The organism is Flavobacterium sp. (assembly GCF_046317795.1).
Classification (GTDB): Bacteria; Bacteroidota; Bacteroidia; order Flavobacteriales; family Flavobacteriaceae; genus Flavobacterium.
This window is the reverse complement of the sequence record NZ_JBKCVI010000099.1, coordinates 1-51,823: the sequence shown is the minus strand read 5'-3', so window position 1 is coordinate 51,823 and position 51,823 is coordinate 1. Positions and strand designations below refer to the sequence as shown.

Annotated in this window: 48 protein-coding genes, 3 tRNA genes, 1 pseudogene and 1 riboswitch; of the genes and pseudogenes, 25 read left to right on the top strand and 27 right to left on the bottom strand. The window is 33.3% G+C overall.

What is annotated here, in order from left to right:
• On the top strand, positions 1-220 hold a 220-nt coding region (locus ACK5ON_RS06110; RefSeq protein WP_409820834.1), incomplete at its 5' end, for a PIN domain-containing protein.
• Positions 221-224: 4 nt separating this feature from the next.
• Complete coding sequence (locus ACK5ON_RS06105) at positions 225-692, top strand: tRNA (cytidine(34)-2'-O)-methyltransferase (protein ID WP_409820832.1); 468 nt, start codon at positions 225-227, stop codon at positions 690-692.
• 51 nt (positions 693-743) lie between these two features.
• Here ACK5ON_RS06105 and ACK5ON_RS06100 read toward each other — a convergent pair whose 3' ends face one another.
• The 4 genes from ACK5ON_RS06100 to ACK5ON_RS06085 all read right to left on the bottom strand — a co-directional run bounded on the left by ACK5ON_RS06100 (position 744) and on the right by ACK5ON_RS06085 (position 4,529).
• Entirely contained in the window at positions 744-1,526 is a 783-nt protein-coding gene (locus ACK5ON_RS06100; RefSeq protein ID WP_409820838.1) for an ABC transporter ATP-binding protein, read from the bottom strand.
• A 64-nt stretch (positions 1,527-1,590) separates the two neighbouring features.
• Complete coding sequence (locus ACK5ON_RS06095) at positions 1,591-2,616, bottom strand: iron chelate uptake ABC transporter family permease subunit (protein ID WP_409820830.1); 1,026 nt, start codon at positions 2,614-2,616, stop codon at positions 1,591-1,593.
• Positions 2,617-2,717: 101 nt separating this feature from the next.
• On the bottom strand, positions 2,718-3,854 hold the full coding sequence (locus ACK5ON_RS06090; protein ID WP_409820828.1) for an ABC transporter substrate-binding protein: 1,137 nt from the start codon (positions 3,852-3,854) through the stop codon (positions 2,718-2,720).
• 54 nt (positions 3,855-3,908) lie between these two features.
• Positions 3,909-4,529: a T9SS type A sorting domain-containing protein gene (locus tag ACK5ON_RS06085; protein ID WP_409820826.1), complete on the bottom strand. Its 621-nt coding sequence runs from the start codon at positions 4,527-4,529 to the stop codon at positions 3,909-3,911.
• Positions 4,530-4,596: 67 nt separating this feature from the next.
• A riboswitch (cobalamin riboswitch) is annotated at positions 4,597-4,949 on the top strand.
• Between the two features lie 218 nt (positions 4,950-5,167).
• Here ACK5ON_RS06085 and ACK5ON_RS06080 point away from each other — a divergent pair.
• The gene (locus tag ACK5ON_RS06080) at positions 5,168-7,120 is read left to right on the top strand and encodes a TonB-dependent receptor plug domain-containing protein (protein ID WP_409820824.1); all 1,953 of its coding nucleotides are present in this window, start codon (positions 5,168-5,170) and stop codon (positions 7,118-7,120) included.
• A gap of 82 nt (positions 7,121-7,202) precedes the next feature.
• On the opposite strand, the gene ACK5ON_RS06075 is transcribed toward ACK5ON_RS06080, so the two are convergent.
• Positions 7,203-8,603: a S41 family peptidase gene (locus tag ACK5ON_RS06075; protein ID WP_409820822.1), complete on the bottom strand. Its 1,401-nt coding sequence runs from the start codon at positions 8,601-8,603 to the stop codon at positions 7,203-7,205.
• A gap of 122 nt (positions 8,604-8,725) precedes the next feature.
• Between ACK5ON_RS06075 and ACK5ON_RS06070 the strand changes: the two genes are divergently transcribed.
• From ACK5ON_RS06070 to ACK5ON_RS06055, 4 genes are read left to right on the top strand one after another with little or no spacing between them, the layout of a single operon-like run.
• Positions 8,726-9,235 carry an RNA polymerase sigma factor gene (locus tag ACK5ON_RS06070; RefSeq protein WP_396174959.1) on the top strand — a complete coding sequence of 170 codons (510 nt, stop codon included), beginning with the start codon at positions 8,726-8,728 and terminating at the stop codon, positions 9,233-9,235.
• Positions 9,222-9,671: a hypothetical protein gene (locus ACK5ON_RS06065; RefSeq protein ID WP_409820819.1), complete on the top strand. Its 450-nt coding sequence runs from the start codon at positions 9,222-9,224 to the stop codon at positions 9,669-9,671. Before ACK5ON_RS06070 ends, ACK5ON_RS06065 begins: the two co-directional genes overlap by 14 nt.
• A gap of 13 nt (positions 9,672-9,684) precedes the next feature.
• A complete protein-coding gene (locus ACK5ON_RS06060; protein ID WP_409820817.1) occupies positions 9,685-10,206 on the top strand; it encodes a DUF4252 domain-containing protein in 522 nt (173 codons plus the stop codon).
• A gap of 6 nt (positions 10,207-10,212) precedes the next feature.
• Positions 10,213-10,749, top strand: a complete 537-nt coding sequence (locus ACK5ON_RS06055; RefSeq protein ID WP_409820815.1) for a DUF4252 domain-containing protein — start codon at positions 10,213-10,215, stop codon at positions 10,747-10,749.
• Positions 10,750-10,924: 175 nt separating this feature from the next.
• Here ACK5ON_RS06055 and ACK5ON_RS06050 read toward each other — a convergent pair whose 3' ends face one another.
• From ACK5ON_RS06050 to ACK5ON_RS06025, 6 genes are all read right to left on the bottom strand, one after another.
• Complete coding sequence (locus tag ACK5ON_RS06050) at positions 10,925-11,764, bottom strand: phytoene/squalene synthase family protein (protein WP_396174966.1); 840 nt, start codon at positions 11,762-11,764, stop codon at positions 10,925-10,927.
• A gap of 5 nt (positions 11,765-11,769) precedes the next feature.
• A complete protein-coding gene (locus ACK5ON_RS06045; RefSeq protein ID WP_409820812.1) occupies positions 11,770-13,230 on the bottom strand; it encodes a phytoene desaturase family protein in 1,461 nt (486 codons plus the stop codon).
• A 41-nt stretch (positions 13,231-13,271) separates the two neighbouring features.
• Entirely contained in the window at positions 13,272-14,171 is a 900-nt protein-coding gene (locus ACK5ON_RS06040) for a MerR family transcriptional regulator (RefSeq protein ID WP_396174970.1), read from the bottom strand.
• A 331-nt stretch (positions 14,172-14,502) separates the two neighbouring features.
• Positions 14,503-14,586: transfer RNA gene (locus ACK5ON_RS06035), tRNA-Leu, on the bottom strand.
• A 44-nt stretch (positions 14,587-14,630) separates the two neighbouring features.
• Positions 14,631-14,703 (bottom strand) — tRNA-Lys (locus ACK5ON_RS06030).
• A 25-nt stretch (positions 14,704-14,728) separates the two neighbouring features.
• Positions 14,729-14,801 (bottom strand) — tRNA-Lys (locus ACK5ON_RS06025).
• A gap of 182 nt (positions 14,802-14,983) precedes the next feature.
• Here ACK5ON_RS06025 and ACK5ON_RS06020 point away from each other — a divergent pair.
• Entirely contained in the window at positions 14,984-15,502 is a 519-nt protein-coding gene (locus tag ACK5ON_RS06020) for a shikimate kinase (protein WP_396174972.1), read from the top strand.
• Here ACK5ON_RS06020 and ACK5ON_RS06015 read toward each other — a convergent pair.
• Both ACK5ON_RS06015 and ACK5ON_RS06010 read right to left on the bottom strand, forming a co-directional pair.
• Positions 15,494-15,991 (bottom strand): phosphoribosyltransferase family protein, encoded by a 498-nt coding sequence (locus ACK5ON_RS06015; protein ID WP_396174974.1) that lies wholly within the window; start codon positions 15,989-15,991, stop codon positions 15,494-15,496. The two genes, ACK5ON_RS06020 and ACK5ON_RS06015, sit on opposite strands and share 9 nt — an antisense overlap.
• Before the next feature lie 154 nt (positions 15,992-16,145).
• Complete coding sequence (locus ACK5ON_RS06010) at positions 16,146-16,526, bottom strand: RNA-binding S4 domain-containing protein (protein WP_409820807.1); 381 nt, start codon at positions 16,524-16,526, stop codon at positions 16,146-16,148.
• 78 nt (positions 16,527-16,604) lie between these two features.
• Between ACK5ON_RS06010 and ACK5ON_RS06005 the strand changes: the two genes are divergently transcribed.
• Positions 16,605-17,627, top strand: a complete 1,023-nt coding sequence (locus tag ACK5ON_RS06005) for an FKBP-type peptidylprolyl isomerase (protein WP_396174980.1) — start codon at positions 16,605-16,607, stop codon at positions 17,625-17,627.
• A 58-nt stretch (positions 17,628-17,685) separates the two neighbouring features.
• Here ACK5ON_RS06005 and ACK5ON_RS06000 read toward each other — a convergent pair whose 3' ends face one another.
• The 3 genes from ACK5ON_RS06000 to ACK5ON_RS05990 all read right to left on the bottom strand — a co-directional run bounded on the left by ACK5ON_RS06000 (position 17,686) and on the right by ACK5ON_RS05990 (position 22,022).
• On the bottom strand, positions 17,686-19,587 hold the full coding sequence (locus ACK5ON_RS06000) for a transketolase (RefSeq protein ID WP_409820805.1): 1,902 nt from the start codon (positions 19,585-19,587) through the stop codon (positions 17,686-17,688).
• Positions 19,588-19,671: 84 nt separating this feature from the next.
• Entirely contained in the window at positions 19,672-20,394 is a 723-nt protein-coding gene (locus ACK5ON_RS05995; RefSeq protein ID WP_409820836.1) for a glycosyltransferase family 2 protein, read from the bottom strand.
• The gene (locus ACK5ON_RS05990; protein WP_409820803.1) at positions 20,394-22,022 is read right to left on the bottom strand and encodes an ArnT family glycosyltransferase; all 1,629 of its coding nucleotides are present in this window, start codon (positions 22,020-22,022) and stop codon (positions 20,394-20,396) included. Before ACK5ON_RS05990 ends, ACK5ON_RS05995 begins: the two co-directional genes overlap by 1 nt.
• A gap of 174 nt (positions 22,023-22,196) precedes the next feature.
• Here ACK5ON_RS05990 and tgt point away from each other — a divergent pair, with 174 nt between their 5' ends.
• From tgt to ACK5ON_RS05930, 12 genes and pseudogenes are all read left to right on the top strand, one after another.
• Entirely contained in the window at positions 22,197-23,327 is a 1,131-nt protein-coding gene (gene tgt / locus ACK5ON_RS05985; protein ID WP_409820801.1) for a tRNA guanosine(34) transglycosylase Tgt, read from the top strand.
• A gap of 79 nt (positions 23,328-23,406) precedes the next feature.
• Positions 23,407-24,492: an LptF/LptG family permease gene (locus tag ACK5ON_RS05980; RefSeq protein WP_396173885.1), complete on the top strand. Its 1,086-nt coding sequence runs from the start codon at positions 23,407-23,409 to the stop codon at positions 24,490-24,492.
• Positions 24,479-25,363, top strand: coding sequence for a DMT family transporter (locus ACK5ON_RS05975; protein WP_396173883.1), 885 nt, complete (start codon positions 24,479-24,481; stop codon positions 25,361-25,363). The genes ACK5ON_RS05980 and ACK5ON_RS05975 overlap by 14 nt, the downstream gene beginning before the upstream one ends.
• A 107-nt stretch (positions 25,364-25,470) precedes the next feature.
• A complete protein-coding gene (locus ACK5ON_RS05970) occupies positions 25,471-26,424 on the top strand; it encodes an acetyl-CoA carboxylase carboxyltransferase subunit alpha (protein ID WP_396173881.1) in 954 nt (317 codons plus the stop codon).
• 140 nt (positions 26,425-26,564) lie between these two features.
• Positions 26,565-29,141: a replicative DNA helicase gene (gene dnaB / locus ACK5ON_RS05965; protein WP_409820798.1), complete on the top strand. Its 2,577-nt coding sequence runs from the start codon at positions 26,565-26,567 to the stop codon at positions 29,139-29,141.
• A gap of 95 nt (positions 29,142-29,236) precedes the next feature.
• A complete protein-coding gene (locus tag ACK5ON_RS05960) occupies positions 29,237-29,569 on the top strand; it encodes a hypothetical protein (protein ID WP_409820796.1) in 333 nt (110 codons plus the stop codon).
• 619 nt (positions 29,570-30,188) lie between these two features.
• Positions 30,189-30,971: a sensor histidine kinase gene (locus ACK5ON_RS05955; RefSeq protein WP_396173876.1), complete on the top strand. Its 783-nt coding sequence runs from the start codon at positions 30,189-30,191 to the stop codon at positions 30,969-30,971.
• Positions 30,968-31,624, top strand: a complete 657-nt coding sequence (locus ACK5ON_RS05950; protein ID WP_396173874.1) for a response regulator — start codon at positions 30,968-30,970, stop codon at positions 31,622-31,624. The genes ACK5ON_RS05955 and ACK5ON_RS05950 overlap by 4 nt, the downstream gene beginning before the upstream one ends.
• A gap of 336 nt (positions 31,625-31,960) precedes the next feature.
• Positions 31,961-33,226: an asparagine synthetase B gene (locus ACK5ON_RS05945; protein WP_396173873.1), complete on the top strand. Its 1,266-nt coding sequence runs from the start codon at positions 31,961-31,963 to the stop codon at positions 33,224-33,226.
• Positions 33,227-33,315: 89 nt separating this feature from the next.
• Positions 33,316-33,645 (top strand): type II toxin-antitoxin system HigB family toxin, encoded by a 330-nt coding sequence (locus ACK5ON_RS05940; RefSeq protein WP_396173871.1) that lies wholly within the window; start codon positions 33,316-33,318, stop codon positions 33,643-33,645.
• 2 nt (positions 33,646-33,647) lie between these two features.
• A complete protein-coding gene (locus ACK5ON_RS05935) occupies positions 33,648-34,004 on the top strand; it encodes a type II toxin-antitoxin system HigA family antitoxin (RefSeq protein WP_396173869.1) in 357 nt (118 codons plus the stop codon).
• A 129-nt stretch (positions 34,005-34,133) separates the two neighbouring features.
• A pseudogene (locus ACK5ON_RS05930) lies at positions 34,134-34,265 on the top strand (asparagine synthetase B); the annotation flags it as partial.
• A gap of 92 nt (positions 34,266-34,357) precedes the next feature.
• Here the strand turns inward: ACK5ON_RS05930 and ACK5ON_RS05925 are convergent.
• The 7 genes from ACK5ON_RS05925 to ACK5ON_RS05895 form a co-directional block, all read right to left on the bottom strand.
• Entirely contained in the window at positions 34,358-36,490 is a 2,133-nt protein-coding gene (locus tag ACK5ON_RS05925; protein WP_409820792.1) for a DPP IV N-terminal domain-containing protein, read from the bottom strand.
• A 59-nt stretch (positions 36,491-36,549) separates the two neighbouring features.
• Positions 36,550-37,011: a DUF1569 domain-containing protein gene (locus ACK5ON_RS05920; RefSeq protein ID WP_396173866.1), complete on the bottom strand. Its 462-nt coding sequence runs from the start codon at positions 37,009-37,011 to the stop codon at positions 36,550-36,552.
• 24 nt (positions 37,012-37,035) lie between these two features.
• Complete coding sequence (gene cphA, locus ACK5ON_RS05915) at positions 37,036-39,660, bottom strand: cyanophycin synthetase (RefSeq protein WP_409820790.1); 2,625 nt, start codon at positions 39,658-39,660, stop codon at positions 37,036-37,038.
• 259 nt (positions 39,661-39,919) lie between these two features.
• On the bottom strand, positions 39,920-40,756 hold the full coding sequence (locus tag ACK5ON_RS05910; protein WP_409820788.1) for an alpha/beta hydrolase: 837 nt from the start codon (positions 40,754-40,756) through the stop codon (positions 39,920-39,922).
• Positions 40,757-40,799: 43 nt separating this feature from the next.
• Positions 40,800-41,579, bottom strand: a complete 780-nt coding sequence (locus tag ACK5ON_RS05905; RefSeq protein ID WP_409820786.1) for a zinc ribbon domain-containing protein — start codon at positions 41,577-41,579, stop codon at positions 40,800-40,802.
• A 3-nt stretch (positions 41,580-41,582) separates the two neighbouring features.
• A complete protein-coding gene (locus tag ACK5ON_RS05900; protein ID WP_409820784.1) occupies positions 41,583-42,677 on the bottom strand; it encodes a Nif3-like dinuclear metal center hexameric protein in 1,095 nt (364 codons plus the stop codon).
• Between the two features lie 86 nt (positions 42,678-42,763).
• Positions 42,764-43,327: a hypothetical protein gene (locus ACK5ON_RS05895; RefSeq protein ID WP_396173857.1), complete on the bottom strand. Its 564-nt coding sequence runs from the start codon at positions 43,325-43,327 to the stop codon at positions 42,764-42,766.
• 121 nt (positions 43,328-43,448) lie between these two features.
• On the opposite strand from ACK5ON_RS05895, the gene lpxK reads away from it, so the two are divergent.
• Both lpxK and ACK5ON_RS05885 read left to right on the top strand, forming a co-directional pair.
• Complete coding sequence (gene lpxK, locus ACK5ON_RS05890; protein ID WP_409820782.1) at positions 43,449-44,468, top strand: tetraacyldisaccharide 4'-kinase; 1,020 nt, start codon at positions 43,449-43,451, stop codon at positions 44,466-44,468.
• On the top strand, positions 44,440-45,252 hold the full coding sequence (locus ACK5ON_RS05885) for a purine-nucleoside phosphorylase (RefSeq protein ID WP_396173851.1): 813 nt from the start codon (positions 44,440-44,442) through the stop codon (positions 45,250-45,252). Before lpxK ends, ACK5ON_RS05885 begins: the two co-directional genes overlap by 29 nt.
• Here the strand turns inward: ACK5ON_RS05885 and gap are convergent.
• The 4 genes from gap to ACK5ON_RS05865 all read right to left on the bottom strand — a co-directional run bounded on the left by gap (position 45,249) and on the right by ACK5ON_RS05865 (position 49,747).
• Positions 45,249-46,268, bottom strand: coding sequence for a type I glyceraldehyde-3-phosphate dehydrogenase (gene gap / locus ACK5ON_RS05880; protein WP_409820779.1), 1,020 nt, complete (start codon positions 46,266-46,268; stop codon positions 45,249-45,251). The genes ACK5ON_RS05885 and gap overlap by 4 nt on opposite strands.
• Positions 46,269-46,290: 22 nt before the next feature.
• Complete coding sequence (gene lipA / locus ACK5ON_RS05875) at positions 46,291-47,163, bottom strand: lipoyl synthase (RefSeq protein WP_409820776.1); 873 nt, start codon at positions 47,161-47,163, stop codon at positions 46,291-46,293.
• A 101-nt stretch (positions 47,164-47,264) separates the two neighbouring features.
• Positions 47,265-48,509: an MFS transporter gene (locus ACK5ON_RS05870; protein ID WP_409820774.1), complete on the bottom strand. Its 1,245-nt coding sequence runs from the start codon at positions 48,507-48,509 to the stop codon at positions 47,265-47,267.
• A gap of 92 nt (positions 48,510-48,601) precedes the next feature.
• Positions 48,602-49,747, bottom strand: coding sequence for a C1 family peptidase (locus ACK5ON_RS05865; protein ID WP_409820772.1), 1,146 nt, complete (start codon positions 49,745-49,747; stop codon positions 48,602-48,604).
• Positions 49,748-49,873: 126 nt separating this feature from the next.
• On the opposite strand from ACK5ON_RS05865, the gene ACK5ON_RS05860 reads away from it, so the two are divergent.
• Together ACK5ON_RS05860 and ACK5ON_RS05855 are read left to right on the top strand one after the other, a co-directional pair.
• Positions 49,874-50,713 carry a 1,4-dihydroxy-2-naphthoyl-CoA synthase gene (locus tag ACK5ON_RS05860; protein WP_409820770.1) on the top strand — a complete coding sequence of 280 codons (840 nt, stop codon included), beginning with the start codon at positions 49,874-49,876 and terminating at the stop codon, positions 50,711-50,713.
• Between the two features lie 94 nt (positions 50,714-50,807).
• Positions 50,808-51,731 carry a 1,4-dihydroxy-2-naphthoate polyprenyltransferase gene (locus ACK5ON_RS05855; protein ID WP_409820768.1) on the top strand — a complete coding sequence of 308 codons (924 nt, stop codon included), beginning with the start codon at positions 50,808-50,810 and terminating at the stop codon, positions 51,729-51,731.
• The last annotated feature ends 92 nt before the right edge of the window (positions 51,732-51,823 follow it).

Here is a 51,823-nt window from a genome sequence, read left to right as displayed (position 1 = left end):
TGACAGAACCAAAATATCTTCTTTTCTATCAAATTGTACTCTTATTCCATTAAATAATGAAATTAAAGAAATTTGCATAGACCTCAAACAAAAATCAAAATCTAAAACACCAGATGCTATTGTTGCTGCATCCGCTTTATTTTTGGGAATCCCACTGATAACTGCTGATAAAGGTTTTGAGAAGATTGATAATTTGGATTTATTTTTATATCAATTTTAATGTTATGCTCAACATCGTTCTAGTAGAACCCGAAATCCCAAATAATACCGGAAACATTGGTCGTCTTTGTGTGGGCACTGAAAGCCGTTTGCATTTGATAAAACCCTACGGGTTTAAAATTACCGATTCCAATTTGAAACGTTCTGGTTTGGATTATTGGGTGCATCTCGATTGGACAGAATATGAAACCGTTGATGAATGGATTGCCCAAATTCTTGATAAATCTAGGGTTTTTTTAACCAGTTCTCATGCCACAAAATCCATCTATGAAGTGGAATACCAAGATGGCGATTGGTTGGTTTTTGGTAAAGAAAGTGTAGGGCTAAGTGCCGAATTTTTAAATCAATTTGAGAACCATTTGAAAATCCCAATGTCTAATTTAATCCGAAGTTTTAATATTGCCAATTCGGTTGCATTTGTGGTTGGCGAAGCGAAGAGGCAGCTATCAGTAAACAGTCGCAGTGATCAGTAATCATTTCTTTGCGCTCATAGCGAAGACGATTTAGCGACCTTTGCGGTAAAATTATAAAATCACAAACTTCCCTTTTTCACCATCAAAACTGATTGCATTGTCTTTAAAAAGGGAATTGAAAACACCTTGGGTAATCAAATTACAAGGTTGGTCTTGCACCACAGTTTCATCCGTCATCACAATCATTTCATCACTCAATTGAATGGCTAAATCCACATCATGAGTGGAAAACAATATACATTTATCAGTTTCCTGTGATAGTTTTTTGAGCAATTTAAAAACTGAAACCTTGTGTGGTAAATCCAAATGCGTTGTAGGTTCATCAAGAATTATCAAGGGTGTGTCTTGTGCCAAAGCTCTGGCAATTAATACAATTTGTAACTGTCCATCACTGATTTCATAATGTTTTTTATCGAGTAAATTTTCAATATGTGTTAATGCAATGGCATTGTTGATTTTTTCATAATCTTCGTCTGAAAGTTTGCCCAACCAATTCGTGTAGGGTTGTCTTCCAAGAGCTATCAACTCAAAAACAGTTAAGTTGCTAGGGGGTAATTTTTCGGTGAGTACTACACTTAAATTCTGTGCTAAATCTAACGTACCAAAGTCATGAATGCTTTTCGAATTCAAATATACTTCTCCATCCAATGGTTTTTGAATTCCGGTCAAAGTGCGTAGCAAAGTAGATTTTCCAATACCGTTTGCGCCAACAAGAGCAATGAGTTTTTCTGCTTCCAAGCAAAGGTTTAATTTAGATGCAATGGTGTTTTTACCCTTTTTGGTGGAATAACCAACGGATAAATTTGATGTAGAAAGTATATTTTTTTTTATAATCACAAATTCTCGAATTATTATTTTACTAAGTACTGAACACTAAATACTGATTACTGATTACTAATTATTGAATACTTTTCTTCCTAACAATTAACCAAATTACCACCGGCGCACCTATTATAGAAGTGATAGCATTGATGGGCAGTGTAAAATCAAATCCAGGCATTTGTGAAACCATATCACAAAATAACATAATAATAGCACCAATTAAAACAGTTCCAAAAAATAATGTTTTATGATTACTGGTTTTAAAAGTTAGTTTAGCCAAATGTGGAACTGCCAATCCAACAAAAGCAATTGGGCCAGCAAAAGCGGTAATACTTCCGGCTAAAACACTCGTAGCTAGTATTATAATATAGCGTGCTTTTTTGATATTTAAGCCCATACTTTTGGCATAGTTTTCTCCCAGTAATAAAGCATCTAAAGGTTTTAAAGAAAGTAAACTCAATAACAATCCAATAAAAACTGCAATGCTTAATAGCACAATATTTTCCCAAGACAAATTGCCTATACTTCCCATCGACCAAAACGTATATTTTTGCAATTGTTCCGCACTACTGAAATAGGTAAATACACTCACAATGGCACTCGTAAAACTGCTAAACATTAAACCTACAATCAAGATGGACATAGTATCTCTCAAACGTTGGGAAACGATAACAATCATTATCAAAACCACTAAACTTCCAAAACAAGAAGCCAAAATTATTCCATATTGCGATAACAAAATTTGAGATAAAAAAGTTGGTAAAAAAGTAGCACCAAGAATTACAAAAGCCACTCCCAAACTAGAACCCGAACTCAATCCCAAAACATAAGGTCCAGCCAATGGATTTCGAAATAAGGTTTGCATCAATAATCCAGCAATGGAAAGACCAACGCCAACAAGTAAGGCCGTAATAGCTTTTGGTAAACGAAAATTAACAATAATATATTCCCAAGTCTCTTTGGAAGCATTTCCACCAAATAAACTTTTAAAAACTTCTTTCAATGGAATGTCCACTTGACCAAATGAGATATTCAATAGCAATGTCAATAGCAATAGCAATGACAAAATGATAAAAAGAAATGTATTTTGGTTTTTAGACATTTTTATTACTGTTTTTATCATTCCGAGGAACGAGGAATCTCTTTACTATAATTCAGATTATGAGATTCCTCGTGCCTCGGATGACAACATTGTGGTGAAAACTATTTTAATTTCTCAAAAAAGAAAGGTGTATAACTCGGCAATAATTCAGGATGCAAAATCTTTACTAAATCTTTCAATACAATATCCGGTCGGTTGGGGGCCAATTCATAATACAAAATACCGCCTGTTTTTCCTTTCTTGCCACTGAACGAATATACATTTTTATTTTTGAAAGCTTTGAATTTTGTATAATGCGGATTAGAATTAGTCATTTCGGATAAAGTTGAAAATTGTCCCGAAGTAATCCAAAAATCAGCATCTTTTGCTTTGAAATATACAGTTTCAAAAGACAACGATAAACTTCCTGTTCCCGAAGTTTCTTTCCACAAATAATTGCCATTGGCTTCCTTTAATAAAATGCTTCCCCAACTGGTTCCTTTGGGCAAATACCATCGGTCTTCAAACATATCTCCTGCTAAAACAGTAGGTTTTACTTTTGCATTTTTGGCAATTTTGACAGTATTCAAATAGTCTTTTTCAATTTTAGAGAAGATTTCATTAGCTTGTTTTTGCTTGGCATAAAGTGCACCGAAAAACTTTATCCATTCCGCTTTGCCCAATGGTGTTTCTTCGTTCCAATCGCCATTGAGTAGTACTTTCAAACCGCTTTTTTGCAAATTATCTAACGTTGGATTTTGGTTGTCAATGCCGTAGCCAATGATAACATCGGGTTGCAAATCTAATAGGACTTCGGTATTTAAATCATGGTTGTTCCCAAGTTCTTTTACTTTTCCTGCTTCAATTCTGCTTCTGACTTTATCGGAAGAAATGTAATCGGTGTGAGGAAAACCAACCAAAGTAGTTGTTACACCAAGCATTTCCAAGGAAGGAATGTGAGTGGTTGAGGTAGCCACTATGGTTTTTATCGGAATGGGAATGATAATATTTTGTTTCAAGCTATCTGGAAGGATTCCATTTTTTTCTTTTAATATGTAGGTGTAGGTTTTACTGGCTTTAGGCCAAGGATTTTTAACGGTTACAACGGAATAGCCATTATAATTTTCAATTGAAAAACCTTTGGAATACTTAACTACATTGACAGAAGAAATTACGTTTTCCGATTTTAAATCCCTCTTGCAACTTAAGAGAGAAATAACTAGAAACGAAACTAAAATTTTTGAGGTAATGGATTTCATATTACTTTTTTGCAACTGCCACAAATGTAAAACGAAACCCGTAAAGAATACGTTTTATTTTTTCACCAATTTGTAATTGGCTTTTTGACCGTTATCAAAATTGAGAGTTAAGATATAGATTCCAGTACTTAATTGTGAAGTTTGATTGTTTAATTCCGATTTAGAGGATGTTGAAATAATTGTTTTTCCAGTAATGTCAATTATGGAATAATTAATAATGGTTTGTGTTGTTTGAATTTCAAAATTGTATGAAAATGGATTGGGTGAGATTAGGGCTTTTGAATTTATAAACTCTTCATTAGATAAATATGAAACCGTTACAGTTTCAACATCTGTAGTACTAAAATTGTCACAAGAAATGGTTGAAGATGAGTTTTTAGCATAAACATTAAGTGTGTAATTTCCTGAATTTACTAATGGAATAAAAAAATCATTTTCAAAAAATAAAACAGGTAATGTATTGTTAAACCAATAACAAACGTCTAAATTAATTGTATTACCAACCGTTGTATAACTATGACTTAAATAACCAGCTCCATTTCCTGAGACAGCTTTTACAGTTACATTTATACCGTTAGTTGTTGGTGAAGCAAGAACTTCGGTGATATTTATACTTTGGCAAAACGAATTTAAAGAAAACAAATAACAAGTAATGCAAAGAAATATTTTTCTCATAATCAAAACAGTAATAGTTGAGTAAAAATACAAAAAAAGAATTCATTTTTTAAAATATAAAAAATTACATTTGTTCCCGAATTAAGGTTGTGATTTTACTTTTTAAAATCGCATTAAAAGGGAATCGGGTGATTGAAGATTGATGAGTAACAATTGAAGATTGCAGAACTAAAAATCTGAAATCAAAAATAAACATTCAAAAATCAAAAATCCCGAGCTGTTCCCGCAACTGTAAGCTATTATCCCGAAGTATCGGGACTGTTGTTATCTACAAAACCACTGTTTGTAGATTTAGGAATTAGGAATTAGGAATAGGGATTTTTTTAAATCCCAAATCTAAAATCCCAAATCCCAAATCCGAATGGGAAGGTCAACAACAAGACGCAAGCCAGGAGACCTGCCTCATTTCATCGAGTAACAAACTTTCGGGACAAAAGGTTTGGGTATGGGTAAATTCTATACTTTTCTCCCACAATGGTAATTAATCAATATGTTTAAAAGTAGCATATTTATTTCTATGCGTATCTCTGAGCTACTTTGTGTATCTCTGTGTAATTTTTTGTTTCACAGAGTCTCACAGAGATAAAAATTGAGATTCACAAAGACTTTAAATCTATTGATTGTAGTTTAAATGAAAAATGAAAATAACAGTTAAAGCAATGGCTGTACTTGCATTGCTAAACGCTTGTGTCTATGCACAAGAACAGGATTCTACCAAAGTGAATTCCCTACAAGAAGTGGTGATTTCCGATACCAAATTTGCACAGCGCAAAGAAAAATCAGGGAAGGTTATCGAAGTAATTTCGGCTGAAGATTTAGCCAAAAAATCGGGGCAAAATTTAGCTACCGTTTTGTCCCAAGTAGTAGGAGTGGATATCAACGGAAATCAATCGGCAAACGGAAAAAATTTAGGATATTACATTCGTGGTGGAAAAAACCGTCAGGTCTTAATTTTGATTGATGGTATTCCGGTAACTGATGCATCGGGTATCAGTTTGGAATATGATTTACGATTATTGTCTGTGGAACAAGTAGAACGCATTGAGGTAATGAAAGGCGCAGCAGGAACGCTTTATGGAACTGGCGCAGCAACGGGTTTAATAAACATCACTTTGAAAAAAGGAACTAAAAAAGGAATGACCGGAAATGCCTATGTCAACATTGGTTCGAACAATACTATTGATGATAAAAAATATAATGGTCAAGATTTCAATCAAGGAATTTCCATTAACGGTAATAACGAAAAGTTCAGCTATTTTGCCGGCTTTAATAGCACAGAAACGGGTAATATGTCGCAAATCGCGGCACCAAGTTCGGGTTTGAATTATGAAGAAGATATTTTTTCTAGACAAAATGTTTTAACAAAATTTGGAGTAAAAGCTACAGATAAGATAACGCTAGATTTTTTTGCTAATTATGATAAAATCAATAATAATTATGACGCAGCATTTGACAATACTGGTTTGAACGATAATGCGGTAAATACCACAACTTCAGAACAATTCAGATTTGGTTTTGCACCAAAATATAAATACACTAAAGGGGAATTCAATATTAATGCAGCTGCAAATAGAATTTCGCGCGATTATTTTGAGCTGAATAGTTTTTCAAATACGGTTGATTATTCGTTGTATGAATCGCGCAGTGCCATTGTAGATGCTTTTAATAAATACCAATTCAATGACTCCTTTTTTATGGTAACGGGTTTAAATTATCAGTTTCACGATATGCTAAGCCAAACACCATTTGGTAATCTAACGAGAGAAAATACCAAATTTAGTATGATTGATCCTTATGTTACTTTGGTGTACACCTCCAAATTTGGCTTGAATATTAATGCAGGTTCGCGCCTCAATCATCATAGCGAATATGGTAATTTTGTAGTATATAACGTCAATCCATCCTATAGTTTTAAAACTTCGTTTCCGTTGAAAGTGTTGGCTTCCTTCAGCACCGCTTACATCACGCCTAGTTTATATCAACTGTATTCCGAATTTGGAAACACCAGTTTAACACCCGAAGAAAATACAACTATCGAAGCAGGATTTGAAACTGAGTTATTTAATAAAAGACTACGATTGAATGTGGTAGGGTTTTATAGAGATGAAAAGAATTCCTTTGGTTTTTATTTTGACCCAACCACATTAGATGCTTTCTATATTAATATCAATGGAAAAAATAAAGCTAAAGGAATCGAAACCGGCCTGAGCGTTGCTGTTTCTAACCAAATAAAATTCAACGGAAACTATACTTTTACTCAAGTAGATGAAGCGTTGAATAGATTAATTCCTCGACATAAAGCCAATGCCAGTTTGGATTTTCAACTGTCAATAAGAACGCTGTTCAATTTGAGTTATCAATATTTTGATGCCAGAAATGATGCTTTTTTTGATGGAACTACTTTTCAAACCACAACAGTAGAATTGGGTTCTTACCAACTATTTAATTTTCTTTTTAAACAAGAGTTGATAAAAAATAGATTATCCTTTTTTGGCACAGTAACCAATATTTTGAAGGAGGAATTTACAGAAAATGTGGGTTATGCTACACGAGGACGAAATTTTCGAGTGGGTTTGAATATTACACTTTGACCTATTAATTGGCAGCAAATAAAAAAATGGGATAACTAAGATTATCCTTTTTTTTGTTTACAAAAGTTTCTAATAAAATTAATCAGTTTCGATCGATATACATTTCTGTTCGCAAAGGGTTTATTGCCTTGGCATCGGTAAAATCTCTTTCGAAAACGCTTGGAACTTGAGGCATCATTCTTCCATTGGCGATAATTTGGTTGATGGCAGCGTTTAGTAAAGGTTCGTTCACATTGCCTAAAATTCCTAAATCATTCAAGTTTTCGGGTAATAAAAATGTAGGTGAAATTCCTGCTGTGTAATCGCCAAAACCGTTTTTGTCTATAATTTTTAATACTATAGGTTGCATGGCGAATTTATGGTTGGGATTCACATTTTGTTTGGCAAAAGTTGGAGAATCATATAAAGTGATGGAACCTACATTTTTCCCAGCGGTAACATCGCCGATTTGAATAACATTAATATAAGGTTTCAAACAATTAATAACCAATTCGCTAGCCGAAGCGGAGCTTTTCGTAGTTAACACATAGACTTTGTTGAGGTTCAAACTGTTCAATCCCCCAATGAATTTATTTTCTAAGGAACCTGGATTGTTAGCTTGAAAATAAGCTTGAGCTTTAGCATTCCACTGTTGGCGAGCAAATAATTGTCCGGAGAATTGTCCAGTAATCATGCTGGCTAATTTGGTAGCTGTATTGACTGAACCACCAGAATTGTAGCGCAAATCTAAAACTAAATGTGTTACACCATGAGAAATAAAATCGCCAAAGACAGTATTTAATTGATTATCAAAAGAGGGGAAAAACCCATTATACATCAAATAACCAATTTTCTTATCATTTTGTGTAATTACATTACTTAATAAAATAGGATTTTCTGCCAATGCCGTTTTTGTAAGCGTTACCGATTGTCCGTTGGGTGTGATATTTCCACCATCAAAATCGGCAAAATTTACTGTATAAGTTTCATTGGCCAAAAGTGTTCTGTAATTATCAATCGTCAGCGGCGTTCCATTAATTGCATAAAAGATATTCCCACGAGCAACGGGTTTTGCAGCAGCATCAGAATTAGGAATTATATATCGAACCCAACCATAAATATCGGTTGTGCTTCCTGATTTATAGCGCAAACCATAATCCATTCCGTTGTTTAAAGTATTGCCCGAAAGCACACCTTCCAAAACCGAATAATCACTATAAATTACACTAAACCTGTCGATAGAAGTATTTACACGAAGTGCGTTAAAAAGTGTTGTTGGATTTTCAAAAGTTTCCAAAAAAGTATTCAATTGTGTTTGATTGGCAAATCTATCATCGGCTAAATCGGAAACATCGGCTTGCCACAAATAATATAAATTCATGCCTTTCCATATAAAGTCTTTTATTTGAAGCTCACTCGGAACCGCATTATCATCCATATCTTCACAGCTCAATGGTAGGGCAAACAGCAATAACAGTAAAAAAGATTTCACGATATTTTTCATAGTAGTAATTTGTTTTAATAAGCGTAAATTTACTAAGTTTTGATTAATTATTACATTTTGTTTGTAACAAATAAAAATGTGTGTCGTCTAGACTACATAACTGATAACCAAGAATAGTTTCAATGAACCAAAATGAGTTTATGCTTCTGGTAAATCCTTTTAAGGACAAACTCTTTCGGGTCGCGAAGCGATTACTTGTAAGCACAGAAGAAGCTGAAGATGCAACTCAAGAAATATTGGTTAAGCTATGGAGTAGAAGTGAGAATTTAGACGAATATAAAAGTGTGGAAGCCATGGCGATGACAATGACTAAAAATTATTGTTTGGATCAATTGAAATCAAAACGAGCCAGTAACATGAAAATTGTTCACAACAATTTTACTGACAGAGAAGCTAGTTTGCAACAAACAGTGGAAGACAAAGACACGTGGAATTGGGTGGAGAAAATAATGAACGACTTGCCCGAGCAACAAAAACTGATTGTTCAAATGAGAGACATTGAAGAAATGGAGTTTGAAGAAATGAGCACTATTTTAGAAATGAACGAACAAGCCATCAGAACGGCATTGTCAAGAGCACGAAAAATAATAAGAGAAAAAATGATAAAAACACATCATTATGGAATTGGATAGAATAGAAAATTTACTAGAAAAATACTTCGAAGCTGCAACCAGTATTGCCGAAGAAAAAGAGTTGAAAAACTATTTTGCTTCTTCAGATGTTGCGCAGCATTTGAAACAATACCAACCAATATTTGGCTATGCTACTCAAGCAAAACAAGAACAGTTCAAAGCAACTATACCTTTAATCACTAGGAAACCCTCAAGCGAAGTTTGGTTTTCAGTTGCCGCTTCTGTGTTCGTTTTATTGAGCGTGGGTTTGTTTACATTCAATCATTATAACCAACCAAAATCCAATGATTTAGGTACTTATGATGATCCTGAAGTGGCGTTTAGAGAAACGCAAAAAGCATTGGATTTAATTTCAGAAAGTGTGAATAAAGGCATCGGAAGTATGAATTATTTAAATGAATACGAACAAACAAAAAACAAAATTTTTAAAAAATAAACAATCAGAAATTATGAGAAAGTTACTCTTTAGTATAGTATTAATGTTAAGTGCAACTACTTTTTTTGCACAAAGTGTCTTCGATAAATTTGAAGACCAAGATGTCATTACAGCCGTTATTGTCAACAAAAAAATGTTTTCACTTTTGAGTAAAATGGAAGTAAAAGACAAACAGGAACAACAATATGTCAATTTGATAAAGAAACTAGATAATCTTCGCGTTTTTGTGACTAGCAATACTTCTTGGGCTAACGAGATGAAAGTCACTTCGGACAAGTATTTAAAATCATCCTCTCTTGAAGAATTAATGCGTATAAATGAAAAAGGGAAAAGTGTAAAGATTTATGTAAAATCTGGTGCTACTGATTCGCAAATCAAAGAACTATTAATGTTCGTTGAAGGTATCGGACAAGAGGAAACTGTATTGATGTCATTAACAGGCGATTTTGATTTGGAGGAACTTTCGGTATTGACAGATAAGATGAATTTGCCTGGTGGCGATGATTTGAAAAAAGCATCAAAAGGTAAAAAGTAAGAAAGCATGAGAGCCATTGTTTTTTTAACTGTTTTTTTGACTTCACTATTATTGCTTAGTTGCGACAGTAAACCTACATTACAAAAATATTTTGTAGCCAATTCAGAGAACAAAGATTTTGTAGCGTTAGACATTTCACCAACTATTTTGAATGTGGACAAAACAAAATTGACGGCTGAGCAAAAAAAAGCATTGGAATCCTTTGATAAGATGAATGTTTTAGTATTCAAGTTGGACGAAAATAATCAGCCGCAATATGAAGTTGAAAGTCAAAAAATAACTCAGATTTTAAAAGACGAAACATATCAACAATTGATGAAAGTAGGTTCAGGAAAGGATGGTGCAACCATTAGTTTTGTGGGTGATGAGGATGATATTGACGAATTTGTAGTTTTTGCAAAAAGAAAAGAAAACGGATTTGCTGTAGTAAGAATTCTAGGCAATGATATGAATCCTAACAACATTATGACAATGCTTTCGGTTTTGAAAGAATCAAAAATTGATACGGCACAGTTGGCACCACTTAAAGATTTAATCAAATAATTGGGTTAGTTGTTTAATGCAAAAGTTCCAAACAGCAATGTTTGGAACTTTTATCTTTTTTTTAACGGTATTTGAACGAAACCGCTAAATCCCGAAAATTATTTAAATAAGGTGACTAAACTTAAATCGCTTTTTTAAAAGTGAATTAAAAGGATTGCATTGTAATAATATTTAATTACAGTAAATTCAATCGGTAGTTAACATAACATTTTGCCATTAGTCCAAATTTTTGATAATCGGGAACGCGAATTCGGGTGTTTTTAATTTCTGTTGAAGGTGTTTTCTTTAATTTAGACAAAAGTTTTTTGTAATAAACAAAAGCAGTATAAACGCCAAATTTAGCTTCTAAAGGTAATTTTAAAATACCTTCAAATCCGGCAGCAAAATCAGATTCGATTTCTTTGATGATTTCATTTTTTGAATGTTCGTCTAATTGAGACAAATCAGTATTGGGGAAATACGTTCTATTCAAATCTTCATAATCTGCTTTCAGGTCACGAAGGAAATTTACTTTTTGAAAAGCAGACCCTAATCGCATAGCCGAATGTTCTAGTTCTTGAAACTTGGTATCATTGCCATTAACAAAAACTTTCAAGCACATGAGTCCCACCACATCGGCTGAGCCATAAATATATTCGTTGTATTCGGCAATGGTTTTGTATTCGCTTTTGTGCAAATCCAATCTCATACTATTCATAAAAGCATTTATCAAATTCATTGGAATAGAATAGAGATGAACAGTATGTTGAAATGAATTTAAAATTGGGTTTAAACTGATTCTGTTTTCCAAAGCACTTGTTAAATCTTTTTCAAACATATCAAACAATTCTTCTTTATTATACTCATGAAAAGTGTCTACGATTTCATCAGCAAATCGAACAAATCCATAAATGTTATAAATGTCTTGACGAATGCTAGGGGCTAACATTTTTACAGCAGCAGAAAAGGAGGTGCTATAAGACTTGGTAACGTTTCTGCTACAATCGAATGATATGGTGTCAAAAATTGATTTCATAGGTATTATAAATTTTTCTCAATAAGTTCGGCAACAAGTTTTCCGGAAATTAATGCTGGTGGCACACCTGGACCAGGAACAGTTAATTGTCCGGTAAAATAAAGGTTTTTTACCTTTTTACTTTTTAATTTTGGTCTTAAAAATGCTGTTTGTAATAACGTATTTGCCATACCGTAAGCATTACCTTTGTATGAATTATACTCTTTAATAAAGTCTCTAACACAAAAAGATTCCATAAATATAATATTATTTTTCACATCTTGTTGAGTGATTTTTTCAAATCTTGAAATAATTTTTTCAAAGTAAAGTGCTCTTAACTCATCTGTATCTTCAATTCCTGGCGCTATAGGTATCAAGAAAAAACCATTTTCACAACCTTTTGGAGCTAAATTTTCATTTGTTATTGATGTAAAGTTGGCGTAGAATAAAGGTTTTTCTGGCCATTTTGGATTATCATAAATAGCAGAAGCATGAATATCAAAATCAACATCAAAAAATAAATTATGGTGTACTACATTCTTTAGTTTTTTATTGAAACCAACATAGAATAGGAGAGAAGAAGGTGCAAATGTTTTCTTCTCCCAATACTTTTCAGAATATTGACGGTATTCTGGATCGAGTAATGTTTCTGAATGATGGTAATCAGCACCAGTTAATACAATATCGGCTACTATTGTATTCCCATTAATGATGATTCCTGTAGCTTTTTTGTTGGTAACTATAATTTTTTCAACAGCTGAATTAGTATGAATAGTAACTCCTAATTCTTTTGCTAATTTTTCCATACCCAAAATTACGCTATACATTCCTTCTTTGGGTTGCCATGTGCCCAATCCAAAATCAGCATAATTCATAAAACTGTAAAATGAAGGAGTATCTGATGGTTTTGCACCAAGAAATAGAACCGGAAATTCTAATATTTGTATTAGTTTTTTATTTTTAAATTTCTTTTTAACATCTTTACTTATGTTGGAAAAAAATTGATTAACCTTTTTTGCCGTTTGAAGTGTTATTAATTCTAAAGGTGATTCTCCTGGTCTATAAACCAAATCTTTAATAGCAATATCATAATTGCTTTTGGCCTCTTTCATAAACGATTCCAATTGTTTTCCACTCCCTTTTTCTATAGACTCAAATGTTTCTATTATTTCTGGAAGATTATCTGAAATAGTAACATAGTCATTTACGTCGAAGAAAACTTTGTAAGCAGGAGATAATTTACTGAGTTCGTAATAATCGGAAGGTTTTTTGTTAAAATCATTGAAGAAACGTTCAAAAACGTCGGGCATCCAATACCACGATGGGCCAATGTCAAAGGTAAAACCTTCTCTAACTAACTGTCTAGCTCTTCCACCAATAGTTGGGTTTTTCTCATATAGAGTTACTTCATGCCCTTGATTAGCGAGGTAACAAGCACTTGCTAAAGACGAGAATCCTGAACCAATTATTCTTATTTTTTTTTTCATATTGTTTAACAAAGTAAAAATAGTTAAACAATTAAAAAGTTTTATTCAATGTATTCAACTAATTCTTTAATGGAAGTAAAGGTAGTGTTTTTTTGTGTTAGATATTTTGGGTCTATATTTTCAATCATCCTACCAATAAACCATAAGTCTGAAGTATCTTCTAGTATTTCTTCGTTGAGTTTTTGGATATAATTATTGATTTCGTTTTTATCTGGTTCTACTGTTGTGTAGCAAATATAGGTAATATTGTCAAAATATTTTTTCAAATCTTTCAAGCTATCAATTGGAACACTTTCTCCCAAATATATTGTTTTATATCCAAGACTTAATATTTCATAATTCAGATACATCAGTCCTAATTCGTGAATTTCATTCATAGGAAGGTATAAAACAAAAATTCTATCTGTTTTTGTTGGTGGCTTAATTTGAATTTTCTCAGTATTAGTTAGTAACTTTTGTTTGATTAAATACGTTATGAAGTGTTCATGTGCTGGTGTGATAGTATCCGTCTGCCATAAATATCCTAATTCTTGAATTAGAGGGATAAAAACATCATAAAAGACTTCTTTAAAAGATTTTTCAGACAACAAATTATTGTATGTATTGAAAAATGCAGCGTGATCAAAATTCATCATCGCCATTTTAAATGAGCTTATGGCATGGTGTTTTACACTTTTTTCAGATATAATTTCATTAGCTAATTGAGGAATGCGCTCAGGTGAAAGCTGTGATATTCTTGAAATTTTATATCCGTGATTGTGCAATAAAGTGATATTCAAAAGTTTCTGAAGATTTGATAAATTATAAGTTCTTATATTAGTTTCAGTTCGCATCGGCTCTAAAACATTATATCTTTTCTCCCAAATTCGAATGGTATGCGCTTTTATTCCAGATAAATTTTCTAAATCTTTAATACTAAAAATATTTTTAATATTGTTCATTGTTTAATTAAATTAGTTCAACAAAAGTAATTAAAATATGTTTACAACTTAAATAAATGCTTTAAAAACTTAAAAAATAATGGAATTCAATCAATTTATAATTTTTGTGTGGCACTTACACTCTGTAAATTGTATGTTGAAATATTTTTTACATAGTAAAGTTTTGGTAATTGAAATGCATCTTGAATAATCACATGAATTAGATATACTAATTCTAGCTTTTAATTGGAGTAGATAATTAAAGTAACACTTAAAAAAAGAAAAAGGTTTTAGTTAAATGACTAAATGTTAACTAAAACCTTTGTTGATGCCTATAAATAAGTATCATCCGTGACCACGATGGGATTCGAACCCACACGTTCTTTCGAACACCACCCCCTCAAGATGGCAAGTCTACCAATTTCTCCACGTGGCCAAAAAAAGTAAAGACGCTGCTCAGCAACGTCTTTAAAATCTGTGTGACCCGACTGGGGCTCGAACCCAGGACCCCATCATTAAAAGTGATGTGCTCTACCAACTGAGCTATCGAGTCTTAAAGGTGTACTAGAAAAAAAATGTGACCCGACTGGGGCTCGAACCCAGGACCCCATCATTAAAAGTGATGTGCTCTACCAACTGAGCTATCGAGTCTTTTTCTATTCTTAAATACTTCACTGGTGTCTATTTTTATAGGAGTTCAGTGATTCGCCATGTGGCTTAATTGCGGGTGCAAATATATGACCTTATTATTTATATTTCAAAGCAATTTTATTTTAAATTTGCCTTTTTTTGACCAAGGGTGTTAATAACTTAATTTATAAGGTTTTATTGCAATGCAGAAAGTGATTTTAATAGGTTATATGGGGGTTGGAAAGACAACTATTGCACGATTTTTAGCTCAAAAAATGAACTGGAAATGGGTTGATTTGGATAAAATCATTGAAGAAAAAATGAATTTAAGTATTAAAGAACTATTCCAACAAAAGGGTGAGATTTATTTTAGAAAAATAGAGTACGAAGTTTTTAAAGAATTAGTTGAAAATAATGAAAAGCTTATTATTAGTACTGGAGGAGGTACTCCATGTTATGCTAATAACCACCTTTTGCTAAACGATGATGAGGTTGTTTCCATCTATTTACAAGCATCAATAGCGGTTATTTTTGATCGATTGAAAGAAGCAAAGAGTGAACGACCATTAGTAGTAAATCAAAATGATGAAAATTTAAAAGAGTTTATTGCCAAAAATCTATTTGATAGAAGCTTCTTTTATAATCAAGCTACGTTCAAGATTTGCGTTGATGCTAAAACACCAGAGGAAATAACAGCTGAAATTTGTCAATTACTAAACTAAATAAGCGTAGTTGTTATTGTTTTCAAATACAACATGAACGTGCTCTTTTGAGGATGTTGAGAGTGAAATACCTTTAAAATCTGCTTTTACTGGAAATCGTTTGTGATTTCGGTCTACCAAAACCACGGTTTTGAATTTCTTAACGGGTACTTCTAAAAAATGTTTGACACAATATATTAATGTAGTGCCCGAATTTAATACATCATCTACAAGCACGATACTTTTGTTACTATATATTTCTTTTGGTATTGTGGTTGTTATTGGGTAAAGCGGATTTTGCTTTTCAATTTTTACTTTACACAAAGTCACCTCAATAGATGAAATCTCCTTTAGCACCAAATTAATTTTTTGAGCTAAAATAAAACCATTATCCGCTATACCAGCCAATACTATTTCCCCGTCATCTACAAATGTCTCTAGTATTTGAAAAGCTATTCGTCGGATTTTATGTTCAATTTCTTGATGATTGAGAATGATATTTTGGTTCATGGATTTACTTTTTTCAAAGATAAAAATAGATTTTTTATTTTTTGTGATAGTTTGATGTAATTTCAGAATAAACTACTATAAATAATTATTTTCCAAGATTTTATTGAATCAATATTTTCTTTTTGTTTTTTAATGCGTTAGGAATTCTTTATCATCAATTATTTTCTTCACTATCCAAACCAAAGTCTTCTATATCTCTTCTGTCTTTCTTGGTAGGTCTACCAGTACCAGTTTTACGATAATGTTCTTTAGAAAGTTTGAGTAATTCTAGATGAGCAAATGTTTCAGGTGGTGTATTGTCTTTTCTATATATATCAACTAATTTAGCACCAATACGATTGTCTGGAATATCTAATACAGTGATTTCGTAGGTAATTTGGTCTTTTCTAAACGAAACTTTATCGGTTGGAAAAACCTCTCTCGATGCCTTCGCTACTTGTCCATTCACCGTGATATGATTTTTTCTGCATGCCTCAGTGACCATGTTTCTAGTTTTGTAGTACCGTATGCACCATAAATATTTGTCCACTCTCATTTTTTTCCAAAATCAACGTTAAATTGTGTACAAAAATAAATCAATATTGTATCTTGCGGGCTCAAAAATCAAACAAAAATGAATATTATTAATAAAATCATCGTACTATTAATTTCAGGTATGGTTATAGTTTCTTGTACTCCTGAAGAATCAAATATCCCACCTTTGAGAGATTATACAGAGCAGTATGCCAAAGATATTGCAGCTATCGAGGAATATCTTCAAACCCATTATATGGAAGTTATCAATAATCCTGGTGCTGCCAATGATCAAAGTGTAACTTATACCTTAATTCCGGAGGGAGGAACTCAAACTTCTATTTGGGATCAAACCCAGTATCCGTTACAAACCCGTTTGGTGCTACAAAATAATATTGTCTATAAAATATATTACTTGCAATTAAGACAAGGTTCTGGAACCAACAGTAAATCACCTTGTAATGTTGACCAAGTGTTAACTTCTTATAGAGGGGAGTACATTTATACAAGTACTGAAACAATAAACGAAGAAGAATTTAGAACCATAAAATCTAAACAATTTGAAGAGTCAATTGATCCTCAAGCTTATTTTAATTTGACCGCTGTTATTAAGGGGTGGAGCGAAATTTTTCCACTTTTTAAAACAGGTTCCTATTCAGCTAACCCAGATGGTACGCTTTCTTATTTTAATTTTGGAGCTGGTGTAATGTTTATTCCTTCGGGACTGGCTTATTTTTCGGGATCTCCTTCATCAATTCCTTCTTACTCACCGTTGATTTTTTCTTTCAAATTATATGAATTACAAAGAACCGATCAAGATGCTGATGGAGTGTATTCTTATCAAGAGGACATTTCAACTTCAGTGGTAAACAGTGATGGTACTGTTACTATTACTAATGGCATTCCAGATGGCTATATGAAGATTTTAACTAAAGATGAAGTAAATCCTGATGATACAGACGGAGATGGAACTCCTAACTTTTTAGATATTGATGATGATGGTGATTTTTTCACGACTAAAAGTGAAATTAAAAACCCATTGACCAATCAGCCATATGCTTTTGACTTAATTCCCACGTGTACCGATGGTAAAAAGAAACATGTTTCCAATGTTTGTCATTAAAATATTGAATTCATAAAAAAAGTCCCGATTGGGACTTTTTTACTTTAATAAACTTCAATTATTTTCTCTTAATTACTTTTGTTACCGCTTCTTCAATCGCTTGATGGTTTAACTTGTATTTTTCCATCAATTGTTCAGGTGTTCCGCTTTCACCAAAACTATCGTTTACCGCAACAAACTCTTGGGGTTTTGGATTATATAATGCTAAAACTCGAGCCACACTTTCGCCTAAACCTCCTAAAAAGTTGTGTTCTTCAGCTGTTACTACACAACCTGTTTTAGCTACTGATTTTAAAATAGCTTCATCATCTAAAGGTTTAATGGTGTGAATATTGATAACTTCAGCCGAAACGCCTTTGGCTTCCAAAGCTTCAGCAGCTAGTAATGCTTCCCATACTAAATGCCCTGTTGCGACAATAGTCACATCGGTTCCTTCGCTAAGCAATAACGCTTCTCCAATGACAAACGGTTCGTCAGCAGGAGTAAAGTTAGGCACTACTGGACGACCAAAACGCAAATACGCCGGACCATGATGGTCTGCTAAAGCAATGGTTGCCGCTTTGGTTTGGTTGTAATCACACGTATTGATTACCGTCATGCCTGGTAGCATTTTCATCAAACCGATGTCTTCTAGGATTTGGTGAGTCGCACCATCTTCTCCCAAAGTCAATCCGGCATGAGATGCACAAATTTTCACATTCTTATCAGAATAGGCAACCGACTGACGGATTTGATCATACACTCTTCCGGTTGAAAAGTTGGCAAAGGTTCCCGTAAAAGGAATTTTTCCTCCAATGGTCAAACCGGCAGCAATCCCAATCATGTTAGCTTCGGCAATCCCAATTTGGAAAAAACGCTCTGGATGGTTTTTCTTAAACTCATCAAATTTCAATGAACCTATCAAATCCGCACAAAGTGCTACTACATTTTCATTCGTTTGTCCAAGTTCGGTCATCCCAGCTCCAAACCCCGAACGCGTATCTTTACTTCCTGTGTTTAGCCCCCTAACCCCCGAAGGGGGAATTATAAGATAAGGTGCTTTATTGGTATTATTTTTTGGTGCTGTTTTGCTGTGAGCAGTATTGTTTTCTGTTCCCCCTTTGGTGGTTAGGGGGCTATAATCCCCTAAAGTTTCACTATTCTGTGCCAATCCTACAGCCAATTGCTCATCATTAGGTGCTTTTCCGTGCCAAGCGTGGGTGTGCATCATAAAATCAACTCCGTTACCCATAACTGTGTGCAACAAAACACAAACTGGTTTTCCTTTTCCAGTTCGGCTTTTAGCTTCAGTCATGCCTGCAATAATAGCATCGATAGTGTTGCCTTCTTTGATTTCAAGTACATCCCAATCAAACGCTTCAAACTTGGCTTTCAAATTACCCATGTTCAAAACATCCTTTGTTGCACCGTCAATTTGTTGTCCGTTGAGGTCAACTGTAGCAATGAGGTTATCCACTTTTTTGGAGGAAGCATACATGATGGCTTCCCAATTTTGTCCTTCTTGCAATTCGCCATCACCAGTTAACACATAAACTAAATTGCTGTCGTTGTTTAATTTTTTAGCTTGTGCAGCACCTATGGCAACAGATAATCCTTGTCCAAGTGAACCAGCAGCCATTCGAACTCCAGGCAAACCATCATGTGTGGTGGGATGTCCTTGCAAACGGGAGTTTAATTTTCTGAAAGTAGCCAATTCCGATACTGGAAAATAACCACTACGAGCTAAAACGCTATAGAAAACAGGCGATATATGACCATTGGACAAGAAGAATACATCTTCTCCAATTCCGTCCATACTAAACCCTGGATTTCTTTTCAATAGGTGTTGGTATAACACCGTGAAAAATTCGGCACAGCCCAATGAACCACCCGGATGTCCCGAGTTTACGGCATGTACCATACGAAGAATGTCTCTACGTACTTGTATGGTAAAATCGTGTAAATGTTGTGTGTTAGACATTATAAATAGGTATAAATTATTTGCTGTCAAAAGTAAATCTAATTTTAAATCGTGACAAATGAACTTATCACAAGTTATAAACGATTAGCTATTTTTTAATAAACCATATTTCACGATACAATACAAAGCTCTAAAGCCGTCTCTCCATCCAATTTTTTTCCCTTCGGCATAAGTTCTACCATAATAGGAAATACCAACTTCATAGATTCTGACATTTGGAATGCGAGCAATTTTTGCAGTAACTTCGGGTTCAAAACCAAACCTGTTTTCTTTTAATGAAATTTTTTGAATGAGTTCTGTTTTAAACATTTTGTAGCAAGTTTCCATATCAGATAGATTCAAATTTGTGAACATATTTGACACAAATGTTAAAATATTGTTTCCAATAGAATGCCAAAAAAAGAGAATTCTATGAGCGTTTCCGCCCATAAATCGGGAACCAAACACTACATCGGCGAAACCATCCAAAATTGGTTTTAAAAGCAAATTGTACTCTTCTGGGTTATATTCCAAATCAGCATCTTGAATGATTACTAACTCTCCTTTTGCTTTGGAAATTCCTGTGTGTAATGCCGCTCCTTTTCCTTTGTTGATCTCGTGTTTATAATACTGTATGTTCAAATCGGGGTTTTGAGTGATATAGCTTTTTATTGCCTCTTCAGTATGGTCTTTTGAACAATCATTAACGATGATAATCTCTTTTTCCAATCCACCAATAAGCTGTACACTTTTTACTTTATCAAGAATAAAGTGTATGGTATTGCCTTCGTTATATGCGGGAATGATTATGGATAATTTTTTCACGATTAGCTATTTATTATTTTTATTAAATATTTCTTTTTGAGGACTTCTTGCCTTGATTTTGCTACTAAAAATTGTATTTTCAATCTGGTAATTGGGTAATCATCAAAGCTTTTTTTAACGGCTATTTTGAGATTTAAATCTTTAATTTCTTCCAAATCTTCTTCAGAAATATAAACCCAAAACGAGTTTTTGATGGAAGTTAAATTTTCCTTGGTTATTTTTTTGGTAAACGGATTGTTGGTATAAAAATTAAATGAATTGGAATAGGTTTTATAAATATAAATTTCTTCGTTGTTGATGTTTTTATTTGCCCATTTTCCCGCTTCAGAGTCGGATTGAAACGTTACCAGTTTTGGATAAAAAACAAAACTTAAAAACAAATTTAAAACTAAAACAAAAACAATCAGTTGCCCACTATTTTGCTCTTTTGTTCTTCTAAAATAAAACAAAATAAACAATTGTAAAACAACACAAATAATAACCCAAATATTAAATTCTGGGAAGAAAAACAAGTTAAAAATTATGAACAGCAATAGGATTAAAATTCCAAAAATACAGTTAGTTATTCTCCAACGTTTCCATATTTTATAGTTAATTTTTGTTAAATATTCTGCTAAAATAATGGAGGCAAATGGCAATGTAACAAAAATATAATGTGGCAATTTGTATTTTGATAACGATAGCATGGCAAAAATTACTACAAATCCAACTAAAGTCGTTATTTCGGGAAGTTTAACTTGGCGATTTAAGAGGTTTTTTAATTTAAAAAAAAGCGAAAAATAAAGCGGAAAAATCCATGGGAAGAAATCCCAAATTATTGACCCTAAAAAGAAGTGCCAGGGCGCACCATTGTTCCATACGCTTTCTCCCGTTATGCGACCAAAACTTTGCAACCAATAATAAAAATACAACCCTTTTTTTCCTTTTTCGGGATGCAAATCAAATTGGGTATATAATCCATAGGACATTGGAATCAGTATAATAGCTACAATGAATAGCACTAAAATCCATCGAAAATTAAAAACATCGCGCCATTTTTGCTGGTACATTAGGTTTATTCCAATAGGCATTAAAACCGCAATGGCACCAATAGGTCCTTTTGCTAACATTCCTAATCCCATAAAAATCGAAGCCAAAATTAGGTTACTAATTTTTCTTTTTTCAAAAAATTCAGAAAACAACCAAACCGATATTATGGTGCAAGATGTTAATAATGCATCGGTTCGAACATCGTTTGTAATTAAAAAATAAGCTTGTGTAGTTGCTAAAATTAATAACGCATTTTTTGCAATTTGTCTTGAATAATACAAAATAGTAAAACGGTAAACTGCATATAAAGAAAAAAGTATGAAAAGGAAAGAAACAATTTTATAACCAAAATTTGTTGCGCCAAAAATTTTAATACTAACACTTGATAACCAAAATAATAAGGGTGGTTTGTCTAAGTAATCTTGCTGAAATTCTTTTACTTCAAGATACGAATTGGTTTGCGCCATTTCGGCTGAAATTCCTGCATATTGTGCTGCATCAATTTGCATAATATCTATAAATAAATTATGAAAATAAATCGCAAATACAAACAGAATTAGTATTTTTTCAAAATTTGTAAAGTAATTAAAGAAAGATTTCATCGATTAATATTCTAAAATAGCGGTTAAAAGTAATTCTAATTTTATCGAAAGGCAAATCTTTGTTTAGAAGTTAATGGATGTTTTTAAGTATTATAAAAACTGTTAAATAAAATCATAATATACAATCCACAATTCACAATTCTTTTATCTTTGCCGACTGATTTAAAGAGAACAATGAAATTTGATTTATTAGCCAAAGACCCAAACTCAAGTGCCCGTGCCGGAAGTATAACTACCGATCATGGCGTAATTGAAACCCCAATATTTATGCCTGTTGGCACGGTAGCTTCTGTAAAAGGAGTACACCAACGCGAGCTGAAAGAGGAGATCAACCCCGATATTATTCTAGGAAATACCTATCATTTATACTTGCGCCCACAAACTGCAATCTTGGAAAAAGCGGGAGGATTGCACAAGTTCATGAATTGGGATAGAAATATTTTAACCGATAGTGGTGGTTACCAAGTGTATTCTCTCTCTGCCAATAGAAAAATAAAAGAAGAAGGTGTAAAATTCAAATCGCACATTGATGGTTCGTATCATGTTTTTACTCCCGAAAATGTTATGGAAATTCAGCGCACTATTGGTGCTGATATTATCATGGCTTTTGATGAGTGTACCCCTTATCCGTGTGATTATCGGTATGCACAAAAATCGATGAAAATGACTCATCGCTGGTTAGACCGATGTATCAATCATTTGGAAAATGTGCCTACAAAATATGGGTATGACCAAACTTTTTTCCCAATTGTTCAAGGAAGTACCTATAAAGATTTGAGGCAACAGTCGGCTGAATATATTGCCAATGCTGGAGCAGAAGGAAATGCCATTGGAGGACTTTCGGTAGGCGAACCCGCCGAAGAAATGTATGCGATGACCGAAGTGGTAACAGCAATTTTACCCGAAGACAAACCAAGGTATTTGATGGGAGTTGGAACACCTATCAATATATTAGAAAACATTGCTCTTGGTATTGACATGTTTGATTGTGTGATGCCTACACGAAATGCACGAAACGGAATGCTATTCACAGCCAATGGAACTATCAACATCAAAAACAAAAAGTGGGAAGACGACTTTTCACCTCTTGACGAAATGGGATATACCTTTGTCGATACCGAATATACAAAAGCGTATTTGCGACATCTGTTTGCTGCCAATGAGTACTTGGGCAAACAAATTGCAACCATTCACAATTTAGGTTTTTATATGTGGTTGGTTCGTGAAGCTAGAAAACATATCTTAGCAGGAGATTTTAGAGTTTGGAAAGATACGATGGTAAAAAATATGAGTCAACGACTTTAATGTTTGTAGTTTATTGTTTGTGGTTTAGATTTATTAACCATAACCATAAACCATAAGCCATTAACCATAAACTTGAACAATGTTAAAAATTATTGACAAATACATTCTCAAACGCTACTTAGGCACATTCATCGTAATGCTGCTGATGTTCATCCCGATTGGGATAGTGATTGATGTGTCTGAAAAAGTCAATAGAATGATTGAAAATAAAGCGCCATTTAAAGAGATTGCTAGTTATTATTTAGACTTTACCATTTATTTTGCCAATCTGTTGTTTCCCATATTTCTCTTTCTATCGGTTATTTGGTTTACTTCCAAATTAGCTAATAATACCGAGATTATAGCCATTTTAAGTTCGGGAATTTCCTTTACAAGATTTTTGCGGCCTTATATTATCGGAGCCACAATAGTATCAGTTTTCGCCTTGATAATGAGTGTTTTTCTGGTGCCAAGTGCGAGTGCTGGATATAAAAATTTTAGGTATACTTATCTCATTGGAAACGGACAAAACGAAGTTAGAGACAATACCGATGTGTTTCGACAAACCAGTAAAGACGAGTATATTTTTGTAACAAGCTTTAATGAAATTACCAAAACGGCATTTAATTTTTCAATGGAGAAATTTGACAATGACAAGTTGAAATACAAACTCGTAGCTAATAGAATAAAGTGGGACGAAAAAACAAAAAAATATACCCTGTTTAATTATACCAAGAGAAAAGTAGGTGCTTTTGGTGATATCATCGAATCAGGAGAAAAAAAAGATACTGTTTTTAATTTTGATTTAGAGGATTTAACACCTGTAGTTTATATCGCCGAAACCTTACCACTCAATGAACTACATAAATTTATCGATAAAGAAAAATCTCGAGGTTCCTCCAACATTAATGTCTATTTAGTAGTGTTGTATAAAAAATACAGCATTCCGGTTTCGGCTTTTATTTTGACAATTATTGCTGTATCTGTATCCTCCATGAAACGTCGTGGCGGAATGGGGACAAATTTAGCCATAGGGATTGTTTTAGCGTTTGCATTTGTGTTTTTAGATAAAGTTTTTGGTGTACTTGCCGAAAAATCAACCGCTCCTCCATTGTTAGCGGTTTGGACACCCAATATTGTTTTTGGAATTTTAGCCATTTATCTTCTTCGAAATGCCAAGCGATAATGTAAAGAGTTATCTTCATCTCCATTTTATTGTATTTATATGGGGATTTACAGCCATTCTCGGTGCGTTAATATCGCTAGAAGCTTTACCTTTGGTTTGGTTTCGAATGTTGTTTGCTGTTGGTTTTATTGCTATTTACATCTACTATAAAAAATTGTCTTTGAAAGTCCCCATCAAAATACGGATGCAACTTTTATTTTCGGGACTGATTATTGCGTTACATTGGTTTACCTTTTTTCATGCGATTAAAATTTCAAATATTTCCATCACCTTAGCTTGTCTCTCTACAGGTGCTTTATTTGCCTCATTATTGGAGCCCATTTTATATGGAAAAAAAATAGTTTTTTATGAGGTCTTCTTCGGGTTACTAGTTGTTCTTGGTTTGTATATTATTTTTAATGTAGAAGGGAATTATTTTTGGGGAATGATAACTGCTTTGACATCTGCTTTTCTATCGGCTTTGTTTGCGGTAATTAACAGTAGGTTGGTTAAATCCTATGATGCCACAATAATTTCGTTTTATGAACTCAGTGGTGGTGTTTTGTTTTTTACCATTATATTGTTATTTGGAGAACGTTTTTCAGCTGAGTTTTTCCAACTTTCGATAAAAGACCTTCTTTATTTATTACTCTTAAGTTCTGTTTGTACTGCTTATGCTTTTATTGCATCTACATCAGTAATGAAATTTTTAAGTCCTTATACGGTTATGCTGACCATCAATTTAGAACCCATTTATGGTATTATTTTAGCGGTTCTTATTTTTCAGGAAAAAGAAAAAATGAGCTTTGAATTTTATATTGGTGCTTTCATAATTTTACTAACAGTGCTATTAAATGCGCTATTAAAAAGTCGCAAACTCAAATTAAATTAAGGTTATACTGAGGTTAATTATTGTTTAAAACTAATCCATTGAATGTGCTTTTTATCACAATATAAAATTTTATATTTGCTGTTCGATTTAACAAAACTAACAACCCTATGGAATATTTAGATTTTGAACTTCCAATCAAAGAATTAGAAGAACAACTCGATAAATGTCAGGTAATCGGAGCCGAGTCCAATGTTGATGTCTCCTCAACTTGCAAACAAATTGAAAAAAAATTAGAAGAAACTAAAAAGAAAATCTATAAAAACTTAACGGCTTGGCAACGGGTTCAGTTGTCTCGTCATCCCAACAGACCTTATACTTTAGAGCATATTACCAATTTGACTAAAGGTACTTTTTTAGAAATGTTTGGTGATAGAAGTTTTAAAGATGACAAAGCCATGATTGGCGGTCTAGGTAAAATAAGCGGACAATCGTTTATGCTTATCGGACAACAAAAAGGGATTAATACCAAGATGCGTCAGTTGCGTAATTTTGGGATGGCCAATCCTGAAGGATATAGAAAAGCACTGCGCTTGATGAAAATGGCAGAGAAATTCAATATTCCAGTTGTTACTTTAATTGATACTCCAGGAGCATATCCTGGATTGGAAGCCGAAGAAAGAGGACAAGGAGAAGCCATTGCCAGAAATATTTTTGAAATGTGTCGTCTTAAAGTGCCAATTATTTGTGTTATCGTTGGCGAAGGTGCTTCTGGTGGCGCATTAGGGATAGGTGTAGGCGACAGGGTTTTGATGATGGAAAACACTTGGTATTCAGTAATTTCACCTGAGTCATGTTCTTCTATTTTATGGAAAAGTTGGGAATACAAAGAACAAGCCGCCGAAGCTTTGAAACTGACATCAACTGACATGAAAAAACAAAAATTAGTCGACGATATTATCCCAGAGCCATTAGGTGGAGCTCATTACGATAAAGAAACTACTTTTAAAACTGTGGAGCAATACATCATGAAAGCGTATCATGAATTAAAAGATTTATCAACAGAACAATTAGTGGCGCAAAGGATGGACAAATACAGCAAGATGGGCGAGTATAAGGAGTAAAATCTTATAAATTAAATATAAATCCGAAGCCCTACAGTTTCGGATTTTTTTTTGGTTATTAACAGAAAACAGAAACTTATCAACATTGCCTTTGTATAACTCAATCCAAATAATTTTCACAAAATAGTTACTTTCGTTTCATGGAAAATCTCAGAAATATAAACCCAATAAAAGTAGATAAAACTACGATAATTAACCTAGAAAAAGGGAAGCTTCCACCGCAAGCACTCGACTTAGAGGAAGCTGTACTAGGTGCTATGATGATTGATAAAAAAGGAGTTGATGAGGTTATTGATATTTTGCAACCCGATGCTTTTTATAAAGAGGCACACAAGCATATTTTTGAAGCTATTTTTCAGTTATTCACAGACTCTCAACCCATTGACTTATTAACAGTCTCGGCACAGTTAAAAAAGACGGCAAAGCTAGATTTGGCAGGAGGTGATTTTTACCTCATTCAACTTACCCAAAAGATATCTTCTTCGGCACATATTGAGTTTCATTCCAGAATTATTCTGCAAAAATACATACAACGTAGCTTAATCAAAATTTCATCTGAAATTATTGAAGAGTCCTATGATGAAACTACCGATGTTTTTGATTTGCTTGATAAAGCAGAAACCAAATTGTATGAAGTTACACAAGGAAACATCAAACGAAGTTCCGAAACTGCACAAAGTTTAGTAATTCAAGCCAAAAAAAGAATTGAAGATATTGCCAATAAAGAGGGAATGAGTGGAATTGCCACTGGTTTTGAAAAATTGGATAAAATAACTTCGGGTTGGCAACCAAGTGATTTAATCATTATTGCTGCAAGGCCGGGAATGGGAAAATGTTTAGGAAAAGGCACTAAAGTTTTACTATATGATGGTTCTCTTAAAAATGTAGAAGATATTTCTGAAAATGAATTATTAATGGGTGATGATTCTACTCCAAGAAAAGTGCTTTCCATTGCTCGTGGACAAGAAAAAATGTATTGGATTCATCAAAATAAAGCCATGTCTTATAGAGTAAATGAGAGCCATATTTTATCTTTAAAAAGAAGTAGAAACGAGGGAACTCATAAGCAAGGCGATATTCTAAATATAACAGTTAAAGACTATTTAGAAAAATCGAAAAAATTCAAATCAAATTATAAAGGGTATAAAGTTGGTGTTGAATTTAAAGAAAAAGAACTTCCTTTAGAACCCTATTATCTTGGTCTTTGGCTTGGCGATGGGCATTCATACAGTCAAAGAATTACAAATGTTGATGAAGAGATTATAGAATATTTAAACGATTATGCCACTCGCTTAGAAAGTGAATTGGTTGTATATGAACAAAAAGATAGAACTAACAATTATGCTATTGTAAATAAAAACAAATTTACTTCCGTAGAATTTACATCCTGTATTCAAACTGAATTAAGAACTTTAGGAGTACTGCAAAACAAACATATTCCAAATCAATATTTAATTAATTCAACTGAAAATAGGTTACAATTATTGGCAGGAATTATAGACTCTGATGGCTATTATACCTCTGAATTTAATTGTTTTGAAATTGTTCAAAGAAATGAAGATTTACTAAATCAAATAAAATTTCTTTGTGATAGTTTGGGTTTTAGAACCTCGGTTAGAAAGAAAAGAACTTCAATTAAATCATCTGGATTTCAAGGAGAAGCTTTTAGACTAAGGATATTTGGAAATCTAAATGATATTCCAACAAAAGTGGAGAGAAAAAAAGCCCGAGAATGGAAATCTAAAGTGGATTGGAAAGTAACTGGAATTAAAGTTGAATATGATAGGATTGATGATTATTATGGTTTTGAAATAGATGGTAATAGATTATTTCTTTTAGAAGATTGTACTGTAACGCACAATACTGCCTTTGTTTTGTCAATGGCTCGAAATATGGCTATAGATTTTGGACATCCCGTAGCGTTATTTTCATTAGAAATGTCATCGGTACAGTTAATTACGCGTTTGATTTCATCGGAAACTGGTTTGCCTTCCGAAAAATTGAGAACAGGTAAATTAGAAAAACACGAATGGGAACAGCTATCTACCAAAGTAAAAGATTTAGAAAAAGCGCCTCTGTATATTGATGATACACCTTCGCTTTCTATCTTCGATTTGAGAGCTAAAGCCCGTCGTTTGTCGTCGCAACATGGCATAAAATTAATTATAGTGGATTACCTTCAATTGATGACCGCTGGAGGAAGCAATGGAAAAGGTGTTGGAAACCGTGAACAAGAAATTTCTACCATTTCCCGAAATCTAAAAGCATTGGCGAAAGAATTAGAAGTTCCTGTAATTGCATTATCTCAATTATCGCGTGCAGTAGAAACTCGTGGTTCTAGTAAAAGACCATTGCTTTCTGACCTCCGTGAGTCGGGTGCCATTGAGCAAGATGCCGATATTGTATCCTTTATTTATCGTCCAGAATATTATAAAATTGATGAATGGGATGATGAAGATCAAACTCCAACAACTGGCCAAGCGGAATTTATCATTGCTAAACACAGAAACGGTTCGCTTGAAAACATTAGATTGAAGTTTATTAGTCAACTGGGTAAATTTGATAATCTTGAAAGTTTTGGTAGCGCTTTTGATGATTTACCATCCAAAATGAACCATGATGATAATCCATTCATGACTAAAAATTTACCTTCTGCTAACGAAGCTTTTGGAAGCAATTTCAATAGCGAAGATGACGATAGTGATGTCCCGTTTTAGTACTACGTAAAAACACCTGTTTTTTTAACATTTTTTGATTTTATTAAAATTTATTGTTAATTTTGAGTATTATTAACAATAAAACGAGATTAATTATGTCAAATAATGCAATAGATTTAAAAGAAGCTAAAGAATGGGCACAACTTTACAGAAAAGCTAATCCTGATGGAGTCATAGCATATCTAATCCCAAAAATAGATATGACTCAATTATTAAATCAAGAAGGAGTTGCAGATTTTAGAGCCTATTTGGGATATGATCCTATTATGCAAATGGAAAAATTAATGATTGTTGGGGTAGATGAAAATGGTAACGATTTAATTAATGCTCAAAAAGGAAATTTTATATACGATATGACTAGTCCTTGTCCGAAAACTTGCGATGTAACAAGTCCTCTTTTTAATCTTGATTCTCAAGAAAAACAATAAATGCTGAGTAAGTGATTATAATACTTGGACTTATATTATTGCTAATTAATTGTTTCTTATTTTTTATAAGTATGAGTAAAAAAGCAAAGACTTACAAAGTTTTTGCTTTTTATCTTTTAATTATGGCTATAATTCAAATAGCTTCATTTGTAACATCTAAACTAAAAATACATAATATTTTTTTAACCCATTTTTATTTTGTTATACAGTTTCTTATATTAAGTTATTTTTACTTTTTATTATTGATAGATTTAAAACAAAAGTTATTAATTAAGATAATTACTCCATTAGTTATAACAAGTCTTATTATTTATTATTATAGCTATCCTCTTGATTTTTATATATTTAATCCATTTGAAATTTTTATAACTTCATTGCCTTTAGTTATTTATACTACATTTCATCTATATAATTTATTAAACCAAGATAAAAAGTTTTATTACATCAATTTAGGATTGTTAATTTATCTTTTCGGAAGCACTTTAGTTTTCTTAACAGGTAATTTGCTTTTACTTATAGATGGAAATTACGTTTTTGATATTATATGGAGTTTTAATGAGTACATTTATGTAGTTTATCAGTTATTAATATTTAAAGATATTTACCCTTTATCTAAACAATGGAGACCAAGTCTGAAATAATTAGAATTTTTATTTATACTTTTTTAGCTTTCATGACGATGGCCACAGTGTTAATATTTTTTTTTTATTTTTCACGAAAAAAAATCATCAAACAAGAAATAGAAAAAAGGAACTTAGAAGTTAATTATCAGAAGGAAATTTTAAAAACGGTTATTTTAACTCAGGAAACAGAACGAAAAAGAATTGCTCAGGATTTGCATGATGAAATTAGTTCAAAATTAAATATAGTTTCTTTAAATAGTCATTTGTTAATTAGTCCAAATTTATCTGTTTCAGAAATTAAAGAAATAACGGCAAATATTAATAAATTAACATCGACTGCATTAGAAAGTTCAAGAAGAATTGCCCATGATTTATTTCCTCCAGTTTTTGAAAAATTTGGACTTGAAGCAGGAATTCAAGAATTAATTGTTGAATTTAAATCAACAAATCAATTCGATATTCAGTATTCTAACCAATTAAATTTAAATGAATTTAATAAAAATACACAACTTGGGCTTTTCAGGGTTTTACAAGAATTACTTCATAATACACTTAAACATGCAGTTGCTAATACAATTAATATAACTTTTTTTAGAGAAAAAGACACTTTTTGCTTACTCTATACTGATGATGGAATTGGTTTTAAAATTTCTGAAGACAAGAAAGGAATGGGTTTAATCAACATTGATAGCAGGATAGGTTTGCTCAATGGCAAGTATTTTATAAAAACAGCTCCAAAAAATGGATTTGAAATTAAAATAATCTTTAATGATTTATGAATAAGATAAAATTGCTTTTAGCAGATGATGAAGAATTGTTTCGGAAAGGTATTAGTTTTTTACTGCAAAGGCAGGATAATATCCAAATTCTTTATGAAGCAAATAATGGAAGTGAAGTTGTAGAATACCTAAAATCGAGCTCAATTCATCCCGATATTATACTAATGGATTTAAAAATGCCAATGCTAAATGGAGTTGAGGCTACAAAACTTATTAATAAAGAATTTCCTTCCATTAAAATCATCGCTTTAACAAGTTACAATACAAAATCTTTTATAGCAAATATGATTGAAATTGGCGCTGCCTCTTACATTGTTAAAAACTCATCTCCTGAAGAAATGATTACTACAATTAATCAAGTAATCGAAAAAGGATTTTACTACAACGAAGAGGTATTGAATGTAATTCAAGAAAATTTAATTACTAATAATAGAAAAAATATTTTTTTTGAGGATATTATTTTAACAAAAAGAGAAAGAGAAATTTTAGAATTAATATGTTATCAAAATAGTACTCAGCAAATAGCTGATAAGTTATTTATTAGTCCAAGAACTGTTGAAGGTCACAGGAATAACTTGTTATTAAAAACAGATTCGCAAAATAGTGCAGGTTTGGTTGTTTTTGCGATTCAAAATAAAATAGTTATTTTATAAAAAAAAACGTGAGTCTATTATAAAATAAAGCTCACGTTCACCACAATTACAAGTTCAGTCTCAATTTAACTTATAATGATATCTATACTTATTATACAACTAATTACAATTAGAACAGCTAATATTACTAACCCTATTTTACTAACTATACTTAAACTTTTGATTGGATCTTCCATGTGAAATAAAAATTTATGTAATTATTATTTGTCAAAAATAAAAGGAATAATTTAGTCAGCTATACGTAATTCTACCTGTTTTTTAGAAATTTTTTATGATTTTTTATTTTTTATTATACTGATAAAAGGCGTATCTTCGATTAGTATTATTTTATTACCAATGAATTATATAAAGACCATTTTTTTGTTAGTTGGATTGCTCTATTTTTCTATAGTCAATGCGAATTTCATCTTGTTGCCAATGGATGAATCCACTCAAAAAAATCATCTAAAAGCATATGGAATTACCTATTGGGCATTGGACAAACAATTCAAAGCCAGTTGGTTATTAAATTACCGAGGCGGTTCTTTCCTTTTGCCCGATGCTTCCGAAATTAGAAAAGAATGTCAAATTCGTGGCGTGAGTTTTGAGATTTTATCCGATGCCGAGATGCAATCAATTTTAGCTGAAATTTCCAGCCCTTCACAAAATACAGAGACTGTTGTTTTAGAAAAAGCACCAAAAATTGCTGTGTATTCGCCACCAGGAAAGCAGCCATGGGATGATGCCGTAACGATGGTTTTGACGTATGCCGAAATCCCTTTTAAGGTCGTTTATGATGAAGAAGTTTTGAGTGATCAATTACTTTTATACGATTGGTTGCACTTGCATCATGAAGATTTTACTGGACAATATGGTAAATTTTATGGTGGCTATAGAAATGCACCATGGTACATAGAACAGAAAAAGGATGCCGAAGCATTAGCCGCTAAATTAGGTTTTGCTAAAGTATCTCAAGATAAACTGGCTGTGGCCAAAAAGATTAGAGATTTTGTTATTGGCGGTGGTTTTATGTTTGCCATGTGCTCGGCAACCGATAGTTTTGATATTGCATTGGCTGCCGAAGGTATTGATATTTGTGAGCCCATGTTTGATGGTGATGATAGCGAACCAAATTACCAATCGAAAATAGATTATCGAAAAACCTTCGCTTTCAAAGATTTTATTTTAGAAAGAAGACCAGAGCGTTATGAGTTTTCAGATATTGATATGACAGAAAAACGCAGAATTCCTTTTGAGAAAGACTATTTCACTTTAATGGAGTTCTCAGCCAAATGGGATGTAATTCCAACTATGTTATGCCAAAACCACACCCAATTGGTTAAAGGTTTTATGGGACAAACCACTTCTTTTGATAGTAATCTAATTAAATCGAGTGTGCTGACTTTAGGAAAAAATGAACTTAATGACGAAGCACGTTATATTCATGGTCAAAAAGGAAAAGGATTTTTCACTTTTTATGGCGGTCATGATCCCGAAGATTATCAGCATAGAGTAGGCGATGAGCCCACCGTTTTAGACTTACATCCAAACTCTCCCGGTTTCCGATTGATTTTGAATAATGTGTTGTTTCCCGCGGCAAGAAAGAAACCTCAGAAGACTTAGTTTATAGCGCCAATAGTATCATTTTTTTTTATATTGTATTTTCTTTATAATAAAGTTTGCAAATTGAAAACTTTTTATATCTTTGACCAATGAAAATTTTGGTCAAAAAAACAATTTTGTATTATATAGCTAATTACCCATTAGCTAAAACACAATTGTTAATTTGGCACGCAGAGTTTTCTAAAATGGAATTTCAAAATTTTAATGAATTAAAAAAAATCTATGGCAACGCTAGTATAATAAACAATAATAGGGTTGTTTTTAATATCAAAGGGAATGATTTTCGTTTATTGATTTCAGTGAATTTTATCCAAAAAGCATGTTATGTAATTTGGTTTGGCACACACAAGGAATATGATAAAATAAAAGTGGAAACTGTTTTATTTGATACTAATATTTTAAATTTTAAAACAAAATAACAATGAACTGGAAAGTGCTAAAAACGGAAGAAGACTATAATAAAGCTTCATTACGATTGATGGAAATTTTTCAATCGGAAGTCAATTCCCCCCAAAATGATGAATTAGAATTGTTATTGGTTTTGGTAAAAGATTATGATGATAAACATTTTCAATTACCATCCTTGGATGCCTTGGAAGTGATTAAATATAAAATGGAAGAACAAGGTTTAAAAGCCAAAGATTTAGAGAGCATCATTGGGAGCAAAGGGCATGTTTCGGCAATTTTATCTGGAAAACGTGAAATAACTTTAAAAATGGCACAGAAACTCAAAAACTATTTTAGTATTCCAGCAGAAGTTTTTTTACATACAGCATAAATAGTATCTTATTGATTTCTAATGTCTTCTGTAATTTTCAATCTCTTTGGTTTAACTGTTAGCATTCCTCGTTGCTCTATGTAGGGTAAGGAAGAATATTTGTTACAAGGTTTGCGTATGTATTTCAAACCTGAGGATTACCAACATCGACTGGGAAATGAGTCAACTTTTTTAGATTAGCATCCAAACTCTCCAGGTTTCCGATTGATTTTGAATAATGTATTGTTTCCCGCGGCAAGAAAGAAACCTCAGAAGACATAGAATTTAAATTCCAAAAAAAATACCAAATTCCAATACACTTCGACAAGCTCAGTGAGACATTGGAATTTGGGATTTTATTGTTGCAGTCTTGACTACTTATTATTCTCAATAATGTAATTCAACACTTTAGTCATCAAGTGTACTCTGTCTTTACCTAGTACATTGTGTTTATGCATTGGATAGGGAAAATAATCAACTTGTTTTCCTACTTCAACGAATTTCTTAACTAGCGAAAGATTATGCTGTTCTACAACCACATCATCACTTGTTCCATGAATTAAGAGCAGTTTTCCTTTCAAATCTTTGGCATAATTCATCACACATGCTTCATCAAATCCTTTTTGGTTTTCGGCTGGTGTGTCCATGTAACGTTCGCCATACATGATTTCATAGTATTTCCAATCGGTTACTGGTCCACCGGCGACACCCACTTTGAAAGTGTCTGGTTTTCTTAGCATTAACGATGTTGTCATAAATCCGCCATAGCTCCAACCATGAACCGTTAAACGATTACCATCTACATAGGGCAATGATTTTAAGTAGTCAACACCCTTTAATTGGTCTTCCATTTCGTTAACACCTAATCTTCCATGAATTACACTTTCAAATGCAAATCCGCGATTGTCTGAACCGCGATTGTCAACTGTAAAAACCAAATATCCTTGTTCTGCCATCCAATACATCCAAAGGTTAGCACCATCGAGATAAGAATTGGTGATCATTTGTGCATGTGGTCCGCCATAAACATAAATTAGAACGGGATATTTTTTTGAAGAATCAAAATTACTCGGTTTGATTAATCGTGTGTATAAATCGGTTGTGCCATCAGCAGCTTTGATGATATTGATTTCTGCCGAACCCATTTCGTAACCTTCAAATTTGTTTTTACTTTCGAGTAAAGTGATTGCCTTGCCCTTTTTATCATATAATAATGATTTTGATGGTGTGGAATGATTTGAATATTCATCAAAAATCCAATTTCCATCAGTAGAAACCATCACGTTATGAACACCTTCGTCTTTGGTAATCAAGGTTTGTTTTCCTTTTAAATCAACTTTATACACCAACATATTAATGCCTTTTTCACCAGTTGCTTTGAAATAAATTTCGTTTCCAGCTGAATTTGCTCCAATAATTTCGCGAGTTGGAAATTTATTGGTAGTCAGTGGTTTGATTAATTTTCCGTCAATAGAATAATAATAAAGGTTGTTAAATCCGTCTTTTTCGGAAATCCAAACGAAGTTATTTGATTTATTGTTTGGGAAAAATGCAGGATGTTCTGGTTCAACCCAAGCATTATTTTTTTCATTAAAAAGTGTCTTGATAAACGAACCTGTTGAAGCATCGTATAAATCCAAATTCATATTATTTTGACCACGATTTAACGCAGCAATAAGTAGGTATTTTTCATCTGGTGACCAAGTGAGGTTTGTCAAATAATCATCGGTATTTCCTCTTGGCAAAATAAAAACTGTTTTTTGTGTAGCCAAATTGTAAATTCCAACGCTTGCTTTTTCTGATTTTTGACCAATCATTGGATATTTAATATTTACCAATTTCCCAGGAGTTTCATTGATGTTCAATAATGGATAATCGGCAACATCTGTTTCGTCTTTTTGATAAAATGCTAGAAACGTTGATTGCGGCGACCAAAAAATGCCTTCATTAATGCCAAATTCATTTCTAGAAATGGTTTGTCCTGAAACAATATTTTTATCTAAATTATTGGTAACTGTTATCTTCTCTTTATTTTTATTAAAGTAGTATAAATTGTTTGATTCTGTAAATGCTACATTTATTTTTGCGTCATCAAAGGTTTGATTTTCGGCAGTTTCTGGAACTTCTTGAATAAGTTTTCCTAATTTAGTATTGATGTTATAACTGTAATACTTTCCTGTTTCAGAAATTAAAATGGTAGTTGAATCAATCCATTGTACCCCAAAGAAACTTTTTAATTTAGTTCCAAGTGCGGTATTGATGTCGTTAAGTTTTACCAATTCAACGGCATCTTTTTTTGTCACATTGGCACTCATCATTTTTGTCCAAGAATCGGTGTAATAAATATAAGTATTGGAATTGGGTATCCATTGAAAACCGGTTAATTTATCGGCGCCAAATTTTCTGTTTTGTTGTAAAACGGCTTCTTCTAAGCTGAATTTTTTTAACTGGGCTTGAGTTGAATATGCCACTAAAAAGCAAACGAGGAGTAAAATCTTTTTGTTCATGAAGTACTTTTTTAATTGAACGTAAATATATTTAAAAATACAGGTTGGAGATGAAAATATTATGGATTAAGAGAAATATCTTCTATAATTTTCAAATGATGCTTGGTATGAAGTTCTAGAAACCAAATTGATTTTTTCACATTCAAATTACCAAAATAGGGATGAGCAAAATAACACTTTGGATCAAGACTTTCCAGTTCGTGGCTATTTTTTTTTGCTAACTCTAGTTTAGCAATTAATCCATCTGTTGAGGTTGTTTCTGTTGGTTGAACTATTTTAGGTGCTTTTCCTTTTCCTCTAGGAATTTTATTAATCGTTTGAATATAGAATCGAGACAAATTAAATCGCCATTTATATTGATTTGGATTAGAATTTTTTAATTGTGCCACTATTCCATTAATGACTAATAAACTATGGTCAATATGCCAACCAATAGAGGATTGTGAAACAGCAAGGTTTATTTTTTCATGCAGTATAATCTTTTTTTCAAGTTGGTCAATACATTGGGATAATTTGGTCATGTAAAATTTTATTTTTTATAATTCTTAATCGTCATTACCTTCATTTTCTTTATCTAAATATTCTTGAACAATATTGATGGCATTGGTCACAACATCACTAAGTGCGGTAATGTAACTTCCTTCTTCGGCATTATCTATAGCGTGTTTGATTGCTTCCACTTCTTTTTTGATAATTTCATGAGTTACTGTTCTTCCACTTTCAGCAATACCTTCCATGATTAAACCAATGATTTCCTCTTCGGTTCTGCCTCGCAAATGTTTTTCTTGACGAATAATAATATGGTCAAACATTCGTGCCGCAATGGTTGCACATTCTTTAATATCTTCGTCACGACGGTCACCAACACCGGCAATGATTCCGATTTTTTTGGTAGCTTCAATAGTACTTAAATAATCTTCAATACCTCTATAACCTGCCGGATTATGAGCGAAATCAACTAAAACCTTAAATTTTTTGAATTCAAAAACGTTCATTCGACCAGGAGTTTGAGCAGCGCTAGGAATAAAAGTTTGTAATGACAAACTAATGTCATCGGTTTTGAATCCTTGTAAATAACTTGCGAGTGTTGCGGCTAAGACATTTGCTATCATGAATTTTGCTTTTCCACCCATGGTTAAAGGAACATGAGAAGCTTTTTCAACGCGAATTTTCCATTCTCCTTTTTTGATGGTAATGTATCCGTTTTCGTATACGGCTACAATTTTACCTTCTTTAGAAAACTGCTTTGCTTTAGGATTGTTTTCATCCATACTAAAGTAGGCCACATTGCAACTTAACTCATTTGCAATTTTTAAACATTGCTCATCTTCGGCATTTAAAATGGCCCAGCCGTCTTTTTTAATACTTCTGACTACAGTAGCTTTTACACGTGCTAAATCGTCTAAGGTGTGAATATCGCTCAATCCCAAATGATCTTCTTGTATGTTGGTAATAATTCCAATATCACATCGACTAAATCCCAATCCTGAGCGTAAAATTCCACCACGTGCTGTTTCAAGCACTGCAAATTCTACCGTTGGGTCTTTCAAGATATATTCGGCAGAAATAGGTCCGGTTGTATCTCCTTTTTCCATCATGTGGTTTTGTACATAAATTCCATCTGATGTAGTAAAACCAACTTTATAGCCATTATTTTTTACAATATGAGCCAATAATCGAGTGGTGGTTGTTTTACCGTTGGTTCCAGTCACGGCAATGATTGGAATACGACTTGGTTTACCCGGAGGATAAAGCATGTCAATAACGGGAGCAGCCACATTTCTTGGCAATCCTTCAGAAGGAGCTAGGTGCATTCGGAATCCTGGAGCCGCATTTACTTCTAGAATACATCCGCCATTTTCTTTGAGGGGTTGTGTTAAATTTTCGGCCATAATGTCTACACCGCAAATGTCTAATCCTATAACACGTGAAATCCGTTCACAAAGAAAAATATTTTCGGGATGCATCATGTCGGTCACATCAATCGATGTTCCACCAGTGCTTAAATTTGCTGTTGATTTTAGATAAACCACTTCTCCTTTTTTTGGAACAGTTTCTAAGGTGTAATTTAGTTTTTCCAATAAATCGGTAGTGTCTCTATCCACATCAATTTGAGTTAATACATTTTCATGACCATAGCCACGTTTTGGGTCAAGATTTGTTTCGTCTATTAGTTGTTGAATTGTTTGAATTCCATCACCTTTTATGTGCGCAGGTTCTCTTTTTGCCGCCGCAACGAGTTTGTTATCAATCACCAAAACTCTAAAATCATAGCCAGTAATAAATTTTTCCACAATCACTCGGTGACTGTATTTTTTGGCATACGCTAATCCTTCAACAGCATCTTCCCATTTTTTTACATTAATAGAAGCACCTTTTCCATGATTTCCATCTAATGGTTTTATCACAATTGGGTAACCAATTTTTTTGATTACATCAGTCAAATCCTCTTCATCAACACAAATTCCCCCATTAGCCACAGGAATAGAAGCTAAATCAAGCATTCTTTTGGTTTGTTCCTTATTGCAAGCGATATCAACGGCAATACTACTCGTTTTACAGGTAATAGTAGCTTGAAAACGCATTTGATTGATGCCATAACCTAATTGTACCAAAGAATTTGTACCCAAACGTATCCAGGGAATATCTCGAGCAACAGCTTCTTCAACAATACTTCCTGTGCTAGGACCAAGACGTACGCGTTCCCGAATTTCGCGCATTTTTTGAATATCAGCTTCAACATCATAATCATTACCGGCAATCAATGCCTCGGCAATGGCTACAGCACTTTCAGCAGCAAATAGTCCCACATTTTCTTCGGTATAGCTGAAAACCACATTATAAATTCCTGGCGTTTTAGTTTCACGAGTTCGTCCAAAACCCGTTTCCATTCCAGCCAATGTTTGAATTTCTAATGCGATATGCTCAATTACATGTCCCATCCAAGTGCCACGTTCGATGCGTGAAAAGAAACCTCCACGAGTCCCTTCTGAACAGCGATGCTCAATCATGGTTGGGAACATGGCTTCTATTCGTTCCCGAAAACCTTCAATTTTATTGGTTGGTAATTGTTCCATCTCTTCCAAGTCAAGACGCATTTGGATTAATTTTTTGCGTTGTACACTCCAAATGTTTGGTCCACGAAGTGCTTGAATTTTATCTATTTTCATGATTGGGAATAATTTGTAAATGTAAGTAGTAATGATTTTGTTAAAAATAGGGAATTTTTATTGTTGAAAAGTAATTTTTTTACAGAAATGGCAAAAAGTTGTATCAATATGGGTGCTAAATCTTGGTATTAATTGATTTTCAGAATTTTAGATGGCTGAAATAGCAATACCATTACTGTCTAGCCCTGATTGGAGCTGGTTACCGTGTAACGCGGAAAGCAGGAAAATGGTAGCTAAAAACGCCCGAACTTTTCGCTCCTTAAATAAAATCGACAATTTTTTGATACAAATCAGCGTCGTGCATACTATGTCCTAAGTTAGTAGTTTCATAATAAATTGCATTTTTCCATGTGCTTGCATATTTGCGACCTTCTTCAACGAGAACCACTTTATCATGAGTATCATGTGCGATAAACGCTTTTTGAGTAAAGGTTTTAGCAAATTGATGTCCTGAGAAATCATCAATAGGAATATTGAATTTTTCTTGGTAATAATTTTCTAGCCGTATTTTAATCTTTTTATTCAAACTTAAAAGGGAAACATAATTATCGCTCAAAATTTTAAAATCAGATGGAGAACCGAGTAGAACTACTTTTTCTATCAAAGGATTTTTGTATTTGTGAAGATAGTAAGCGATGGCTGCACCACCAATAGAATGTCCAATGATGGTTTGAGCTTGGTATTTTTGAGTTACGACATTGATAAATTCGGCATATTTTGGTGCATTAAACTCTTTGCCTTCACTCAATCCGTGTGCTGGCCCATCAATGGCTATTATAGTGTTTCCTCGGGGTTTTAGATGATGTAATAACTTTTTCCATCTTGAAGAGTTGCTTTCCCAACCATGAATTAAAAGAATGATGTTTTTGTCACCTTTCCAAATGTAGGTTTGAAAATTATCATCTAAGTATTGAAAAGTTTCGAATGTTGCCTTTTGTAATGTTTTGGGCAGCTTTTCTTTTTTAATTTTTCCTTTTCGAGGTTGACTAAAAAGGGTGTAAGCACTATTTTTTGCTTTCTCTTCATTAAAGAAACTAAGCATGTTTAGATACAGCCCAATTGATTTGGTAAGAATGTAATATTGAATTTTCTTCATAAAAAATCCCGTCTCGTTTGCCGAATGTGACGGGATTAAGTTATTATAAGTGAGCAAATAATTTTTGCATTTTTTCTTTTTCTTCTTCTGCTAAGGCAGAGTCTACTAAAATTCTTCCTGAATGTTCATCAGTAATTATTTTTTTTCTAGCAGCAATTTCTACTTGTATTTGTGGTGGTATCGTAAAAAATGAACCTGCCGATGCGCCACGCTCTATTGATACTCCTGCTAAACCATTGCGAACACTTGAACGAATTCTTTTGTAGGCAGCTAATAATCTTTCTTCTATTAAAGCTTCATACTCAGCGGATTTTTCAGTTAAAAAGCTTTCCTCTTTTTGAGTTTCAGCCATGATATCATTTAGCTCCGCTTTTTTATGCTTTAAGTGCAATGTTTTCTGCTCTAATTTTTCTTTAGAAGTAGCAATTACTTCTTTTTTGTGTTCGATAGTAGCTTTCAATTCTTTGATTTGCTTTTCGGCTAATTGAATTTCCAATTCTTGAAATTCCACTTCCTTCGTCAATGAGTTGAATTCTCTGTTATTGCGAACTTCTTTTTGTTGTGTAGTGTATTTTTTTATTGCGGCTTGATGTTCATCAATTGCATTTTTTTTGGTTTTAATTTGTTCTTCAATTAGAACTAAATCACTTTTTAATTTATCTAAACGAGTGCTTAAACCGGTTACTTCATCTTCTAAATCTTCCACTTCTAAAGGTAATTCACCTCTAACGTTTCTGATTTCATCAATTCTAGTATCTATGATTTGTAGGTCGTAGATAGCTCTTAATTTGTCTTCAACACTTAGTTCTTTTGTAGTCGCCATATTTTATAAGTACTTAACTGGATTTGTATTTTCTTCCGAAAAAATGATGGCAAAATTAAGGATTTTTTTCTTAAGAAAATCAACAATATAATTTTTTGTAAATCTTTCGCTTTCAAAGTGACCAATGTCGGCTAAAACCAATTGATTTTCAGCTTCATAAAAGTTGTGGTACTTTAAATCTGCGGTTAAAAAAATATCAGCTCCAGCTTGTTTGGCATTGCTAATGGCAAAACTTCCCGAACCGCCAAGAACCGCTACTTTTTTTATTGGTTTTCCCAACAAAATACTATGTCTGATACCACCGCATTGCATTTTGTCTTTGACAAAAGCTAAAAAGTCGTTTTCACTCATGGGTTTTTCCAACTCGCCAATCATTCCCAAACCAATGGTTTGATGCGTGTTTTGTAAATCATACACTTCATAAGCAACTTCCTCGTATACATGATTTTTAAAAAGTGCTTTTAAAATATTGCTTTGCAAATGTTTTTCAAAAGTCACTTCAATTTTGATTTCTTCATTTTCTACAAATTCAAAACGTTCGCCTATTTCGGGATTGCTGTCTTCGTTACCCATGTAAGTTCCGATGCCTTTGGAATTGAAACTGCAATCTTCATAGTTGCCAATTTTTCCAGCACCAGCTTCAAACAAGGCATTTCGTAATGCTTCAACATTTTCGGGAATGGTGTAAGTAACCAGTTTTTGAATAAAATTTTGTTTAGGAACGAGTATCTTAGTGTTGATTAATCCCAAAGCATTCGAGAATATTTTGTTGACACCATGTTTATGATTGTCCAAAGCAGTGTGAACAGCATAAATGGCAATGTCGTTTTTGATGGCTTTGAGCACCGCGCGTTCGACGTAATTTTTACCTGTGATTTTTTTTAAACCTGAGAAAATAATAGGGTGGAAGCAAACTACTAAGTTACATTTTTTGGTAATGGCTTCGTCAATAACGCTTTCCAAAGCATCGTGGCAAACCAATATTCCTGTGGCTTCGGTATTGGAATCGCCAACGAGCAAACCCACATTATCAAAATCTTCGGCATAGGCCAAAGGTGCCATTTCTTCTAGGATTGAGAGTATTTCTTTTATTTTCATTTTTTCATTTTTTTTTGCTAAATAACAACTTCCTTCCTCCAACTGAACTCAGCAACTGAACACTGAAACTGAATACTGAACACTTCCTATGTTGCCCATTCATTTAAATATTCTCTGATAATCCATTGTTCATTTACTTTTTCAAGCAATAGAAATCGCCCGCTGTTGTGTTCGATGTTTCTGTAAAAAGCTACTTTAACTAAAGCAAATTGATTTTTTAAAAAGTAAATGGGTTTATTTACAATGAGTAATCTTTGATTGTTTTCGCCGTATTGTTTTGAAATTTCTTGAAATTCTTCTAATGTTACACAAGCGTTGACTTTACTTTTTAGATATTGATTTTGATTGTCAAATAATAGATTGTAGGCCTCAGACCAGTTTTCATTGACAAATACAATTTGTTTTTTTATTTCGGCTGCATTTTTTTTTAACAATTCATTTCCCGAAATGACTTCAATCACTTCTTCATTATTAGGTGCTTTATTGCAATAGAAACTAAGGAGTTGTAATCTGCCTTTGACAATTACTTTTTCGGTTTTATAATATTTTGTAAAAATGACTTTTAATATAGCGGCATTCTCTATTTCTTGTGAGAAAACAGAGACCGTATTGATAAAAAACAGAGTGATTAAAAAATAAAATATTTTCATTGTTAAACTCCTATAAATTCAATTAGTTTTTTTGAATTGAAACTTTTCAAAGATAAAATCTTTTTTATTAAAATTCTACATTTCATTATCGTATTCGAGGCAAATTCTCTATTTTCGTACTATGATTTTGTTGCGAAAAATTCTTTTCCCTTTTGCCATACTGTATGGCTTTATCACTTCAATTAGAAATTATCTTTATGATAAAGGTATACTAAAATCCTATTCTTTTGACATTCCAATTATTGCTGTTGGAAACTTAAGTACTGGTGGTACTGGAAAAACACCTCAAATTGAATATTTAATTCGGTTAATTTCACCAAAATATAAAGCCGCCACGTTGAGTAGAGGTTATAAAAGAAAATCGGAAGGTTTTGTTTTGGCTGATGCCAACGCTAATGCAGCATTACTAGGTGATGAACCTTATCAATATTATAAAAAGTTTCCCAATATTCAAGTTGCAGTTGATATTGATAGGAAAAATGGGATTGAAAAATTAATATCTGCAAAGGATAAACCCGAAGTCATTTTGCTTGATGATGCTTTTCAACACCGCAAAGTGAAAGCGGGATTTTACATTCTCTTGACTTCGTATGACGATTTGTATTGTGATGATGTTATGCTGCCTACAGGAAACCTTCGCGAAAGTAGTAATGGCGCTAAAAGAGCCAACATGATAATTGTCACTAAATGTCCGCCAACAATTTCTGAACTTGAACAGGAAACTATTAAAAACAAAATTGGTCTTGCTATTCCTATTTTTTTCAGTTGTATTGAATACGATGACAAAATTTATAATCAAAATAACACGTTAGAAGTTTCGGAAATTAAATCAAAAGAAAAAGTTTTGTTAGCCGGAATTGCTAAGCCAAAACCGTTTTTTGATTATTTGCAAAAAGAAGGAGATGATTTTATGTCATTTCCCGATCATCATCATTTTAGCGAAAGCGATATTTCAGTCATAAAAAACAAAGCCAAAGATAAAATTATAGTCACAACCGAAAAGGATTTTGTACGTTTGGACGCTGAAATTTTAGCAAAACAATTATATTTTTTACCTATCAAAAGCAAGTTTGTGGATAATCAGGAATCTTTTGATAAAACAATTTTAAACTATGTGGGAACTTGTACAAGAAACCGTTAATTTTATAAAAAACAAAACCAATTTTACTCCAGAATATGGTGTGATTTTAGGTTCAGGATTAGGGAGTTTTACCGATGATTTAAAAATTGAATTTATATTGCCCTATCATGAAATTCCAAACTTTCCTGTTTCAACAGTTGCAGGTCATAAAGGCGCTTTGGTTTTTGGAACCATTGGGAATAAAAAGGTTGTAGCCATGCAAGGCAGATTTCATTACTACGAAGGATATTCCATGCAAGAAGTAACTTTTCCAGTTCGTGTCATGAAGTATATAGGCGTAACAAAATTGATTGTTTCTAATGCTTCTGGTGGTGTAAATCCCAATTATAAAGTGGGTTCCATTGTGGTGATCAAAGACCACATCAATATGATGCCTGAACATCCGTTGAGAGGAAAAAATGACGAACGTTTTGGACCAAGATTTGTTAATATGAGTGAACCTTATAGCGTGAAAATGATTGCCAAGGTTAAAGAAATTGCAATTGCTCAAAATATTGAAGTTTTTGATGGGGTTTATATGGGATTGCAAGGGCCGACTTTTGAAACCTTGCATGAGTACAAAATGGTAAAAGTTTTGGGTGCCGATTGTGTTGGAATGTCAACCGTTCCCGAAGTAATCGTTGCACGCCATATGGATTTAGAGACTTTTGGAATTTCTGTAATTACAGATATTGGTAGTGAAGAATATTTAGAAAGCATTACTCATGAAGAAGTATTAAAAGCTGCAAATGCTGCAGAACCAAAAGTCAGACAATTGATTAAAGAGTTGATTCTTCAATACTAACAGATTTTATTTTTTAATAAAACGTTGTTTTCCATCAATAAAATCAAATCTATTATTCTACTAGAATACCCAATTTCATTGTCATACCAACCTACTACTTTTACCATTTTACCGATAACAGAAGTTAATTGAGCATCAAAAAGACACGAATTCGAATTGCCAATAATATCAACCGAAACAATAGGATCTTCGGTATAAGCTACTATTCCTTTTAAGTTAGTTTCAGACGCTATTTTAAACGCTCTATTTATTTGTTCAATAGAAACTTGTTTTTTTACATAACAAGTAATATCTGTCAATGAACCATCGGGAACAGGAACTCGGATGCCGCTACCGCCAATTTTACCTTCCATTTCTGGAAAAATTTTGGTGAGTGCTTTGGCTGCACCAGTTGTAGTAGGAACAATAGACTGACTTGCACCGCGAGCGCGACGTAAATCTTTATGGGGTTGGTCATGCAAACTTTGATCAGTAGTGTAGGAGTGAACAGTGGTGATATAAGCTTGTTCAATGCCACAAAGTTCGTTGATTACTTTAATCATCGGTGCAGCATTGTTGGTTGTGCAGCTGGCATTGGAAACAATGGTTTCTGTTCCGTCTAAGATATATTCATTTACACCAAGAACGACAGTTTTAATTTCGGGTACTTCAGATGGTGCGGAGAGTATTACTTTTTTGGCTCCAGCCAGAATGTGTTTATTAATTTCTTCAAGAGAGGTAAATTTCCCAGTACATTCCACCACAAAATCAATATCTTTCCAATTAAGATTGCTAATTTCTTTTTCATGAAAAAAAGAATATGATTTTCCGTCAACAATTATAGAAGTATTATCAAAGGAAACGGCACAAGGCAAAACACCATGTATACTGTCGTACTTTATCAAATGCGCCATTGTACGGTTATCGGCAATATCATTAATGGCAACTACTTCAATCGTTGGGTGTTTTAAAAGCAATCGGAACAAATTTCTTCCTATTCTTCCAAAACCATTGATGGCAATTTTTGTTTTATTCAAAGTTTAAAATTGTTTAAACATTTTATAGAATATGTTTCTCCGCGTGATAAGACGAACGCACCAATGCACCACTTTCTAAATGACGGAAACCCATTTCTTTTCCAATTTTTTCGTATTTCTCAAACTGTTCCGGTCTGATGAATTCTTTTACAGGTAAGTGTTTTTTACTGGGTTGCAAATATTGACCTATTGTAACAATATCCACATTGTTATCTCTCAAATCCTGCATGGTTTGAATTACTTCTTCTTCGGTTTCTCCTAGGCCAAGCATTATTCCCGATTTAGTTCTCTTGATACCTTGCTGTTTCAAATAGTTAAGAACTGCCAAACTCCTATCATATTTTGCTTGAATTCGAACTTCTCGAGTTAATCTGCGAACGGTTTCTACATTATGAGAAACTACTTCGGGATTGGCTTCTATAATTCTATCTATAATTCTTTCTACACCTTGAAAGTCTGGAATAAGTGTTTCCAGAGTCGTTTCTGGATTCATTCTGCGAATGGCCTGCACGGTTTCCAACCAAATGATAGAACCCATATCTTTCAAATCGTCTCTATCTACACTAGTGATAACGGCGTGTTTGATTTTCATAATTTTGATTGAACGCGCCACTTTTTCAGGTTCATCCCAATCCACTGTTTCAGGTCTGCCCGTTTTCACACCACAGAAACCACAAGAACGCGTACAGATATTCCCTAGAATCATGAAGGTTGCAGTGCCTTCTCCCCAACATTCACCCATATTAGGACAACTACCCGAGGTGCAAATGGTATTTAGTTTATATTTATCAACTAAACCGCGAAGTTCAGTATACTTTTGACCAATAGGTAACTTAACCTTTAGCCATTTTGGCTTACCACCAATAGGTAAGTTATTATCTAAAACAGTTTCCATTTTCCAAATTTTTGCGGTACAAAGATACAAAGGTAAATCGTAGAACAATAGTTATGGAAACTCTAATTTTTATACTCTAAATAATACATATAAATATTTTATTATTCCACAAAATCCATGTGCTTGTTATGGGTTTCACTAATAGTTATTACAGAATAAATTCCAAGGATAAAAACGATGACACCAACTATTGCAGCAGAAGTTATTACACTTTGGGTAATTTTTAGATAGTCAAATCCAATTAACATTAAAGGAACGCAACCACGAACCATATTAGGAATGCTGGTGGTGGCAGTGCTTCGCAAATTAGTTCCAAATTGTTCGGCAGCCAAAGTAACAAACATGGCCCAAAATCCAGTACTCAAACCCATCCAGGCACAAAAGAAATAGTAGGTATTTTCACTTTTAGTTCCACCAAAAAGTAATAAACCAACACCTAATGCTGTAAATAACATCATGTAGAGAATTGTTTTCTTTCGGGAATGCAACAAATGAGAAATAAAACCACTTGCAAAGTCGCCAATCGAGCCAAAAGTATAGGTCCAAACAATAGCTTTTGCAGGGTCTATTTTGGTAATGCCCATTTCAGGAGCAAATTGATTGGCCATAAAAACCAATATTCCAATGCAATACCATATAGGAACGCCAATAAAAATACATTTCATGTACTTAATAAAAAGAGTTTTATTGGTCAATAGGGATAAAAAATTACCTCTTTTAATTTTTGAATTTTCTTTAACCGATTTAAACATGCCGCTTTCTGCCACTCTAATGCGCAACACTAATAAGGCCAAACCTAAACCGCCACCAATAAGATACGCTGTTGACCAGCTGCCCGAAAGTTCTACTGTAAAATGAGCTACCACTGCGCCTAAAACGCCAAAACCAGCTACTATAGAAGTTCCAATAGCGCGAAGTTCTTTGGGTAATGTTTCTGAAACTAAAGTAATTCCGGCTCCCAATTCTCCAGCTAATCCAACGCCGGCAATAAATCGCAACCAAGCATAAATCATGGCTTTATCACCAAAATTAATTTGGGGTAAAAGTCCACATGCAATATTGGCTAACGAATACATCAAAATAGAGCCAAACAAAACCGATAGCCGTCCTTTTTTATCGCCAAAAACTCCCCACAAAACTCCGCCTACAATCATTCCCGTCATCTGGAAATTGATGATCATAGTGCCTACTTTATCGGCATCCAAATGCAAATCATTTAAACTTTGAATTCGAACAATGCCAAAAAGCAATAAGTCATAAATGTCGACAAAATAGCCAAGAGCTGCAATAATTACAGGAAAACTAAAGAGGATTTTGAATTTTTCTTGACGTGTAAATTGTTTCATTGGTAGAGTTTGAATTTTATAATTATAACAATGACTAGTCCTAAATAATCTGTATCGATTACTTGGGACTAGTCAAATTATCCTTAATCTTGCTATATACCCAGAACTTTTTTAGTTTTATTGGTTAACCCATCTTTATGCACCATTACCGAAATAGCTTTTAATTTTATGTATGGAATACTCATGTAAACAAATCCCTCTTTCCCCGAATTTGTTCCCCAAGAGTTTTTTACTTTGTAATAGTGGTTTCCTTTTTGGTCTATAACTTTCCCAATAATATGCATTAAGTGGTCGTCTTGTGTGTTGTAATTTTCAAATTCCGCTTGACGATAATCAGGAGAAATCTTTTTTTCGGGGTTAATTTCTGTTAAAATGGTTTTAGAATCCGTGTCGTTTTCTGGAATAACAGCAATACCATATTGACCTGAAAAAGTACTTTCGCTTACATCAGTATCTAATGCTAACGTAAAACCTTTATCTAAAGCATTATCAATGTTTTGTATAAATTCATCTAAAGGCACGTTATACATACTTCCGTTAGCAAAATTATCGGGAATACTTAAAATAAATGGAGTGTAAAACGTTTGATTTGTAAACGAAGTAATGGTAACATAATCATCTAAATTAAGTTTAGTTGTACTTAAAAATTGCTGAGGAGTAAGCTTATTTTCCTCTGATACTACTTTTTTATCTAAACTTAAGTCAGCCCAAACAAACTTAGTGTTTTCATCAAATTTTCCCATATATTTGTCTAGAATGGCAACATAATCTTCTTTCCAATTTGGGTATTTTTTTGGCGTTTCTGCTACCGCTTTTTTAACAACCGCCTCTAATTCGGCAACCATTTTAGAATGGTCGTACTTTAAATCAGGATTTGTTTTTCCATTAAAACTACTTTCAGGAACAATGCCATATTTTCGGGCGCTATTGATTACGTCGTGGCTTAATCCGCCTTCTCCAAACTGTGCTTTTCCTTGTCGCATGACATAGTTTTCGGCTTTATCAAGATAAGTATTGCGCACTGTATACATTTCAGACAGGTCAATCTTATTGCCTGTCAAACGAATAATTTCAGCTTCTAAAAAAGAAGTGGTAGAGAAACTCCAACACGAACCCGTTTGACCTTGAGAGACAACAGGAGTAGCTTGGATGTCCTTTAAAATTTGAAATGTATAGGGCTGTGAAAATCCTAACAAACTAGCTAGCAGTAATGATAAGGTAAAATAAGATTTATTCATAAGTATTCCTTTGAGTTTTAGAATTTGAGTTAAAAATGATTTATTTTTACGCTAAAATAATGCAATTCTTTTCTTGCACTGTTTTTTTAACGAAAAAAATAAGAAATCATACTAAAACCTTTGTTTATGAGTAAAATACAATGGCAAACCGCTAAAGTGTTTGAAGATATCACCTATAAAAAATGCAATGGCGTTGCAAGAATAGCATTTAATCGTCCCGATGTTCGCAATGCATTTCGTCCGAAAACCACATCCGAATTGTTACAAGCGTTTCATGATGCACAAGAAGATACCTCCATTGGCGTAGTCTTGCTTTCTGCCGAAGGACCAAGTTCTAAAGATGGTGTGTATTCGTTTTGCAGTGGTGGCGATCAAAAAGCTCGCGGTCAACAAGGATACGTGGGCGATGATGGGTATCACCGATTGAATATTTTGGATGTGCAACGATTGATACGGTTTATGCCAAAAGCCGTTATAGCTGTAGTTCCCGGTTGGGCAGTTGGTGGCGGTCATAGTTTGCACGTGGTTTGTGATTTGACTTTGGCAAGTAAAGAACATGCTATTTTTAAACAAACTGATGCTGATGTAACGAGTTTTGATGGCGGCTATGGTTCGGCCTATTTAGCCAAAATGGTTGGACAGAAAAAAGCGCGTGAGATTTTCTTTTTAGGTAGAAATTATAACGCTCAAGAAGCTTTTGAAATGGGAATGGTAAACGCAGTAATTCCTCATGACGAGTTAGAAGATACCGCTTATGAATGGGCGCAAGAAATTTTAGCAAAGTCGCCAACATCCATAAAAATGCTAAAATTCGCCATGAATTTAACCGATGATGGCATGGTTGGGCAACAAGTTTTTGCTGGCGAAGCGACACGTTTGGCTTACATGACCGAAGAAGCCAAAGAAGGAAGAGATGCTTTTTTGGAAAAAAGAAAACCGAATTTTGAAAAAAAGTGGTTGCCATGAAACAGTGTTCAGTTTGCAGTATTTACGGAACAACTTTAAACTCTTAAACAATTTTTAAACCTTTAAACCCTTAAACTTTTAAACAAATTTAAAAATGAAACACTGGATTGAAGCCGCTCGAGTTCGAACATTGCCACTTTCGGTATCGGGAATAATTGTGGGAAGTTTTTATGCGATGTCGCAAGGAATGTTTAATTGGAACATTGTGACATTTGCTTTGCTCACAACTTTAGGGTTACAAATTCTCTCCAATTTCGCCAATGATTATGGCGATGGCGTAAAAGGAACGGATAACAAAGATAGAGTTGGGCCAATGCGTGCCATTCAAAGCGGAATGATTACGCCAAACGCTATGAAAAAAGCAATTGGATTAACAGCTGTAATAACACTAACTTTTGCGGTGTTGTTGATTTATTTTGCCTTCAAAGAAAGTTATCTCCTGTATTCTTTGTTCTTTTTGATGCTAGGAATACTAGCTATTGCATCGGCTATTCGATATACCGTCGGAAAAGGAGCATACGGTTATAGAGGTTTTGGAGATTTGTTTGTCTTTATTTTCTTTGGAATGGTAAGTACTTTTGGCGTGTATTTTATGTTTTCAAAAAGTATGGATTGGTTACTATTGTTACCAGCAACAGCTATTGGTTTTTTGAGTGTAGGCGTTTTGAACTTAAATAATATGCGTGATGAAGAAAGCGATAGAAAAGCCGGAAAAAACACTATTGTAGTTAAAATGGGTGGCGAAAATGCTAAAAAATATCATTTTTTCTTAGTCATTTCAGCTATGGTGTTGGTGTTGCTTTTTGCGTTTCTTACTAATTTTCATTTTGATCAATACATTTTTGTGGTGGCCTACTTTCCGTTAATCAGTCATTTGATAACTGTTTATAAAAACAAAAATCCAAAATTATTGGATCCTGAATTGAAAAAATTAGCCTTAAGCACCTTCTTTCTTTCGATATTATTGTCGTTGTGCCTAATATTTTTCATCTCAGATATGGTAGTGAATTATATATAAATAAAAATAAAATCATGAATATTACATTTTACGGTCATTCTTGTATTGGAATTGAAGTTAGTGGAAAACACATCATTATTGACCCGTTTATT

Coding starts and splice junctions, on each gene's coding strand:
- ACK5ON_RS05855 (WP_409820768.1), top strand. CDS start 50,808: ATGAAACACTGGATTGAAGCCGCTCGAGTTCGAACATTGCCACTTTCG.
- ACK5ON_RS06065 (WP_409820819.1), top strand. CDS start 9,222: ATGGAATTGGATAGAATAGAAAATTTACTAGAAAAATACTTCGAAGCT.
- ACK5ON_RS05910 (WP_409820788.1), bottom strand. CDS start 40,756: ATGAAGAAAATTCAATATTACATTCTTACCAAATCAATTGGGCTGTAT.
- ACK5ON_RS06045 (WP_409820812.1), bottom strand. CDS start 13,230: ATGAAAAAAAAAATAAGAATAATTGGTTCAGGATTCTCGTCTTTAGCA.
- ACK5ON_RS05940 (WP_396173871.1), top strand. CDS start 33,316: ATGAAAATTTTGGTCAAAAAAACAATTTTGTATTATATAGCTAATTAC.
- ACK5ON_RS05980 (WP_396173885.1), top strand. CDS start 23,407: ATGTTAAAAATTATTGACAAATACATTCTCAAACGCTACTTAGGCACA.
- ACK5ON_RS05905 (WP_409820786.1), bottom strand. CDS start 41,579: ATGGCGACTACAAAAGAACTAAGTGTTGAAGACAAATTAAGAGCTATC.
- ACK5ON_RS05900 (WP_409820784.1), bottom strand. CDS start 42,677: ATGAAAATAAAAGAAATACTCTCAATCCTAGAAGAAATGGCACCTTTG.
- ACK5ON_RS05945 (WP_396173873.1), top strand. CDS start 31,961: ATGAATTATATAAAGACCATTTTTTTGTTAGTTGGATTGCTCTATTTT.
- ACK5ON_RS05860 (WP_409820770.1), top strand. CDS start 49,874: ATGAGTAAAATACAATGGCAAACCGCTAAAGTGTTTGAAGATATCACC.
- dnaB (WP_409820798.1), top strand. CDS start 26,565: ATGGAAAATCTCAGAAATATAAACCCAATAAAAGTAGATAAAACTACG.
- ACK5ON_RS06005 (WP_396174980.1), top strand. CDS start 16,605: ATGAATATTATTAATAAAATCATCGTACTATTAATTTCAGGTATGGTT.
- ACK5ON_RS06095 (WP_409820830.1), bottom strand. CDS start 2,616: ATGTCTAAAAACCAAAATACATTTCTTTTTATCATTTTGTCATTGCTA.
- ACK5ON_RS05920 (WP_396173866.1), bottom strand. CDS start 37,011: ATGACCAAATTATCCCAATGTATTGACCAACTTGAAAAAAAGATTATA.
- ACK5ON_RS06010 (WP_409820807.1), bottom strand. CDS start 16,526: ATGAGAGTGGACAAATATTTATGGTGCATACGGTACTACAAAACTAGA.
- ACK5ON_RS06060 (WP_409820817.1), top strand. CDS start 9,685: ATGAGAAAGTTACTCTTTAGTATAGTATTAATGTTAAGTGCAACTACT.
- ACK5ON_RS05895 (WP_396173857.1), bottom strand. CDS start 43,327: ATGAAAATATTTTATTTTTTAATCACTCTGTTTTTTATCAATACGGTC.
- lpxK (WP_409820782.1), top strand. CDS start 43,449: ATGATTTTGTTGCGAAAAATTCTTTTCCCTTTTGCCATACTGTATGGC.
- ACK5ON_RS05960 (WP_409820796.1), top strand. CDS start 29,237: ATGTCAAATAATGCAATAGATTTAAAAGAAGCTAAAGAATGGGCACAA.
- ACK5ON_RS05925 (WP_409820792.1), bottom strand. CDS start 36,490: ATGAACAAAAAGATTTTACTCCTCGTTTGCTTTTTAGTGGCATATTCA.
- ACK5ON_RS05885 (WP_396173851.1), top strand. CDS start 44,440: ATGTGGGAACTTGTACAAGAAACCGTTAATTTTATAAAAAACAAAACC.
- cphA (WP_409820790.1), bottom strand. CDS start 39,660: ATGAAAATAGATAAAATTCAAGCACTTCGTGGACCAAACATTTGGAGT.
- ACK5ON_RS05955 (WP_396173876.1), top strand. CDS start 30,189: ATGGAGACCAAGTCTGAAATAATTAGAATTTTTATTTATACTTTTTTA.
- ACK5ON_RS06080 (WP_409820824.1), top strand. CDS start 5,168: ATGAAAATAACAGTTAAAGCAATGGCTGTACTTGCATTGCTAAACGCT.
- ACK5ON_RS05975 (WP_396173883.1), top strand. CDS start 24,479: ATGCCAAGCGATAATGTAAAGAGTTATCTTCATCTCCATTTTATTGTA.
- tgt (WP_409820801.1), top strand. CDS start 22,197: ATGAAATTTGATTTATTAGCCAAAGACCCAAACTCAAGTGCCCGTGCC.
- ACK5ON_RS05865 (WP_409820772.1), bottom strand. CDS start 49,747: ATGAATAAATCTTATTTTACCTTATCATTACTGCTAGCTAGTTTGTTA.
- ACK5ON_RS05990 (WP_409820803.1), bottom strand. CDS start 22,022: ATGAAATCTTTCTTTAATTACTTTACAAATTTTGAAAAAATACTAATT.
- ACK5ON_RS05950 (WP_396173874.1), top strand. CDS start 30,968: ATGAATAAGATAAAATTGCTTTTAGCAGATGATGAAGAATTGTTTCGG.
- ACK5ON_RS06000 (WP_409820805.1), bottom strand. CDS start 19,587: ATGTCTAACACACAACATTTACACGATTTTACCATACAAGTACGTAGA.
- ACK5ON_RS06070 (WP_396174959.1), top strand. CDS start 8,726: ATGAACCAAAATGAGTTTATGCTTCTGGTAAATCCTTTTAAGGACAAA.
- ACK5ON_RS05970 (WP_396173881.1), top strand. CDS start 25,471: ATGGAATATTTAGATTTTGAACTTCCAATCAAAGAATTAGAAGAACAA.
- ACK5ON_RS06020 (WP_396174972.1), top strand. CDS start 14,984: ATGCAGAAAGTGATTTTAATAGGTTATATGGGGGTTGGAAAGACAACT.
- ACK5ON_RS05870 (WP_409820774.1), bottom strand. CDS start 48,509: ATGAAACAATTTACACGTCAAGAAAAATTCAAAATCCTCTTTAGTTTT.
- ACK5ON_RS06105 (WP_409820832.1), top strand. CDS start 225: ATGCTCAACATCGTTCTAGTAGAACCCGAAATCCCAAATAATACCGGA.
- ACK5ON_RS06090 (WP_409820828.1), bottom strand. CDS start 3,854: ATGAAATCCATTACCTCAAAAATTTTAGTTTCGTTTCTAGTTATTTCT.
- ACK5ON_RS06040 (WP_396174970.1), bottom strand. CDS start 14,171: ATGAACAATATTAAAAATATTTTTAGTATTAAAGATTTAGAAAATTTA.
- ACK5ON_RS06055 (WP_409820815.1), top strand. CDS start 10,213: ATGAGAGCCATTGTTTTTTTAACTGTTTTTTTGACTTCACTATTATTG.
- ACK5ON_RS06075 (WP_409820822.1), bottom strand. CDS start 8,603: ATGAAAAATATCGTGAAATCTTTTTTACTGTTATTGCTGTTTGCCCTA.
- ACK5ON_RS05935 (WP_396173869.1), top strand. CDS start 33,648: ATGAACTGGAAAGTGCTAAAAACGGAAGAAGACTATAATAAAGCTTCA.
- ACK5ON_RS06015 (WP_396174974.1), bottom strand. CDS start 15,991: ATGAACCAAAATATCATTCTCAATCATCAAGAAATTGAACATAAAATC.
- lipA (WP_409820776.1), bottom strand. CDS start 47,163: ATGGAAACTGTTTTAGATAATAACTTACCTATTGGTGGTAAGCCAAAA.
- ACK5ON_RS06050 (WP_396174966.1), bottom strand. CDS start 11,764: ATGAAATCAATTTTTGACACCATATCATTCGATTGTAGCAGAAACGTT.
- ACK5ON_RS06085 (WP_409820826.1), bottom strand. CDS start 4,529: ATGAGAAAAATATTTCTTTGCATTACTTGTTATTTGTTTTCTTTAAAT.